This is a genomic window from Micromonospora sp. CPCC 206061, assembly GCF_036906915.1.
Lineage (GTDB): Bacteria > Actinomycetota > Actinomycetes > Mycobacteriales > Micromonosporaceae > Phytohabitans.
Window position 1 is genome coordinate 114,439 of sequence record NZ_JBAKHX010000008.1, and the last position, 42,853, is coordinate 157,291.

Annotated in this window: 43 protein-coding genes, 2 tRNA genes, 1 other RNA gene and 1 pseudogene (1 of these 47 cut by a window edge); 29 read left to right on the forward strand and 18 right to left on the reverse strand. The window is 69.4% G+C overall.

Annotated elements, in window-relative coordinates; all coding sequences use genetic code 11:
• Both V6V89_RS09380 and V6V89_RS09385 read right to left on the reverse strand, forming a co-directional pair.
• On the reverse strand, window positions 1–486 hold the 5' end (the start) of the coding sequence (locus V6V89_RS09380; protein WP_334618607.1) for a hypothetical protein. The gene continues 1,152 nt to the left of window position 1, outside the view; only the first 486 of its 1,638 coding nucleotides appear in the window; its start codon is at window positions 484–486; the stop codon falls past the left edge of the window.
• Window positions 487–541: 55 nt separating this feature from the next.
• Complete coding sequence (locus V6V89_RS09385) at window positions 542–1,069, reverse strand: hypothetical protein (RefSeq protein ID WP_334618608.1); 528 nt, start codon at window positions 1,067–1,069, stop codon at window positions 542–544.
• A 58-nt stretch (window positions 1,070–1,127) separates the two neighbouring features.
• Between V6V89_RS09385 and V6V89_RS09390 the strand changes: the two genes are divergently transcribed.
• The 5 genes from V6V89_RS09390 to V6V89_RS09410 all read left to right on the forward strand — a co-directional run bounded on the left by V6V89_RS09390 (window position 1,128) and on the right by V6V89_RS09410 (window position 6,994).
• A complete protein-coding gene (locus V6V89_RS09390) occupies window positions 1,128–2,762 on the forward strand; it encodes an SLC13 family permease (RefSeq protein WP_334618609.1) in 1,635 nt (544 codons plus the stop codon).
• Between the two features lie 164 nt (window positions 2,763–2,926).
• Entirely contained in the window at window positions 2,927–4,264 is a 1,338-nt protein-coding gene (locus V6V89_RS09395) for an ABC transporter substrate-binding protein (protein WP_334618610.1), read from the forward strand.
• Window positions 4,264–5,115: a carbohydrate ABC transporter permease gene (locus tag V6V89_RS09400; protein ID WP_334618611.1), complete on the forward strand. Its 852-nt coding sequence runs from the start codon at window positions 4,264–4,266 to the stop codon at window positions 5,113–5,115. Before V6V89_RS09395 ends, V6V89_RS09400 begins: the two co-directional genes overlap by 1 nt.
• Entirely contained in the window at window positions 5,112–5,912 is an 801-nt protein-coding gene (locus tag V6V89_RS09405; RefSeq protein ID WP_334618612.1) for a carbohydrate ABC transporter permease, read from the forward strand. Before V6V89_RS09400 ends, V6V89_RS09405 begins: the two co-directional genes overlap by 4 nt.
• Window positions 5,909–6,994 (forward strand): ABC transporter ATP-binding protein, encoded by a 1,086-nt coding sequence (locus V6V89_RS09410; RefSeq protein WP_334618613.1) that lies wholly within the window; start codon window positions 5,909–5,911, stop codon window positions 6,992–6,994. The genes V6V89_RS09405 and V6V89_RS09410 overlap by 4 nt, the downstream gene beginning before the upstream one ends.
• Here the strand turns inward: V6V89_RS09410 and V6V89_RS09415 are convergent.
• The 5 genes from V6V89_RS09415 to V6V89_RS09435 are packed head-to-tail and all read right to left on the reverse strand — an operon-like array spanning window position 6,977 to window position 10,849.
• Window positions 6,977–7,264, reverse strand: coding sequence for a hypothetical protein (locus tag V6V89_RS09415; RefSeq protein WP_334618614.1), 288 nt, complete (start codon window positions 7,262–7,264; stop codon window positions 6,977–6,979). The two genes, V6V89_RS09410 and V6V89_RS09415, sit on opposite strands and share 18 nt — an antisense overlap.
• On the reverse strand, window positions 7,237–7,455 hold the full coding sequence (locus V6V89_RS09420) for a hypothetical protein (RefSeq protein ID WP_334618615.1): 219 nt from the start codon (window positions 7,453–7,455) through the stop codon (window positions 7,237–7,239). Before V6V89_RS09420 ends, V6V89_RS09415 begins: the two co-directional genes overlap by 28 nt.
• Window positions 7,455–8,021 carry a hypothetical protein gene (locus tag V6V89_RS09425; protein ID WP_334618616.1) on the reverse strand — a complete coding sequence of 189 codons (567 nt, stop codon included), beginning with the start codon at window positions 8,019–8,021 and terminating at the stop codon, window positions 7,455–7,457. Before V6V89_RS09425 ends, V6V89_RS09420 begins: the two co-directional genes overlap by 1 nt.
• A complete protein-coding gene (locus V6V89_RS09430; RefSeq protein WP_334618617.1) occupies window positions 8,021–8,731 on the reverse strand; it encodes a hypothetical protein in 711 nt (236 codons plus the stop codon). The genes V6V89_RS09425 and V6V89_RS09430 overlap by 1 nt, the downstream gene beginning before the upstream one ends.
• A gap of 21 nt (window positions 8,732–8,752) precedes the next feature.
• A complete protein-coding gene (locus V6V89_RS09435) occupies window positions 8,753–10,849 on the reverse strand; it encodes a choice-of-anchor D domain-containing protein (protein WP_334618618.1) in 2,097 nt (698 codons plus the stop codon).
• Window positions 10,850–11,049: 200 nt separating this feature from the next.
• Between V6V89_RS09435 and V6V89_RS09440 the strand changes: the two genes are divergently transcribed.
• From V6V89_RS09440 to V6V89_RS09455, 4 genes are all read left to right on the forward strand, one after another.
• On the forward strand, window positions 11,050–11,664 hold the full coding sequence (locus V6V89_RS09440) for a DedA family protein (RefSeq protein WP_334618619.1): 615 nt from the start codon (window positions 11,050–11,052) through the stop codon (window positions 11,662–11,664).
• Between the two features lie 78 nt (window positions 11,665–11,742).
• A complete protein-coding gene (gene lon / locus V6V89_RS09445) occupies window positions 11,743–14,058 on the forward strand; it encodes an endopeptidase La (protein ID WP_334618620.1) in 2,316 nt (771 codons plus the stop codon).
• 308 nt (window positions 14,059–14,366) lie between these two features.
• A complete protein-coding gene (locus tag V6V89_RS09450) occupies window positions 14,367–14,966 on the forward strand; it encodes a DUF6230 family protein (RefSeq protein WP_334618621.1) in 600 nt (199 codons plus the stop codon).
• A 13-nt stretch (window positions 14,967–14,979) separates the two neighbouring features.
• Entirely contained in the window at window positions 14,980–16,368 is a 1,389-nt protein-coding gene (locus tag V6V89_RS09455) for a DUF6114 domain-containing protein (protein ID WP_334618622.1), read from the forward strand.
• A gap of 88 nt (window positions 16,369–16,456) precedes the next feature.
• Here the strand turns inward: V6V89_RS09455 and V6V89_RS09460 are convergent, their stop codons facing one another.
• Window positions 16,457–18,127 carry a DUF885 domain-containing protein gene (locus V6V89_RS09460; protein ID WP_334618623.1) on the reverse strand — a complete coding sequence of 557 codons (1,671 nt, stop codon included), beginning with the start codon at window positions 18,125–18,127 and terminating at the stop codon, window positions 16,457–16,459.
• A gap of 108 nt (window positions 18,128–18,235) precedes the next feature.
• Here V6V89_RS09460 and V6V89_RS09465 point away from each other — a divergent pair, with 108 nt between their 5' ends.
• A complete protein-coding gene (locus tag V6V89_RS09465; RefSeq protein ID WP_334618624.1) occupies window positions 18,236–19,204 on the forward strand; it encodes a DMT family transporter in 969 nt (322 codons plus the stop codon).
• Here the strand turns inward: V6V89_RS09465 and V6V89_RS09470 are convergent.
• Both V6V89_RS09470 and V6V89_RS09475 read right to left on the reverse strand, forming a co-directional pair.
• On the reverse strand, window positions 19,152–20,228 hold the full coding sequence (locus tag V6V89_RS09470; protein WP_334618625.1) for a PHP domain-containing protein: 1,077 nt from the start codon (window positions 20,226–20,228) through the stop codon (window positions 19,152–19,154). The genes V6V89_RS09465 and V6V89_RS09470 overlap by 53 nt on opposite strands.
• A 10-nt stretch (window positions 20,229–20,238) precedes the next feature.
• Window positions 20,239–21,219 carry a prephenate dehydrogenase gene (locus V6V89_RS09475; RefSeq protein ID WP_334618626.1) on the reverse strand — a complete coding sequence of 327 codons (981 nt, stop codon included), beginning with the start codon at window positions 21,217–21,219 and terminating at the stop codon, window positions 20,239–20,241.
• A gap of 145 nt (window positions 21,220–21,364) precedes the next feature.
• Here V6V89_RS09475 and V6V89_RS09480 point away from each other — a divergent pair, with 145 nt between their 5' ends.
• Window positions 21,365–22,417, forward strand: coding sequence for a hypothetical protein (locus V6V89_RS09480; RefSeq protein ID WP_334618627.1), 1,053 nt, complete (start codon window positions 21,365–21,367; stop codon window positions 22,415–22,417).
• A gap of 4 nt (window positions 22,418–22,421) precedes the next feature.
• On the opposite strand, the gene V6V89_RS09485 is transcribed toward V6V89_RS09480, so the two are convergent.
• Window positions 22,422–23,153 carry a M23 family metallopeptidase gene (locus V6V89_RS09485; RefSeq protein WP_334618628.1) on the reverse strand — a complete coding sequence of 244 codons (732 nt, stop codon included), beginning with the start codon at window positions 23,151–23,153 and terminating at the stop codon, window positions 22,422–22,424.
• Window positions 23,154–23,213: 60 nt separating this feature from the next.
• Between V6V89_RS09485 and V6V89_RS09490 the strand changes: the two genes are divergently transcribed.
• The 4 genes from V6V89_RS09490 (at window position 23,214) to V6V89_RS09505 (ending at window position 25,134) form a co-directional block, all read left to right on the forward strand.
• Entirely contained in the window at window positions 23,214–23,576 is a 363-nt protein-coding gene (locus V6V89_RS09490; protein WP_334618629.1) for a hypothetical protein, read from the forward strand.
• A gap of 90 nt (window positions 23,577–23,666) precedes the next feature.
• Complete coding sequence (locus V6V89_RS09495; RefSeq protein ID WP_334618630.1) at window positions 23,667–23,834, forward strand: hypothetical protein; 168 nt, start codon at window positions 23,667–23,669, stop codon at window positions 23,832–23,834.
• An 86-nt stretch (window positions 23,835–23,920) separates the two neighbouring features.
• Window positions 23,921–24,445 (forward strand): tRNA adenosine deaminase-associated protein, encoded by a 525-nt coding sequence (locus V6V89_RS09500; protein ID WP_334618631.1) that lies wholly within the window; start codon window positions 23,921–23,923, stop codon window positions 24,443–24,445.
• A gap of 266 nt (window positions 24,446–24,711) precedes the next feature.
• Entirely contained in the window at window positions 24,712–25,134 is a 423-nt protein-coding gene (locus V6V89_RS09505) for a nucleoside deaminase (protein WP_334618658.1), read from the forward strand.
• Here V6V89_RS09505 and V6V89_RS09510 read toward each other — a convergent pair.
• From V6V89_RS09510 to V6V89_RS09525, 4 genes are read right to left on the reverse strand one after another with little or no spacing between them, the layout of a single operon-like run.
• Window positions 25,131–25,565: an acyl-CoA thioesterase gene (locus V6V89_RS09510; protein WP_334618632.1), complete on the reverse strand. Its 435-nt coding sequence runs from the start codon at window positions 25,563–25,565 to the stop codon at window positions 25,131–25,133. The two genes, V6V89_RS09505 and V6V89_RS09510, sit on opposite strands and share 4 nt — an antisense overlap.
• Entirely contained in the window at window positions 25,562–26,200 is a 639-nt protein-coding gene (locus V6V89_RS09515) for a TetR/AcrR family transcriptional regulator (protein WP_334618633.1), read from the reverse strand. The genes V6V89_RS09510 and V6V89_RS09515 overlap by 4 nt, the downstream gene beginning before the upstream one ends.
• 40 nt (window positions 26,201–26,240) lie before the next feature.
• The gene (locus V6V89_RS09520; RefSeq protein ID WP_334618634.1) at window positions 26,241–27,404 is read right to left on the reverse strand and encodes a sensor histidine kinase; all 1,164 of its coding nucleotides are present in this window, start codon (window positions 27,402–27,404) and stop codon (window positions 26,241–26,243) included.
• Window positions 27,401–28,057 carry a response regulator transcription factor gene (locus V6V89_RS09525; RefSeq protein WP_334618635.1) on the reverse strand — a complete coding sequence of 219 codons (657 nt, stop codon included), beginning with the start codon at window positions 28,055–28,057 and terminating at the stop codon, window positions 27,401–27,403. The genes V6V89_RS09520 and V6V89_RS09525 overlap by 4 nt, the downstream gene beginning before the upstream one ends.
• Before the next feature lie 116 nt (window positions 28,058–28,173).
• On the opposite strand from V6V89_RS09525, the gene V6V89_RS09530 reads away from it, so the two are divergent.
• Genes V6V89_RS09530 through V6V89_RS09545 form a run of 4 tightly spaced genes read left to right on the forward strand, consistent with a single transcriptional unit; the run spans window position 28,174 to window position 31,668 of the window.
• Window positions 28,174–28,710: a hypothetical protein gene (locus tag V6V89_RS09530; RefSeq protein WP_334618636.1), complete on the forward strand. Its 537-nt coding sequence runs from the start codon at window positions 28,174–28,176 to the stop codon at window positions 28,708–28,710.
• Window positions 28,707–29,801, forward strand: coding sequence for a peptidoglycan-binding domain-containing protein (locus V6V89_RS09535; RefSeq protein ID WP_334618637.1), 1,095 nt, complete (start codon window positions 28,707–28,709; stop codon window positions 29,799–29,801). The genes V6V89_RS09530 and V6V89_RS09535 overlap by 4 nt, the downstream gene beginning before the upstream one ends.
• Complete coding sequence (locus V6V89_RS09540; protein WP_442935106.1) at window positions 29,798–30,460, forward strand: ABC transporter ATP-binding protein; 663 nt, start codon at window positions 29,798–29,800, stop codon at window positions 30,458–30,460. Before V6V89_RS09535 ends, V6V89_RS09540 begins: the two co-directional genes overlap by 4 nt.
• Complete coding sequence (locus V6V89_RS09545; RefSeq protein WP_334618638.1) at window positions 30,457–31,668, forward strand: ABC transporter permease; 1,212 nt, start codon at window positions 30,457–30,459, stop codon at window positions 31,666–31,668. Before V6V89_RS09540 ends, V6V89_RS09545 begins: the two co-directional genes overlap by 4 nt.
• Before the next feature lie 229 nt (window positions 31,669–31,897).
• On the opposite strand, the gene deoD is transcribed toward V6V89_RS09545, so the two are convergent.
• Window positions 31,898–32,605: a purine-nucleoside phosphorylase gene (gene deoD / locus V6V89_RS09550; RefSeq protein WP_334618639.1), complete on the reverse strand. Its 708-nt coding sequence runs from the start codon at window positions 32,603–32,605 to the stop codon at window positions 31,898–31,900.
• Between the two features lie 67 nt (window positions 32,606–32,672).
• Here deoD and V6V89_RS09555 point away from each other — a divergent pair.
• Window positions 32,673–32,759 (forward strand) — tRNA-Ser (locus V6V89_RS09555).
• A gap of 138 nt (window positions 32,760–32,897) precedes the next feature.
• Here V6V89_RS09555 and V6V89_RS09560 read toward each other — a convergent pair.
• Window positions 32,898–32,982 (reverse strand) — tRNA-Ser (locus tag V6V89_RS09560).
• A gap of 61 nt (window positions 32,983–33,043) precedes the next feature.
• Between V6V89_RS09560 and ffs the strand changes: the two genes are divergently transcribed.
• The 9 genes from ffs (at window position 33,044) to V6V89_RS09605 (ending at window position 42,365) form a co-directional block, all read left to right on the forward strand.
• Window positions 33,044–33,138: signal recognition particle sRNA small type (ffs, locus tag V6V89_RS09565), an RNA gene on the forward strand.
• A gap of 69 nt (window positions 33,139–33,207) precedes the next feature.
• Window positions 33,208–35,298, forward strand: a complete 2,091-nt coding sequence (locus V6V89_RS09570) for a DNA polymerase III subunit gamma and tau (RefSeq protein ID WP_334618640.1) — start codon at window positions 33,208–33,210, stop codon at window positions 35,296–35,298.
• Between the two features lie 76 nt (window positions 35,299–35,374).
• Entirely contained in the window at window positions 35,375–35,707 is a 333-nt protein-coding gene (locus V6V89_RS09575) for a YbaB/EbfC family nucleoid-associated protein (protein ID WP_334618641.1), read from the forward strand.
• Window positions 35,708–35,717: 10 nt separating this feature from the next.
• Complete coding sequence (gene recR, locus V6V89_RS09580; protein WP_334618643.1) at window positions 35,718–36,311, forward strand: recombination mediator RecR; 594 nt, start codon at window positions 35,718–35,720, stop codon at window positions 36,309–36,311.
• A 239-nt stretch (window positions 36,312–36,550) separates the two neighbouring features.
• Window positions 36,551–38,215 (forward strand): ABC transporter substrate-binding protein, encoded by a 1,665-nt coding sequence (locus V6V89_RS09585; protein WP_334618644.1) that lies wholly within the window; start codon window positions 36,551–36,553, stop codon window positions 38,213–38,215.
• Window positions 38,216–38,302: 87 nt separating this feature from the next.
• Window positions 38,303–39,307 carry an ABC transporter permease gene (locus tag V6V89_RS09590; RefSeq protein ID WP_334618645.1) on the forward strand — a complete coding sequence of 335 codons (1,005 nt, stop codon included), beginning with the start codon at window positions 38,303–38,305 and terminating at the stop codon, window positions 39,305–39,307.
• Window positions 39,304–40,275 carry an ABC transporter permease gene (locus V6V89_RS09595; protein ID WP_334618646.1) on the forward strand — a complete coding sequence of 324 codons (972 nt, stop codon included), beginning with the start codon at window positions 39,304–39,306 and terminating at the stop codon, window positions 40,273–40,275. Before V6V89_RS09590 ends, V6V89_RS09595 begins: the two co-directional genes overlap by 4 nt.
• A 3-nt stretch (window positions 40,276–40,278) precedes the next feature.
• Window positions 40,279–41,262, forward strand: a complete 984-nt coding sequence (locus V6V89_RS09600; RefSeq protein WP_334618647.1) for an ABC transporter ATP-binding protein — start codon at window positions 40,279–40,281, stop codon at window positions 41,260–41,262.
• Window positions 41,259–42,365 carry an ABC transporter ATP-binding protein gene (locus tag V6V89_RS09605; protein WP_334618648.1) on the forward strand — a complete coding sequence of 369 codons (1,107 nt, stop codon included), beginning with the start codon at window positions 41,259–41,261 and terminating at the stop codon, window positions 42,363–42,365. Before V6V89_RS09600 ends, V6V89_RS09605 begins: the two co-directional genes overlap by 4 nt.
• Before the next feature lie 9 nt (window positions 42,366–42,374).
• On the opposite strand, the pseudogene V6V89_RS09610 reads toward V6V89_RS09605, so the two are convergent.
• Window positions 42,375–42,686, reverse strand: a pseudogene (locus V6V89_RS09610) (hypothetical protein); the annotation flags it as partial.
• Window positions 42,687–42,853 lie beyond the last annotated feature (167 nt).

Consider the following 42,853-nt stretch of genomic DNA (forward strand, 5'->3'; position numbering starts at 1 on the left):
CTGGCTGATGTCGAGGCCGCTCGCGCCGCCGTAGAAGATCCACACCGCGCCGCCGAAGGCCCGGTCAGCGCCGGCGGGCGCGAACTCACCCGGATTCCCGACGGCCAGGTCGCCGTACCCGTCGCCGTTGAAGTCTCCCGAGGTCATCGCGTCGCCGAAGTTGGGCCGTGTCGGCGAGAAGATCGGCGACTCGATGCGGTCGCGTTGCGGCAGGCCGGAGTACGTGACGATCACACCGTATCCGGTGTCGATGAAGCCGCCGACGACGATCTCGTCCTTGCCGTCGCGGTCGAAGTCCATGGACGACGTGGTGGCGGCGGCCGCGAGCTTCGGTGCTGTCTGGCCAGCGGCGCTGGCGCGCTCCACGGTGAGCCGGGCACCGTCGCGCGTCACCGTGGTGTGGTGCGGCTTGGGCGCCGCCGCCGCACTCGCCGGCAGGCTTGCCACCGCTACGACCCCAGCCAAGACGGCATAACAGACCCGCATGATCGTCCTCCCCCGTGAATCCGCGCGCACATCCTGTCACGCTGGGACGGGCCAGCTATATAGGGCGCCGGCGTTGGGTGAGCCAGTGCGCCTGGGCGACCGCGCCGCCGACGGCGAGGCTTGCGCGTGCCGCGGCGTAGAAGCGGTCACGGCCCTCGTCGGTATCGCGTACCGCCGCCTCGCGGTCGAAGCGATCATCCGTGCGTCCGCGCGCCGCCGCGACGAGTTGATACGCCGCCTCGCGCCAGTTTCGGCCGGCGTCGACCGTGGCGGCGTCGCCGAGCAGGAGCACTCCTTCCCATGCCTTGGAGCACTCGTTGTCGGCCTCGTCCAGCACATGCAGGTCGGCCTCCCGCTCGGCCGTCTCGGTCGGCGATGACCGGGTGAGGCGCATCGCCACCAGGTGCATCTCCTTGACGGCTCGCGCGAACGTGGCGTACGCGTCGACGCGCCGCTCGTCCCAGCGCACCGCCTGTGCCCGTGTCCACTTCGCACGATCGCTGACGGAGGTGGCGAGGATCGTGCCCAGCGTGCCGATGGCCACGCCGATCAGGGTGGGCAACTGGTCCAGGAAGGCGTTCACCGCAGCAGTCTGCCAAACACGGCTTGTGTGTTCTACATCACAACATCATCATGGACCTATGGGCGATATCGATGCTGATGCACGCAGTGCGGCGCCCGCTCCTCGGGAGGCGCACGTCGACGTGGACAAGGCGCTGCTTGGTGGCGCCACCTACCGGGGCCTTGCGGAACAGCGGCTTTCCGAAGGCGAGGAGCGATTCGAGAAGCGACGGCGGACGATCGGGCTGTTTCTGGCTCCCGCACTGGCGGTGATCTTCCTGGCCCTGCCGCTGGACCTGCCGGCCAAGCAGCACACCCTCGCCGGCATCCTGATCGGCGTCATCGTGCTGTGGATCACGGAGGCGGTGCCGATTCCGGTCGGTGGGCTGCTCGGGGTCGGCGCGATCGTGCTGATGGGTGTGGCGAGCGCCGCCGACACGCTCGGTCCGTTCGGTTCGTCCACTGTGTTCACCTTCATCGGAGCGTTCATCCTGGCCCAGGCCATGCTCAAGCACGGCCTGGCGCAACGGTTCGCGTTTCGCATCCTGTCGCTGCCGGGCGTCGGCTCGACGGTCAGCCGGGTAGTGATCGCGTTCGGATTCATCACGTGTGTGCTGTCCGCGTTCGTCTCGAACACCGCCACGGTCGCGATGCTGCTGCCGACGGCGCTCGGCATCCTCGCGGTCATCGCGAAGCTCATCCAGGCGCGCGGCAACACCGGGCCGGGCTGGGATCCCACGCGCCTGCGGGTCGGGTTCGCGCTCATGCTGATGCTCGCGTACGGCGCCAGCGTCGGCGGACTCCTGACGCCAGTCGGCACACCGCCGAACCTCATCGGTAGGGGCCTGATCGAAGAGGCGACCGGCGTGCGCATCTCGTTCGCGCAGTGGGTGATGGCCGCCGTGCCGATCTGCGCGCTGATGTTCCTCGCGCTCGCCACGATCCTGTTGCTGCTCAACAAGCCGGAGATCCAGCGCATCGAAGGCGTGTCCGAGTACGTCGCCCGGGAGCGGGCGCGTCTTGGCCCGCTGTCGCGGGCCGAGAAGAACACGTTGATCGCCTTCGGCATCACCGTGGCGCTATGGATCTTCCCGGGCATCGTCGCTCTCGTCGCCGGCACCGAGTCCACTGTGTACGAAAACGTGAGCGGCCGCCTCAACGAGGGCATCGTGGCGGTGGTGGGCGCCTCGCTGCTGTTCATCCTGCCGACGAACTGGGAACGGCGCGAGGGCACCCTCAACTGGAGCGACGCCGCCCGGATCGACTGGGGCACGATCCTGCTCTTCGGCACCGGCATCATCTTCGGGTCGCTGCTGGACGACACGGGTCTCGCCAAGACCATCGGCACCGCGAGTTCGGACTGGCTGGGGCTGACCAGTTCAGTGGCCATCACGGCGTTCGCGGTGGTACTGGCCATCATCATCTCGGAAACCACCAGCAATACCGCATCGGCGGCGGTCGTCGTGCCGATCATCATCCCGATCGCCGTGGCGGCCAACGTCGACCCGCTCGTGCCGGCGCTGTCGGCGACGTTCGCGGCGTCGTTCGGCTTCATGCTGCCCGTCTCCACGCCACAGAACGCGGTGGTCTACGGATCGGGCGTCGTGCCCATCACGCGGATGATCCGGTCCGGGATCTCGTTCGACATCATCGGTGCCCTGCTCATCTTCATCGCGCTGCCGCTGATGGTCTCGCTCGTGGGTATCGGCGGATGACCGCCGTTGAGCAGAGCCTGCGCCACCCGACGACCCGCACGCGTGACCTTGGCGGTACCGCCACGACAGCCGAGGTTGCCCGAGCGTTGAGCGGAAGAGACTGAAATCACATAGATTCATTCGCAAGTACCGGCACGCTCAGCATCCGATCCCGGGGAGTGACGATGACGAAGCGAAACGCAGGACCGAGGCTCAGCCGCCGCACGCTGCTCGGTCTGGGCGTCGGAGTGGCGGCCGCACCGGCGCTCTCCGCCTGTGGCGGCGTATCGACCAGCGGCGCAGACGGCGGCAGCGGCACGGTCAACTTCATGTCGACGCAGTTCACTCCGGTCGAGGAGCGGCAGCGGTTCGAAAAGATCCTGGCCGACAAGGTGACGGCCGCGAAGGTGGCATACAACCCGGTGGAGCCGAGCATCTTCTCCTCCACGATCCAATCGCAGGTCGACGCCAAGAAGGTGCAGGTCAGCATCGCCGGCGGCCTGCACGGTGACCTCGCGCCGCACGGCAGCCGGCTGACCGACCTCGACGACCTGATCGGTTCGCTCGGCGACCGCGGGTTCGCGTCCGACCTCACCGAGCTGGCGAAGCTGGGCGGGAGCACCACCAAGTACATCCCGTGGATGCAGGCCACCTATGTGGTCGCAGTGAACAAGAAGGCGTTGCAGTGGCTGCCGAGCGGCGCCGACGTGCAGAAGCTGACGTACGAGGCGTTCCTGTCCTGGATGGCCGCCGGACGGCGGGGCAACGGCAACAAGCCGATCTTCGGGTTCCCGGCCGGGCCGAAGGGTCTCTACCACCGCTTCTTCCAGGGGTTCCTGCTGCCGAGCTTCACCGGCGGCCAGATCACCACGTTCCGCGGCGCGGACGCGGTCACCGGCTGGCAGTACATGAAGGAGCTGTGGGCGCAGGCGGCGCCGGCGTCCACCAACTACGACAACATGCAGGAGCCGCTTCAGCGCGGTGAGGTGCTGGTCGCGTGGGACCACGTCGCGCGCCTGGTCGACGCTCCGGGTGACAAGCCCGACGACTGGGTGATGGTGCCGGCGCCGTCCGGGCCGAAGGGGCTCGGATACATGCTCGTGGTCGCCGGCCTCGGCATCCCGCAGGGCGCACCCGAGGCCGACAAGGCCAAGGAGGTCATCAAGTCGCTCACCGGCGCGGACGTGCAGGCCGAGGTGCTGAAGCAGAACGCGTTCTTCCCGGTGACGAGCGCTGACCTGCCGTCCGATCTGCCGCCCACCATCGGGTTGGAGGCGACGGCGGTACGCGGGCAGCAGGGCGCCCAGAACGCGATCGCCTCGCTGCCGCCCGTTGGTCTCGGCGCCAAGGAGGGTGAGGTCACGCAGATCTTCAAGAACTGCTTCAAGGAGATCTGCCTCGACGGCAAGCCGATCCAACAGGTGCTCGACCGGCAGGCGAGGCAGCTCAACACGATCCTCGACGAGCTGAAGGTGGCGTGCTGGCGGCCGGACCCGACCGGTACCCCTTGCCGGGTGGCCTGATGGCCCGGACAGGCCGGTGGACGCCGTCCGCCGCGGTCCTGCTGATCGTGCCGTCGCTGGTGTTCATGACGGCGCTGTTCATGTGGCCGCTGGTGGTCGGCATCGGGCAGGCGCTGGTCGGCCCGGACGGGCCGACGACGGCGTACGTGCGCCGGATGCTCGACGACCCGTACTTCTGGACCGCCGCCCGCAACACAATGCTGCTCATCGTGGTGCTGATCCCGCTGCAGTTCGCGTTCGCCATCGCGATGGCGCTGCTGCTGCGGGAACGGCCCCGCTTCTCCGGGTTCCACTTCTACATCTGGGTGATCCCGCTGGCGATCAGCGATCTCGCCGCCGGGCTGGTCTGGCTGTCGGTCTTCACCGACCGTGGATACCTCAACTCGGTGCTCGACCTGATCGGCGTCGACGGGTACGCGTGGCTGTCGTACCAGAACCCCGTCACGATGTTCATCGCGGTCGTGCTCGCCGAGCTGTGGCGGGCCACCTCGCTGGTCTTCGTGATCGTGGTCGCCGGCATGCAGGGCATCCCGAAGGACTACGACGAGGCGGCCGAGGTGTTCGGCGCGACCTATTGGCAGCGGGTGCGGCACGTGATCCTGCCGCAGCTGCGGCCCAGCCTCCAGGTGGCGCTGATCCTGCGTACGATCCTGGCGCTGGAGACGTTCGCGGTCGCGCAGGCACTGACCGGTCGCAACCTGCCGCTACTCGTCGGCGAGACCTACCAGTGGTACTCGGTGCAGCTCAACCCGAACGTCTCCGCCGCCATCGCGCTGGTCATCCTCGCGGTGTCGATGCTGGCGGCGGCCGGGTACCTGCGGCTGATGCGCGATCAGACGGAGACGCGATGAGCCGCCGGGCCTGGGTGCAGGCCGCCTGCGTGGCTATCACCCTCTTCATGGGCGTGCCGCTGTATCTCATCGCGCTGGCGGCGCTGTCGAGCCGCGAGTCGCTGAACCAGTTTCCGCTGCCGCTGCTGCCCACCGACCCGTCGGTCGAGACGCTGTCGACGTTCCTGGATACCACCGGCATCGTGCCCGGCTTCGTCAACTCGCTCACCGTGGGCATCGGCACCGTCCTGCTGTCGCTGCTGATCGGGGTGCCGGGCGGGTACGCGGTGGCCCGGTACGCGTTTCGCGGGCGCGGCCCGTACCAGATGTTCCTGCTGCTGACCCGGGCGTTGCCGATCGTGGTGCTGTCGGTGCCGCTCGCCCGGATCTTCCTGAACGCGGGCCTCTACGACACCACGTACGCGGTGACCCTGCTGCACACCGCGCTGGCCCTGCCGACCACCGTGCTGATCACCGCCGCGATCTTCGTTGGGGTGTCACGCGAGCAGGAGGAGGCGGCGATGGTGTTCGGCGCGTCGCCACTGAAGGCGTTTCTGCGTGTGGTGGTGCCGCAGGCCCTGCCGGGCATCGCTGCGGCGGCGATGTTCACGTTCGTGCTGTCGTGGAACGAGGTGCTCGGTGCCACGATCCTCACGCTCAACCAGCGCACACTGCCCGCGCAGGTGCTCACCACGCTGTCCGACTCGCCGCTGGCGTACCGGTTCGCGGGCGGCTTCGCGCTGGTGCTGCCCGCCGTGGTCTTCATCGCGATCATGCGACGGTATCTGCTCAACATGTGGGGGACGACGTTGAGATGAGCGACATCGTGGTGCGCAACCTTGTCAAGGCGTACACCCCTGGCGGCCCTCGGGCGACCGATGACGTGTCGCTGGAGGTGGCCGACGGCGAGTTCCTGGTACTGGTCGGTCCGAGCGGCTGCGGAAAGACCACGCTGCTGCGCATGGTGGCCGGGCTGGAGCGGCCCGACAGCGGCACGGTCAGCATCGGCGGCCGCGACGTCACGCGCCTGCCTGCCCGCGAGCGTGGCCTGTCGATGGTGTTCCAGTCGTACGCGATCTTCCCGCACATGAAGGTGCGCCAAAACATCGGCTTCGGCCTCGCGATGCGCAAGGTGCCCGGTGGCGAGATCGACCGCCGCGTACGCCGCGCGGCAGAGCTGCTGCACCTTGAGGACTACCTCGACCGGTACCCGGCGCAGTTGTCCGGGGGGCAGCGGCAGCGGGTCGCGGTGGCCCGCGCGATCGTGGTCGACGCCGGCGTGCTGCTGATGGACGAGCCGCTGTCCAATCTGGACGCCCTACTGCGACTGGAGTTCCGGGCCGAGCTGAAGAAGATCGTCCGGCAGATCGGCACCACGACGCTGTACGTGACGCACGACCAAGCTGAGGCAATGTCGCTCGGCGACCGGGTCGCGGTGATGCGCGGAGGCCGGATCGTGCAACTCGGTGCGCCACTCGACGTGTACGACCGGCCGAGCGAGCGGTTCGTGGGCGGGTTCCTCGGCGCGCCACCGATGAACTTCTTCCCCGCCACCGTCGAGCGCAACGGCGGCGGGCCGGTATTGGCGCTCGGTGACCAGCACCTGGCCGCACCCTCCACACTGGATGGATGGGTGGGGCGGCCGGTGCTGGTCGGCGTGCGAGCGGAGAACATCCAGGTCGCCACCGAGGCGGCGCCTGGCTGGGTCACCGCCACGGTGGAGGTGGTCGAGCCCACCGGCGCGGCGGTGCTGCTGACCGTGCGGCTCGGCGAGCACCAGATCAAGGTGCAGACCGCGCCGGGTTTCCGGGTCGCGCCCGACGACACTGTCTGGCTGCGCAGCACCCCGGAGGCGCTGCGCCTCTACGACCCGGAAACCTCACTAGCCCTGCACATTTGAGGCTATCCGGGGTGCGGGCCGGTTCACCGCGAGCTTCGGTGGCTCTGCAGGCTCGGCAACGCCCCACGGGATATCGAACGTGCCAGCTACGTCGACAAGGATGTGGGTCGTACCCATGTTGTTGTAGACGTTGAAGGCGTCGCCCGGGTCGATGCCTGTGATCGTGGCGTTTGGCACCGTCTGGCCCGCGCTCGGGTTGAGGTTGCTGACCGCCGGACGAGAAATACCGGCCGGCCAGAGCGTCACATAGGTGCTGGCCGTCGGCGCCACGGCGGTCGCGTGAGGGCGAGCGCGGCGGTGTCGGGTCGGATCACAGTGGTCGGCAGGGTGACGGTGGAGGTGACTTGCGCACCGAGAGCGCCCGGGAGGCCGAGCCCGATGCGCGAGTCCGTGATGCGGGTCGGCTTGAGCGGCTTGAAGACCAGACCGCGATCGACCGCTGTGGACACGAAGAAACCCATTACATCCACAAGAACGTGATGTTCGAGTCGCTGGGAACCGCGCCGATGCCGTCGCGGCGTGTGTCGACGAGGCGTTCAGGCGTGGTGCGGACCAGCTCGTTACCGGGGCCCACGATGGACAGGACTGAGTTGTCACCGGCGTAGTAGCCCACCAGGTCGGCGATCACGTGCACCGAGCCACTGTGGTTGTAGAAGGTCACCACGCCGTCGGCGCTAATTGGCACCGTGACAAGATTCGCGCCGGTCCAGCCTTTGGCGTAGTTGAGACTTGACGCGGTGGGCCGCTGCCCACCGGCTGGGTAGACCGTCAGGTAACTGTCGTTTGTAGCACCGGTCACGGTCACATTCAGTACCACCGCGGCGACTCCTTCGCGCAGCAGCGCGTCGGGCCCGGCCAGCCGAAGCGAAACGGTTCCTTGCCGCCCGAGAACTCCCTTGCGGACGCCCCTACCCTCGCGCGTGTCCATCACCCGGAGAGGGCCAAACCGGTAGTACGTGCCAGCGGCACCGACGAAGCCGTCGACGGCGAGTCGAGTCGTGGGACCGCCGCCGTCACTGGTCGGCATCAGAAGGTATGCGCTTTCTGGGTTTTCATGGTGGGGTTCGTTTGAACCGTGACCGAGCACGCCTGGCCTGGGCTGAGCGTCTTGCCCACACACCGGTCGTCGACCACCGCGTGCTGGTTCGCGGATGTGCCGAGAAGCCGTGCCTGCGCGAACGTCACCGGCTCCGAGCCGGTCGCTGTCACGGTGACCGACTTCTGAGCACCGTCGGGGCCAATCTCCACGGCGCCGAAGTCAAGGAGCGTGGTGTTCACCGCTGCGGCGGCGTACCCGACGCTGGAGTTGTAGCGCAGCCCTCCGGTGTTCGGTGCCAGGGCGTTGCCGCAGGTGAGACCGTACGAGGCGGCGAAGGATGTGACAGCGCCGGTGGCGGAGTCGCGGACGAGATCCTTGATGACCACCCAGCCGGGAGTTGGGCTGCAACCACGTTTGCTGCTGGCGACGTAGAGCCCCGCGCGGTTGGCGTCGGCTTGCCACGCCGTTTCGTAGCGGCTGCCGATGGAGAACTCGGTGCCGGTTGGGGGCGTGACACGCGCGAGCCACTTGACATCCGCCGCCGAGCCTTGGATGGACACGCCATCGAGGTAGTTCGAGACCGTCATCGTGGCCGGGTCCAGCATGAAGCTGCCGGAGTCCAGTACCGACGAGTTCGGAGCGCCGTTCATGGTGAACGCGGTGCTGCAAAGAGCGGGGACGGCGTGGCGACGTGTCACCACGCCGTCCCCGCCGTTGAACTAGGGCCCCGACCGTCGAGAGACGGTAGTGGTTCCGAGAGTCGGCGCCTGCGTCCCGGGCCGGAGTCCAGCGCCGATCGCCGTACCCGAGCCCCACGGCAGGTCGTACGTGCCGGCGACGTCGACCAGGATATGCGTCGAGCCCATGTTGTTGTAGACGTGGAACGCGTCCTCCGGGCCGATGCCGGTGATAACGGCGTTCGGTACGATCTGACCCTTTGACGGGTTGAGGCTGCTGACGCCGGGGCGACCGATGCCGGAGACGCCAGCCGGCCAGACCGTCACGTAGGTGTTGGCCGTCGGGGAGACCGCCGTGACGTTGAGCGACAGCCCGAGAGTGTCAGGCCCGGCGATCGTGCTTGGCGTGGTGACCGTGGCCGTCACGCCGGCACCGACAGCGCCGGGGAGGCCCTGAGCGATCCGCGAGTCGGCGATGCGGGTCGGCTTGATCGGCTTGAACCGCAGGCCGCTGACGTCGCTGCGCGTCTCGAAGAACCCGACGATGTCGACCACGATGTGCGTGCCGGCGTTGGAGCCGTTGTAGACCCCGTACATCGGCATGCCGTAGCACCAGCTCTCGTAGCACGTCTGCACCGGCACGATGGCCATGTTGGGGACGGTCGTGCCGGGCGAGAAGTTGAGCGTCGAGGTGTTCGGTGGGTCGCCCGCGCCGTTCCAGGCCGACAGATACCCATGCCCGCCGGGGCTGACCGCGGTGATGTTGACCGCGAACGCCTGGATGAACGAGTTCCATTCGCCGTAGTCGACAGCCTGCCGGATCCAGTAGCCGCCGGGCAGCTTGCCGTCCCCGTCGGTGCGGGTGTCCATGAGGCGGCTGGGCACGGTGCGGATGAGCTCGTTGCCGGTGCCAAGGCTCGACATCACGGAGCTTGAACCGGCGTAGAAGCCCACCACATCGGCGATCACGTGGGTCGAACCGCTGTGGTTGTAGAAGTCCACCTTGCCGCCCGCGCCGACCGGTACGGTCACCGAGTTGGCGCCCGTCCAGCCCTTGGGGTAGTTCAAGTTCGAGGCGGTGGGGCGGGACTGGCCGGTGGGGTAGGCGGTGAGATAGCTGGCCCACGTCGGTGACGTCACGGTCACGTTCAGCACGACCGCGGAGACGCCGGTGGACGGCACGCCGCCGCGCCCGGTGACCTGAAGGGAAACTGTGCTCTGCTTGCCGAGCACGCCTTTGCGGACACCGGTGCCGTTGCGGGTGTCCATGAGACGGGCCGGCGTGCGCGGGTAGTAGGTGCCCACCGCCCCGATGAACCCCTCGACGTGCAGGCTGATCGTGGGCCCGGCACCGTCACCGGTCGGCAGCAACACGGACGCGGTCCGCGAGCCGGTCTGGCGGGGCGTCGTCTTGACCGTCACCGAGCAGGTCTGGCCAGGGTTAAGCGTCTTACCGGCGCAGCCGTCGGTCACCACGGCGAAGTCGCGCGGGTGGGCGCCGATGAGCTGCGCCTGATCGAACGTGGTCGAATCGCTGCCGCCCGCCGTCACCGTGACGGTCTTCTGTGGACCGTCCGGGGTGAGCTCCGAGTAGCCGTAGCTGAGGCTGTCGGGGTTGAGGGTGACACCGCTGTACCCGAGGGTCGAGTTGTACCGGATCTCGCCGGTGTTCGCAGCGAGGGCGGTGTCACACCGGAGGCCGTACGAGGCGGCGAACGACGTGACCGCGTTCGTGTCCGTATCGCGGACCAGTTCCTTGATGGTGATCCAGCCATCGGCCGTGCCGCAGCCACGGCCTTCTCCGCCGAGGTTCAGGCCAGCGTGGCTCCCGTCGGCTGGCCACGATGCGTCGTAGCGCGTGCCGACCGCGAACTGCGCGCCGGTAGGCGGAATGATGGACATTCCCCAACTGTTGCCCGAGGCCGAGGCGCTGAGGCGCATCCCGCCCTCGGTGTACGACTGGAGTGCGATGGTCGAGTTGGTGGCGTCGAAGACCCGGCTGCCGCCAGGAAGTACGTACGAGTTAGGTGCGCCGTTGACGGTGAAGGCCGTGTACGGCGCGGCGGCTTGCGCCGCTGTAGGGATGAGGACCGCTGCCGCGGTCGCGATGCCAGTGACGGCACCGGCAAACAAACGCAAGGTAAACCCCCGAAGTGAACGAAGGCGCGCGAATCTACTGTGGACCACGCGCGCAAGTCGCCTCACGCTAGTCGATGCGGGGCGTCCGCGCTGACCCAATAAAGGGTCTACCCCGAGATCGCGTCAGGGTTGGATCTAGGGTCAGGTTCGGGGCTTCGGCCCTGATGTCCAAAGCGGCCCGCGCCCATAGCGTCATGGACATGACGGAATTGCTGGGGTGGATCGGGGATCTCCCGACGGGAGTCGTGATGGTGGCGCTGAGCGCGATCATGCTGCTCGACGCGATCCCGCTGGTGGGTGTCCTGGTGCCGGGCGACGTCATGGTGCTGGCTGCGGTCGGCGCACGGGGGCCGATGAGCGGCGGTGGGGTGCTCTTCGGGGTGGTGGCCGGCTGCCTGGCCGGCTGGTCGCTGACCTTCATGGCCGGCCGCCACCTGGGGGACCGCATTCGGCGGGGGCGGCTGGGCCGGTGGATCGGTGAGGCCCGCTGGGTCGCGGCCGAGCGGGCGCTGCGGCAGAACGGCTCCGGCATCGTGATCGCCGCTCCGTTCCTTCCGGTGCTGAACGCGCTGATGCCGCTCGCCGCGGGCGGGCTCCGGATGCCGTACCGCCGGTTCATCCTCTCGGCGGCGCTGGGCGCGGCGATGTGGGCCGGGCTGTACGTGGCGCTCGGCCTGATCGGGCAGGCGGTCGGCGGGCTCTTCGCCAACGACCTCGTGACGATGGCCGCCACGATCACGATCGGTCTGAGCATCGGCTGGGTGGTGCTGCTCAGCACGAGGCGCCGGTTCGCCCCCGCTTCGGCCGCCGCGTGACGGCAGTCACAAGAAGGAACATAACGCACCGTTCGTAACTTGAGCCGAACAAGCTCAACTACGAATCGGGGTTACGCAATGACGACTCTCCCGGTCCTGCCGTTGACCGACGCGGTCCTGCTGCCCGGCATGGTCATCCCGGTCACCCTGGATCAGACGACGCAGGCGGCCATCGACGCCGCCCGTACCTCAAGCGAGAAAAAGCTCCTCGCGGTGCCGCGCCTGGATGGCGAGTACGGCTCCGTGGGCACCATAGCCACGATCGAGAAGGTGGGCCGGCTGCCCACCGGCGAGCCAGCCGCGGTGATCCGAGGCATCGCACGCGCCCGCATCGGCTCCGGCGTGCCGGGGCCCGGCGCGGCGCTCTGGGTCGAGGCGGCTGAGCTCACCGAGCCGCCTGTCACAGGAAAGACGCGCGAGCTGGCCCGCGAGTACAAGACCCTGGTGACGTCGCTGCTCCAGCGCCGCGGCGCCTGGCAGGTCATCGACGCCGTCGAGCGGATGACCGACCCCGCCGAGCTGGCGGACTCCGCTGGGTACGCGCCGTGGCTCTCCGACCAGCAGAAGGTCGAGCTGCTCACCGCGCCGGACGTGACCGCCAGGCTGGAACTGCTGGTCGGCTGGGCGCGCGAGCACGTGGCCGAGCAGGAGGTCGCCGAGAAGATCAACGACGACGTCCGCGAGGGCCTCGAGAAGTCGCAGCGGGAGTTCCTGCTCCGGCAGCAGCTCGCGGCGATCCGCAAGGAGCTCGGCGAGGACGAGCCGGAGGGCTCCGCCGACTACCGGACCCGGGTCGAGGCCGCCGACCTGCCCGAGAAGGTGCGCGAGGCGGCACTGCGCGAGGTCGACAAGCTCGAACGGGCCAGCGACGCGTCGCCCGAGGTTGGCTGGATCCGGACGTGGCTCGACACGGTGCTCGACATGCCGTGGAGCACCCGTACCGAAGACAACACCGACCTGGTTGAAGCGCGGACGGTGCTCGACGCCGACCACGCCGGCCTGGAGGACGTGAAGGACCGCATCCTGGAGTACCTCGCGGTGCGCAACCGGCGAGCCTCGCGCGGCCTGCACGTGGTCGGCGGGCGCGGCTCCGGCGCCGTGCTGGCCCTCGCCGGCCCGCCCGGGGTCGGCAAGACCAGCCTCGGCGAGTCGGTCGCCCGCGCGCTCGGGCGAAAGTTCGTCCGGGTGTCGCTCGGCGGCATCCGCGACGAGGCGGAGATCCGCGGCCACCGGCGCACGTACGTCGGCGCGCTGCCCGGTCGCATCGTGCGGGCCCTGCGCGAGGCCGGCTCGATGAACCCGGTCGTGCTGCTCGACGAGGTCGACAAGCTGTCGGTGGGCTTCGCGGGTGATCCGGCCGCGGCGCTGCTGGAGGTGCTCGACCCGGCGCAGAACCACACGTTCCGCGACCACTACCTCGAGGTCGACCTGGACCTCTCGGACGTGCTCTTCCTCGCCACCGCGAACGTGGTGGACACCATCCCCGGCCCGCTGCTCGACCGGATGGAACTGGTGACCCTGGACGGGTACACCGAGGAGGAGAAGGTGGCCATCGCGCGTGACCACCTGCTGCCCAGGCAGATCGAGCGCGCCGGCCTGACGGCAGACGAGGTCGGCGTCGACGACGACGCCCTGCGGGCGATCGCCGCCGAGCACACCCGGGAGGCGGGGGTGCGCCAGCTCGAACGCGCGCTAGCTCGCGTACTGCGGAAGGTCGCGGTCCGTCTCGCGTCCGGTGGCGATCCGGTACGCGTCGACGCGGGCAACCTCAGCACGTACCTGGGCCGGCCGCGCTTCACGCCCGAGTCGGCGGAGCGCACCGGGGTGCCGGGCGTGGCGACCGGCCTGGCCGTCACCGGCGCCGGCGGTGAGGTGCTCTTCATCGAGGCGACCGCGATGGAGGGTGAGCCCGGCCTGGTGCTGACCGGCCAGCTCGGCGACGTGATGAAGGAGTCGGCGCAGATCGCGCTGTCCTACCTTCGCTCGCACGGCGCGGAGCTGGGCATCGATGTGGGCGCGCTGGCGAAGCGGCGGATTCACGTGCACTTCCCCGCCGGGGCGGTGCCGAAGGACGGGCCCAGCGCCGGCATCACGACGGTAACCGCGCTGGCGTCGCTGATCTCCGGGCGCCCGGTGCGCCCCGAGATCGGCATGACGGGTGAGGTCACGCTTGCCGGCCGGGTACTGCCAATCGGCGGCGTGAAGCAGAAGTTGCTCGCCGCGCACCGCGCCGGTCTGACCGAGGTGATCATCCCGGCCCGCAACGAGCCGGACCTCGACGACCTGCCGGAGAGCGTGCGGAGCGCACTCACGATCCATGTGGTCGGCGACGTGGCCGACGTACTGGAGCTGGCGCTGCGCCCCGCGGGTGCACTGCTGGCGGCGGCCGCCTAAGAGGCAGCGGCCGGATCGAGGGCGGAGGCGCTTGCCTCCGCCCTCGATCGCGTGAACGGCTCCGTTACGCAATCGTGACGTAGCCGTTCATCACTACCCAGCGTGCGACACGCAGAGGTCTTTGGGGTGATTTGCCGGAAAGTCGATTCCGCGCACCGCATGGTCACGCAGTCCGCGCGCGACTTTTCGGTTACCAGCTAGTAGCAAGGGTCTTGTGACACGCGTCGCTACGGGGCAACATCAGCCCCACCGCTTGCTACCGCCTGGTAATACAGTGCGGCCCCCCAGAATCTCGTAAGGAGAACCTCGTGAAGGATCCGCAGGGCGGTCTGGTGCAGGGACGCGTCAGATGGCGGAGATTCGCCGCGCTGCTGCTTCCGTCGACCGCGCTCGCCGGTGCCATCGTCTTCGGTATGGCCAACGGCGCCATCGCCGCCTCCTTCGCCGTCTCCGGCCAGACCTTCAAGGTCTCGGCCTCCAAGCTCGACGGCACGGGCTTCGCCCAGTACGGCGGCATGGTCACCGAAAAGGCGACCGGCGAGCAGCACCCTGTGGCGGTGTCGGCAGTCGCGAGCGCCAAACTGTACGACCTGTGCCAGTCGGTGAAGGTGCCGAACATGCCGGTCGTACTCACGATCAACGCCGGTGGTGGCGGCAACCCGGCGACCGCGAGCGACCTCCTGCTCGACGTGACCGAACTGGAGGGCGACGCCACGTTCACCAACATCCAGATCGGCCGGGACGCCTCGGACCTCGGTGGCCAGGTCGGCGCCTTCGGGCAGCGGGCCGACCGGGTCGTGATCGAGGATCTCCGTCAGGTCGCGTGGTCGACCACGGCCGGCACCTTCACCCTCAACGGGCTGAAGCTCAAGGTCAACGTGGGTGCCGACGCCAAGGAATGTTTCTGATCTGGAGGAGTTGGTGACCGCGACACCCGCGACACCACAGCACGCGAGCGCAGGCGGGTTCGTCCGCTTCTGGCGGTCGTTCACCCGGTGGCGGCGGTCGAGGCCGTTCTGGGGTGGCCTGTTCACGCTGCTCGCCGGCTTGGAGATCTTCGGCACGACGCAGATGAGCCTGGGCGGCCTCACCTTCCAGATGGGGCCCACCGGGTTCCTGTCCTGGCTGATCCCCACGATCCTGGCTCTGTGTGGCCTGCTGATGTGGTTCACCCCGCAGCAGCGGATGTTCTACTCGGTCGTGGGCGCGATGACCGCGGTGTTCTCGCTGGTCGCCGTCAACCTCGGCGGGTTCCTGATCGGGCTGCTGCTCGGCATGATCGGCACCGCGCTCGGTTTCGCTTGGACGCCGGTCACGCGGGCGACCCCATCGCCGGAGCCCACTGAAGAGCCGCCGGCACCTGAGCACACCTCGGTCGACAATCTGCTCGACGGCTCGCCGGACGCCGAGACCACCGGCGAGCTGCCGCCGCAGCGGCGGAGCCCGCACCTGTTCGTGATCGCGCTACTGCTGCTGCTCAGCCTCGGCGCGGCCGGAGTGGTCATCGGGCATGGCGCCACCGCCGCCCAGGCGGCACCGTGCCCGCCCGCCGCGTCCACGCCGACGAAGCCCAAGCCAACCCCGTCCGGCGGCGCCACGGCGACCCCCGCGCCGACGCCGACGCCGTCCCCGAGCGAGTCATCCGAAGACGGCGGCAACATCGTCACGGACATCCTGGATGGGATCGGCGACCTCTTCGGCATCGGCGACAGCAAGGCCGAGCCGACTCCTTCGGCGTCGGCATCCCCCTCCGCCTCGGCCTCCGCCCCTGCGTCACCCACCAAGCCGGCGCCTTCGTGTACCCCGAAGCCTGGCGACTCCAACGGCGGAAAGGACCCGGCGAAGGACGACCCGCGACTCAAGCCGCTCGCTGCGCCCGGCGACATCCCCGACATCAACGAGACACCGTCCCGCATGACCGGCACCAAGCTGACCATGTGGAACCTCAAGTTCGAGGGCGTGACCAACCTGCCCACCGCCGACGGCGGCACGCAGAAGGTGCTCCAATTCTCGATGACGAAGTCGACCACCGACGACTTCGAGCTGGTGCCCACGATCCTCAGTGGTGGCCGCACGATGTCGCTGAAGAGCAGCGCGCTGACCGTCGAGGGCAACGTCCGGTTCTTCACCCCGCGCTTCGAGGGCAACCTGCTCGGCGTGCTGCCGCAGGTGTACACGCCCGAGTCGCTTCCGCCCCTACCCGAGGAGCTGGAGCTGCCGATCCCGGTGTTCTACACGAAGATCAACGTGCAACTGACCTATGTGGACTGCGACAAGCTCGAGGCCCCGGATCTGCTGAACACCCTGTAAACGGAGTCGCCATACTGGGCCCCGTTCCCACGGGCGAACGGGCCGGTGCTGCTTCCCCCGTGCGGCGCCGGCCCGTTCGTCATTTCCGTCAGATGCGGGCCATCGCCGCCTTGAACGGGTCGAGGCCGAGCGAGCCCAGGTTCAGGGCGTCGCGGTGGAAGTCCTTGAGGCTGAACGCGGCGCCCTTACGCGCCTTGGCATCCTCACGGGCCTGCAGCCAGATCCGCTCACCGACCTTGTACGCGGGCGCCTGCCCCGGCCAGCCGAGATAGCGGTTGAGCTCGAAGCGCAGGTTTTCGTCCGGCACTCGGCAGTGGGCGCGCATGAACTCCCAGCCCAGCTCGGGCGTCCACCGCTCGCCGGGATGAAAGCCGAACGGGTTGTCGCGCGGGATCGGAAGCTCCAGGTGCATGCCGATGTCGACGATCACCCGGGCGGCCCGGAACGCCTGCCCGTCGAGCATGCCGAGCTTGTCGCCCGCGTCTTCCAGGTAGCCCAGGTCGTCCATGAGGCGCTCGGCGTACAAGGCCCAGCCCTCGCCGTGCCCGGAGCTCCAGCTCAGCAGCCGCTGCCAGCGGTTCAGCAGCTCGGCACGCACCAGGGTCTGCGCGATCTGAAGGTGGTGACCGGGCACGCCCTCGTGGTACACGGTCGTGACCTCGCGCCAGGTGGAGAACTCGTTGATGCCCTCGGGCACCGCCCACCACATCCGCCCGGGACGGGTGAAGTCTTCGCTCGGGCCGGTGTAGTAGATGCCACCGTCGCTCGTGGGCGCGAGGCAGCACTCGATGCGGCGTACCTGCTCGGGGATGTCGAAGTGGGTGCCGGCCAGCTCGGCGACCGCCTTGTCGGCGAGCGCCTGCATCCAGTCCCGGAACGCTTCCTTGCCCTGGATGTTGCGGGCCGGGTCGGCGTCGAGCGCGGCGACCGCCTGGTCGACGGTGGCGCCGGGCCCGGCGATGCGGGCGGCCACCGTGCGCATGTCGGCTTCCAGCCGGGCCAGCTCTTCGAAGCCCCACGCGTACGTCTCGTCCAGGTCGATGGTGGCACCCAGGAAGTAGCGGGAGGCCAGCTGGTACCGCTCGCGGCCGGCGGCCTGCTTCGCGCGGCCCCGCGGTGCCAGCTCGTCGCGCAGGAACTGGGCGAACTGCGCCGTCGCGGCGGTCGCGGCCGCGGCGCCGCGCCGAAGGTCGGCGGTCAGCGCCTCGCCGGCCTTCAACTTGTCGACCAGGCCGTGGAAGAAGTTGTCGCGCTCCGGGTCGGTCCACACGTCGCACTGCTTGGCGACCTCGAGCATCTGCGCGCGGGGGCTCACGTGATCCTCGTCGGCGGCGGCACGCAGCGTCTGCTTGTACTGCTCCACAGCGCCGGCGAATTTCGCGAGCCGGGCGGCGATGTTGGCGATCGCCTCCTCGCCCTGAGTCGGCATGAGGTCGAAGATCTGCCGCAGCCCGTGTACCGCGCTGCTGATCACGCTGATCTCGCTGGCCGTCTCACCGGCCTCGTACCGCGCGAGCTGGAGCTTCAGCCGCTCCTCCATCGCCTCTTTGGCGACCCGTTCAGGCTCGTCGTCGGGTGCGGTCGCGGCGAGGTTGGCAAGCGTGCGCCGGGTCAGGTCGGCGAAGGCGGCGAAGCCCTCCGGCGAAAGGTCGTCTAGTTGGTCGTCGAAGCCGGCGATCCCGGCATACGTGGCGCCGGTCGGGTTGAGCGGCGCCCACTCGTCGACGTAGCGGTCCGCCAGGTCAGTGATTCGTCCCACCATGCGACCTTACGTGAAAACGTGCGGCCAGCCGCTGAACCGTTACCGGCAAGCCCAAGGTCCGAAAGTCGCGAGACGATGTCGTATCCATGAGGCAGAGTGTCAGCAGTGAACAGCGCCATCACTCCTGACAAGCCAGACCTGCGTGGCTTCCTGCCCGGATTTCTGGCCCTGGCCGTGATCTGGGGAGCCAGTTTCCTCTTCATCAAGGTCGGCGTCCGCGAGCTGCACCCGCTCTACCTGACGCTCTTCCGCGTCGGCGCGGGCGCGCTCACGCTGCTGGTGGTGCTGGCAGTCGGCCGGCAGCGGCTGCCCCGCGACCCGCGGCTCTGGGGACATCTCACGGTGGTCGCCGCGATCGGTGTGGCGCTGCCGTTCACCCTGTTCGGCTTCGGCGAGGAGCGTGTCTCGTCGGTGCTCGCCGGCATCTGGAACGCCACCACGCCGCTGGTCGCGCTGCCCATGGCGGTGCTGGTGTTTCGCACCGAGCGGATGAACACGCGGCGCGCGGTCGGCATCGGCCTCGGCTTTGTGGGCGTGCTGACAGTGCTCGGCGTCTGGCAGGGCGTCGGCGGTGCCCAGCTGACCGGCCAGCTCATGTGCTTCGGCGCCGCGGCCTGTTACGGGCTCGCGATTCCGTACCAGAAGAAGTTCGTCGCCGGACACGCCGCGTCGGGGCTCTCGCTGTCGGCCGTGCAGCTGCTGATCGCCACCGCACAGTTGGCGATCGTGGCGCCGCTCTTCGCCGGAGCCCCACCCGCACCCACCGGGCTGTCACTGGATGTGATCGCGAGCGTGCTGGCGCTGGGTGCCCTCGGCACGGGCCTTGCGTTCGTCATCAACATGCGCAACATCCGGGTCGTCGGCGCGACCACCGCCTCGACGGTGACCTACCTCATCCCGATCGTCTCCACCGTCGTCGGCGTCGTCGCGCTCGGCGAGGGCGTCACCTGGTACCAGCCGGTCGGGGCGCTCATCGTGCTGCTTGGAGTGGCGGTGTCGCAGGGGCTGCTGGGCGGTCGGGTCAGGCGTGACCCTGAGCCCATTCCACAACCCGTTCAGCAGGCCAGCTATTGATCACTCGATCGGCCGGCACCCCGCACAGGGCGGCCCGCTCACAGCCGAAGCGCTGCCAGTCGAGCTGACCCGGCGCGTGGGCGTCGGTGTTGATCGCGAAGCGACAGCCCGCTTCCATGGCCCGCCGGAGCAGCCGTTTCGGCGGGTCCTGCCGCTCCGGCCGAGAGTTGATCTCGACAGCCGTGTCGTGTTCGGCGCACGCCGCGAAGACCGCGTCGGCGTCGAAGTCGCTGGGCGGCCGGGTCTTGCCGCCGCGCCGGTGCGCCCGGTCGCCCGGCCCGGTCACGCCCGCTGGCCTGTTTGCCACCATGCGCCCGGTGCAGTGACCCAGGATGTCGACGTGCGGGTTGGCGATAGCGGTGAGCATCCGCTTCGTCATCCGGGCACTGTCGTCGCGCAGCCCGCTGTGCACCGAGGCGACCACCACGTCGAGCCGGGCGAGTAGCTCCTCTTCCTGGTCGAGCGTGCCGTCGGCGAGGATGTCGACCTCGATGCCGGTCAGGATGCGAAAGCCCTCCGGCAGCGCGTCGTTGACCGCTGCCACGTAGTCGAGCTGCTTGCGCAGGCGGTCGGCGGTCAAGCCGCGTGCGACCGTCAGCCGGGGGGAGTGGTCGGTCAGCACCACGTACTCGTGGCCCAGCTCGACCGCCGCGAGCGCCATCTCCTCGATCGGGGAGCCGCCATCTGACCAGTCCGAGTGCGTGTGGCAGTCGCCGCGCAGGGCCGTGCGCAGCGCGGTCGCCGCCTCGTCCAGGTCGACGCCCTCGGTGGCCAGCAGCCGCCGCAGGTATACCGGCTCCTCGCCGGCCAGCGACTCGGTCACGCAGCGGGCGGTGACGTCGCCCACGCCGTTGAGGTCGGTGAGCGTGCCGGCCGCCGCTCGGCTGGCGACCTCGGTGGTGGGCAGGGCGGCGAGCGCCTTGGCCGCCGACCGGAACGCCCGCACCCGGTAGCTCGCCTCATTGGCCCGCTCCAGCAGGAACGCGATCCGCTTCAGATCGGCAATCGGATCCCGTGCGCTCATGTGTCCCACATTAGGAGTTGGGTCTGACGGCCGTGACCGTGCGGCGGTCCTCCGCCACCGCCGTTATCCAGCCGCCGGCTCTGCCGAGGCGCAGGAGAGCGTCGGAGCGGGCCGGGAGGTCCAAAGGCTTGCCCGGTTGCGGCGGCCAGGCGGCACGCGCGGCCGCTCCCGGCGCCAGCCAGCGGGTCAGCGACGAGATCGGGTCGCGCTCGTCGAGCGCGGCGCGGGCACCCGCGAGGACGTCGAGCACCGCGTCGAGCGCCGGGGCCACGGCTGCGGCGTTGCCGCCGCACATCGCGGCCACCAGCTCGGGCCGGCTGGCCGCCACCCGGGTGCCGTCGCGGAAAGATCCGGCTCCCAGCGTGCCCGCGAGCGGGTCGGTCGCCGCGGTCGCCGCCAGCGCCGAGGCCAGCAGATGGGGTACATGGCTGACCGCCGCCACGGCCCGGTCGTGCTCGGCGGCGGTGGCCGGGACCACGCGGGCGCCGAGCCCGGTGAAGAGGGCGGCCAGATGCAGCCAGTCGGGCAGCGAGGTCTCCTTCGGCTCCAGGCAGAGCACCCACGCGCAGCCGGTGAACAGCTCGGCTTCGGCAGCCGCGAAGCCGGACTTTTCACGGCCGGCCATCGGGTGCCCGCCGACGAACCCGGCCAGCCGCGGTAGCCGCCGCTTGACGAGCTCGCGGACCGGTTCTTTGACGGAGGTGACATCGGTGACCAGGCCGCGGTATCCGGTGCCGCCCAGCTCGATCAGAACGCCCTCGACCGCCGGCAGCGGCACCGCGATCACGACCAGCTCGGCCTTGGCGACCGCGTCTCGCACGGTGGGCACGACCTGCCAGCGGGCGCGCGCCGGCGCCTTTGCCGCGGCGGTACGCGCGGTCGCGCGGGTGGCCGGGTCGGCGTCGTACCCGAGCACGGCGTGCCCGGCCGCGGCGAGTGCGCGCAGCACAGAGCCGCCGATGAGTCCCAGCCCGAGAACCGCGATGTCCACGGGGGTGACTCTCGCACATAGCGCTCCCGCATTGTTACCCGTGCGCTAGCGTAATTTCGTGGCTATCCGGAATGGATTATTCGCATTGCTAACAATCAGTGCGCTTAGTGCTAGTTTGGTCATCGCCGGACCGGCATCGGCGGCCGTGTCCGCCGCCCCGAATCCCGCACCCACCTTCAACGGCACCGTCTACGCGGTCGCGTACGCGGGCGAGACGGCCTACGTCGGCGGCGACTTCACGATCGCCACCGTCAACGGCCGCTCGTACACCCGCAACCGCCTGGCCGCCTTCGACGTGCGCACCGGGGCGCTGCGCGGCTGGGCACCCAGCGCCGACGCGCGCGTCCGGGCCATCGCGGTCTCCGGCGGGTCCGTCTACATCGGCGGCGCCTTCGGGTACGTCAGCGGAGCGCGCCGGGACAGCCTGGCGCGGCTCAGCGCCAGCACCGGCGCCGTACACAGTTTCAAGCACAGCCTCTCCGGCCAGCCGTACTCGCTGGCCGTCGCCAACGGTCGCCTCTACGCCGGCGGCAACATCAGCTTGGTCGACGGCCAGCCACGGTCCCGGCTGGCCGCGTTCAGCCTGAGCACCGGGGCGCTCGACGGCACCTGGCGGCCGAGCGTCGACAGCACCGTCGAGGCGGTCGCGGCCACGGCCGACCGGGTCTACGTCGGCGGCAAATTCGGCGCCGTGAACGGGACGAGCCAGGCTCGGCTCGCGGCCGTGCACCCGGCCTCCGGCGAGCTCGACAGCGGCTTCCGGGCCCGCCCCGCCGACATCGCGCACGGGCTCACGGTGAGCGGCGGAGCCGTGTACGCGGCTCACGGCGGCCCGGGTGGGCGGGTCGTCGCGTACGGGCTCGACGGCGCCAGCCGGTGGAACCTCACGATGGACGGCGACCCGCACGCCGTGACGGTGCTCGACGGGATCGTCTACTTCGGTGGCCACTTCGACAACGTGTGCCGGTCGGCGCGGACCGGATACCAGGGGGAGTGCCTGGACGGAAAGACCCGGCGGGTCAAGCTGGGCGCCGCCGACACAAGCAGCGGCACGCTGCTGTCCTGGAGCGCGAACGGCAACGGCGTCGAGGGCGTCTTCACGATGGCGGTGCACACCAGCCTGCGGAAGGTCGCGGCGGGCGGCGCGTTCACCGCCATCAACGGCGCGCAGCGCGAGCGCTTCGTCCAGTTCGGTTAGCGGTTTACGGCGCGCTCGGGCAGCCGTTGGACTTCTGCCACGACTTCACCTTGTCGACCGGCGACTTGTTGCTCTTCTTGCGCCACGCGTCGAGGTACATGGCCGGCCAGACGACGCCCCGGCGGAGCCACCAGTCGCCGGTGCGCTTGCACGGTGGAGAGATGCCGAAGTGCAGGTGGCACACGTTGTTGGCGTTGCCGGTCTTGCCGACCGTGCCGAGCCGCTGGCCGGCCCGGACGCGTACGCCCGCCTCGATGCCGCTCTGCACCACGGTGAGGTGCGAGCCGTAGTACCGCACGCCGTCGTCACCGAGCAGCGACACCGACAGGCCGCCGTTGTTCGGCCCTTGGACGCCGCTCTTGCTGTACTTGTCGACCCGGCTCACCTCGAGCACCTTGCCATCGGTCACGGCGACGACCGGCTCGCCGCAGTCGGCGAAGATGTCGGTCGCCGGGTACGCCGAGTGGGTCGGGTGGTACGCGACGTTGCTGGCCGACACGGGGAAGACGTACTTCCACTTCCCGCTCGTCGTGGAGGTGGACTTGCTCGTCGACGGCTTGGGGCTCGGTGACTTGCTCGCGCTCGGGGTCGGCGAGGGCGTCGGCGCGGCCGTGGTGGGCGCGACCGTCGTGGGCGCCGGCGTGAGGCTGCCGGCGCCTTCCCACTGTGGCGCCGCCTCTTCGGGCGCCTGCTTCGCGCAGCCAGCGACCAGTGCGGCTGACAGCAGAACGATCATCGACGCGTGTACCCGTCCCCGTAACACCCGGCCATCCTGGCAGATAGGTACGCTCCTGTCATGGCCGACCACTACCCGGCACGGCCGCCGGTGCGTACCCCATCGGGGTTGTTTCCGTCGGGACCACCGCGCCCCACCTACCGTGAGCCGCACCGGGTGCGGCCCGCGGGCCTGACCGCCGGCCTGGGCGCGGGGGTCGCCTGGCTGCTCTTCCTGGGTCTTCTCGGCGGTGATCTCCGCGGCTACGTCTCGTGGACGGTCCTCGCCGGCCTGTTCGCGTGGGCGGTCGCGTGGATCTTGACGCGCCTGGGTGACCGGGGCGTGGCGGCTGGCGTGGCGATCGCCACTGGACTGGCCTGGTCGATCGCGGCGGTGGCGGTGGCTGTTCGCTGGGGCATGACCGGCGACTGGCCGCTCTGGTAACCAGCCGTTCCGGTAAACGCTGTGTGGCGGGCGCGTTGCGTCTCGCACCCGGGCTTGACGAAGTCCAGCGTGGTTCGGCACCCTCGCGACATGGTCTGGACAGTGCAGCGGCTCGACCCCGACCGAAGCCGCCGCCGGTTGCAGCTCCTTGCCGAGCTAGCCAGCGCGAAGTCGGTGCGGGACCGCGAGCGCCCACCCCAGCGGCGCGGTGAGCGCCTGCGTGAGCTGATCGCGATGCGCCGGCGCCTGGCCGGCTGACGTGCGCTATCCCTCAGCGGCGTTGCGCGCTCAGTAACCGACATAACCGGCTACCGTCACGCGTATCAGACAACCTTGGGGGGACCGTGTCGTACTTCGCTGCTGCCGTTGTGCGCGGCTCGGACGGCTGGACCGCAGCTGAACTTGATCTTACTGGCGCGGCGGACATCGACGAGGTGGCCGACCAGCTGCGCGACGTCAATCCAGACGCCGACGTGTCGTTGCTCTTCGTCGAGGCCGACGACCTGTACCTGGCGATACTCCGTCTCGACCAGGGCGAGGACCTGCGACTGTTCGGGTCTGACTCGGTCTTCGCGGAGGAGTCCCGGCTCGGCGCGCTGCTTCTCGGCGACATCGAGACGCCCGCGCTGGAGATCGACGAGGTGACCGAGCCGCCGGTGCCCGCCGATGACGACGAAGACGAGCCGCCGGCCAGCGAGCCCGACGTCGAGCCCGTCGGCGACGCGGACCTGCTGAAAGATCTCGGCATCAGCTCGCACCAGCTCCTCGAACTGTGCGCGCACGAGGGCATGATGCCCGCCGACGTGACGGCCGAGGTGTGCCAGGTGCTCGGCTGTGGCGACGAGGTCGAGGAGCTGCGCGAGGCGTGAGCGAGGGAGGTGGCGCGGCGGCGCCTGGACCGAGCGACGCGCCGATGAAGTCGGTGCGCGGCGCGCGGGAAGGCGTCGCCTTCAGCGCCGCCCGACCGAGCGAACCCGGAGGCACAGTGAGCGAGGGAGGTGGCGCGGCGGCGCCTGGACCGAGCGACGCGCCGACGAAGTCGGTGCGCGGCGCGCGGGAAGGCGTCGCCTTCAGCGCCGCCCGACCGAGCGAACCCGGAGGCACAGTGAGCCGCCGCGAGCTGCACGAGCTTTGGATGCGCCGGGCACTCGCCGTCGCAGGCTCGGGAGGCGCCGACGACGTCCCGGTCGGGGCCGTCGTGTACGGGCCGGACGGCACCGAACTCGCCACCGGCCGCAACGAGCGCGAGTTGACCGGCGACCCCACCGCGCACGCCGAGATCCTGGCGCTGCGCCGGGCCGCCGCCGCGCTCGGCGAGTGGCGGCTTGAGGGCTGCACGCTGGTCGTGACCCTGGAACCGTGCACGATGTGCGCCGGCGCGCTCGTGCTGACCAGGGTGTCCACAGTGGTCTTCGGCGCCTGGGAACCCAAGACGGGCGCGGTGGGCTCGCTGTGGGACGTGGTGCGCGACCGCCGTCTCAACCACCGGCCCGAGGTGTACTCGGGCGTGCTCGAAGCCGAGTGTGCGGCGATGATGCGGTCGTTCTTCCGCCTTTAGTGCTTCAGCAGGCTCGTGCCGATCTCGCGGGCGGACTCTGTCCACGCCGTCGGGCGCATGGTCGCCGGATCGAGGCGGACGATCGCGCGGCGCCCCTCGGCGTAGCAGGTCTGCCGGTCGGTGGAGAGAAACCGGAACCCGTACTCCGCGCTGCTCTGCCCCATGTGGTTGAGCCAGAAATGCACCAGCACCTCGCCCGCGCCCCGGATCGGCCGCAGGTACGTGATGCTGAATTCGCGTACCGCGTGGACGAGGTCGGGCGTCGACGGGCCGTTGTGGTCGAAGTAGTGCCCGCGCGCGGTCCAGTACGGGGCTACCGCCCGCTCCAGCAGCACCGCGTATCTGGCGTTGTGCACAAGGCCCATGGCGTCGAGGTCGTCGAAGTACACGGCGATCGGCTCGACGTGGCCATATTCGAGGGCGAGGGTCATTCCTGTGCCTCCGGTAGCAGGGTGGGATCGGTGCAGAGCCCGCGCAGGCGTTCCAGTACGGCGCGGGTGGCGAGGGGACGGACGACTTCGGGGGAGAGCAGGCGGAACTGCATGACAGCGGCGACGCCGGCCGCCTCGATCTCGTACGCCAGCACCGCAACGTCGGTGTCCTCCCGCAGCTCGCCAATCTCGATGGCCTGCCGCGCGAGTAGCTCGATGTACTCCATCCACTCGGCGTGGGTCTGTGCGATGCGGTCGTACACCGGCCCGGAGCGGGCGTTGTATTCGAACTTGGCATTGGCGAAGAAGCAGCCGCCCGGCAGGGTCTTGGCCGAGTAGAAGTCGAGCCGGGCCATGTGTAGCGCCCACAGCCGGCGTACCCCGCGCGGAGCCGTCCGGGCCGGGTCGATGACGTGCTCGGTCCACTGCTCCCGGGCCCGCTCGACGGCGGCGAGCTGGAGATCCTGTTTCGATCGCCAGTGCGCGAAGAGCCCGGACTTGCTCACCCCGAGCGTCTCGGCGAGCTGGCCGAGCGAAAGCCCGTCGAGGCCCACCTGGGTGGCCAGTGCGACCGCCCGGTCGAGCACCGCCGTGCGGGTGCGCTCGCCGCGGGCCACCCGGCCGTCCACTGTCATGCCAGGAGCATACGATAAATAAGACCGACCGGTCGTAAATTTAGTTGGCGGGCAACGTGACCTGTACCACCAGCCCGCCACCCTCCCGCGGCACCGCCTGAGCGTCGCCGCCGTGCGCCCGCGCGACCGCCCGCACGATCGACAGGCCGAGCCCAAAGCCGCGGCCGCCGTCGGTGCGTTCCCGGCCCAGCCGGCGGAACGGCTGGAAGAGCGCCTCGATCTCGTACCCAGGCACCACCGGCCCGGTGTTCGACACGGTGAGCGACGCCTGGCCGTCCGCCACACTCGTGGCGACAGCGAGCCAACCGTCGGGCGCGTTGTGCCGGATGGCGTTCTCCACCAGGTTCTGCGTCAACCGCTCCAACAGGATCGCGTCGCCCGCGGTCGAGGCGGCGCGCAGGTCGCGAACGATCTCCACCGTGCCCGGTGTCGCCTGGTCGAGCACGTGCGCGGCGACCTCGGCCAGGTCGACGGGCGCCCGCTCGGTGATCTCCTGTTCGGCGTCCGCGAGCGTGAGCAGGCCGTCGATCAGCCGCTCGTGCCGCTCGTTGACGGTCAGCAGCGACTCGCCCAGCCGCCGGGTCTCGGCCGTGGCCTCCGGCCGGGTAATCGCCAGCTCCACGAGTGCCCGGTTGAGCGCCAGCGGTGTGCGCAGCTCGTGCGAGGCGTTGGCGACGAAACGGCGCTGGCCGTCGAACGAACGGTCCAGCCGTTCCAGCATCACGTCGAAGGTGTCCGCCAGCTCCTTGACCTCGTCACCCGGGCCGGCCAGGGCTATCCGCTCGTGCAGTCCCCGGCCCGCGCCGTCGGCGCCCGCGATCCGGCGCGCCGTCTCGGTGATCCGTTGCAGCGGCTGCAACGCCCGGCCGGCCACCAGCCAGCCGAACCCACCAGCGGCCAAACCGACCACGAGCAGCGCGACGGCGCCCTGGGTGAGCAGCGAGTCCAGGGTCTCTTCGCGGTACCGCTCCTGCTCGGCCATGATCTCCTGGCGAATCGTCTCCCACGCCTGAGGGTCCTGCGGCAGCGTCTGGAGCTGAGAGCGGAACTCGGCCATGACCTGGTTGTTGCGGTCGAGGCCGACCCGGTCCTCCAGGCGCTGGTTCACCAGGAAGTACGTCACCCCGAGCAGCAGCGCGCCGGCGAGAAAGAACAAACCGCCGAACAGCACGGTCAGGCGCAGGCGGATCGTCCAGCCCTTCATGGCACTCGGTACCCCACTCCTGGCACGGTCTCCACCACCTGCGGATCGCCCAGCTTCCGGCGCAGCTTCATCACCGTCACCCGGACCACGTTCGTGAACGGGTCGATGTTTTCGTCCCACGCCTTCTCCAGCAACTGCTCGGCCGAGACCACCGAACCCCCGGCCCGCAGCAGCTCGGTCAGCACCGCGAACTCCTTGTTGGCCAGCGGAACGTACCGCCCGTCGCGGAAGACCTCGCGCCGGGCGGGATCGAGCCGGATACCGGCCCGTTCGAGGACCGGTGGCGCGGCCGGCCGGGCCCGCCGCACAAGCGCGTGCACCCGCGCCGACAGCTCCGCGAACGCGAACGGCTTCGGCAGGTAGTCGTCGGCGCCGAGACCCAGGCCGGCCACCCGGTCGCGGACGCCCGCGGCGGCGGTGAGCATGAGCACGCGCGCCGGCGAATCCGATTCCACGATCGCCCGGCACACCTCGTCGCCGTGCACCACGGGCAGATCCCGATCGAGCACCACCACGTCGTACTCGTTGACGCCCAGGCGTTCGAGCGCGGCGTCGCCGTCGTAGGCCAGGTCGACGGCGAAGGCCTCGCGCCGCAGCCACTCGGCGACCGCGTCGGCCAGGATCTTCTCGTCTTCGACCACCAGGATCCGCACGCCTCCATGGTTCCCCAGCGACGCATAACGCGGCCGTTAACGCCCGCGGTTACGCCGAGGTTATCGGCCGATCGGTTGACTCCCCGGCGACAGAGTCCAGCGAAGGAGAGCGATCGATGTTCAGAGTGAAGATCGCCACCGCGCTGCTCGCGCTCGCGGTCGCCGGTTGCGGAAGCCCGACCTCCGGCGACGACGAGATCGCCAGCGCGACCGGTAGCAAGGCGAGCCCGACGGCCAGCGCCAGCCCGGGTACCACCGACCCCGACCAGAACCGGAAGTACGCGCAGTGCATGCGCGACAACGGCATACCCGACTTCCCGGACCCGGACGCGAACGGCCAGATTCCGCGTGGCCAGCTCGACCGGGGCAGCATCAACACCGACACCTGGCGGAAGGCGTTCGACGCCTGCCGGTCGCTGGCGCCGAACGGCGGCGAGCGGCCCGAACTCGACGCGGCACAGCAGGAACAGCTCCGGCAGTGGGCGCAGTGCATGCGCGACAACGGGATCGACGTCCCCGATCCGGAGGCCAACGGCGGCGGTTTCATGTTCGGCGGCCAGTCGCAGATCGACCCGGATGACCCGAAGTTCCGGGCGGCGATGGAGGCGTGCCAGGACAAGTTCACGTTCCGTGGCCCCGGAGGCGGCGCATGAGCGATCAGATACTCCCGGAGGCGCCGCGCCGGCCTCGCCGGCGAAGCCGGCAGACGGCCTTCGGATTCGGCGGCGCGGCGCTGGTGGTCGCTGCCGGCGCCGCGGCGGCCGTCGGCGTCGGCGGGGCGGACGCGCAGGAGCCGGTACGCAGCAGCGCGCCGCCCGCCACCGCGACGGTCACCCGGACGACACTCATCCAGACCGAGACCGTGGAGGGGACGCTTGGGTACGGCGACGCGACGACCGTGAAGGCGCGAGGCAGCGGCGGCACGATCACGTGGCTGCCGGCCACCGGGTCGCGGGTCGCGCGTGGCAAGAAACTGTACGAAGTGGACGAAGACCCGGTCGTGCTGTTGTACGGCTCGGCTCCGCTCTACCGCACGCTCTCGCCCGGCGACACCGGCACCGACGTGTCGCTGCTGGAGAAGAACCTATCCGCTCTCGGATACGACGGGTTCACAGTGGACGACGAGTACACGTCCGCGACCGCCGACGCGGTCTCCGAGTGGCAGGAAGACCTCGGCCTACCCGAGACCGGCACGGTGCCGGTCGAACAGGTCGTCGTGGCCGCCGGCGAGGTGCGGGTCGCCGAGCACAAGCTCGCGAGCGGTGACCCGGCCAACGGGCCCGTGCTCACCTACACCGGCACCACCCGGCTCGTTACCGTCGACCTGGAGGTCGACAAGCAGCAACTGGTCAAGAAGGGAGTCGCGGCGACCGTCGAACTGCCCGCCGGCACCAGCGTGGCCGGCACGGTGTCGAGCGTCGGCACCGTCGCCACCACGACAGGCGGCGACAACGACCAGGTCACCACGATCGACGTCACCGTGACCGTGAAGGACCAGAAGGCGCTCGGCACGCTCGACGCGGCCCCGGTCGACGTGATCCTCCAGTCCAACCAGCGCAAGGACGTCCTCGCCGTACCGGTCAGCGCGCTCGTCGCGCTCGCCGAGGGCGGGTACGGCGTGCAGGTCGTCGAGGGCGACACCAGCCGGTACGTGGCGGTGGAGACCGGGATGTTCGCCGGGGGGAAGGTCGAGATCTCCGGTGCCGGCATCGCCGACGGTGCGGTGGTTGGAGTACCGAAATGATCGTCGCCCTTGAGCACGTGTCCAAGGTGTACCCGGGCGGCGTCGCCGCGTTGAGCCGCGTCTCGATGCGGATCGCGCACGGCGAACTGGTCGGCATCGTCGGCCCGTCAGGATCCGGGAAATCCACCATGCTGCACCTGATCGGCACGCTCGACCGGCCATCGTCCGGGTCCGTGCTGATCGACGGGTACGACGTCGCCGAGCTGTCCGACCGGGAGCTGTCCGCTCTGCGGGCCCGCACCATCGGGTTCGTCTTCCAGCAGTTCCACCTGGCTGCTGGCGTATCCGCGCTCGACAACGTGGCCGACGGCCTGCTGTACGCCGGCGTCGCCCTCGCCGAGCGGCGCCGGCGGGCCCTGGCGGCCCTGGAGCGGGTGGGGCTCGGGCACCGGGTCGACCACGAGCCGCACGAGATGTCCGGCGGCGAACGGCAGCGGGTGGCCATCGCGCGGGCGGTCGTCGGCGACCCGCCATTGCTGCTCGCCGACGAGCCGACAGGCAACCTCGACTCGGCCTCCGGCGGTGCCGTGCTTGCACTGCTACGCGAGCTGCACGCCGCCGGTACGACGATCGTGGTCATCACCCACGACCGTGATATCGCCGCGTCGCTGCCCCGGCAGGTCGAGATGCGCGACGGTCAGGTGGTGGTGCGACGGTGATCGACCTTTCCCGTCCGCCGCTCACGCCGGCCCGCCTTACCCCCCGCGACGTGGTGCGGGTCGGCGGGGCGGGACTGCGCAGCCGCCCGCTGCGGGTGTTCCTCTCCGCCCTCGGCATCGCGATCGGCATCGCCGCGATGGTCGCCGTGGTTGGCATCTCCACCTCGTCCCGAGCGGAACTCGACCGCACCCTCGAACGGCTCGGCACCAACCTGCTGACGGTCGGCCCCGGCCAGAGCTTCTTCGGCGAAGACAGCCACCTGCCCACCGAAGCGGTCGGCATGATCGGGCGCATCGGGCCGGTCGAGTCGGTCAGCGCCACCGGAAACGTGGACGCCAAGGTGTACCGCAACGAGCACATCCCGACCAGCCAGTCCGGCGGAATCGGGGTACGCGCCGCGCGCACTGACCTGCCCGCCACCGTCGGCGCCACCATCGCCAGCGGCACCTGGCTCAACGAGGCCACCGCCGAGTATCCAGCCGTGGTCCTCGGCTCGGTGGCCGCCGACCGGCTCGGCGTCAGCCTTGCCGGCCCCGAGGTCCAGGTCTGGCTCGGCGGTCAATGGTTCACCGTCGTCGGCATCCTGCATCCTGTGCCACTGGCCGAAGAGCTCGACACCGCCGCGCTCATCGGCTGGCCCGTCGCCGGGGCGCTGCTGGGCTTCGACGGATACGCCACGACCGTCTACACCCGGGCCGCGGAGACCTCCGTCGAGGCGGTTCAGGCGGTACTGGCCGCCACGGCGAACCCCGAGAGCCCCAACGAAGTCCAGGTGTCCCGCCCCTCGGACGCGCTGGCCGCCAAGCAGGCGACCGACGAAACCCTGGGCGGGCTGCTGCTCGGCCTGGGAGCGGTCGCGCTGCTGGTCGGCGGCGTCGGCGTCGCCAACACCATGGTCATCTCGGTGCTGGAGCGCCGGCCGGAGATCGGTCTGCGGCGCTCGCTCGGGGCGACGCGAGGCCAGATACGCGTGCAGTTCCTGGCCGAGTCACTGTTGCTGTCCGCGCTCGGCGGCCTGGGCGGCGTGTTGCTGGGGATAGGCGTCACGGCTGTATACGCGTCAACCCAGCACTGGCCGACGGTCGTGCCGGTATGGGCCATGGCCGGCGGCGTGGCGGCGACGCTGCTGATCGGCGCTTTGGCCGGTTTGTACCCGGCCCTCCGCGCCGCCCGCCTGTCCCCAACGGAAGCCTTGTCCTCCCCCTAAACCCGCCCTGGCCCGCGCCGCTGGGCCCGCGCCGCTGGGGGCTGGCTTCCGTCGATCAAGGGCAAATGCACGTGGTTGGATCTCTTTTCCACGTGCGTTTGCCCTTGATCGGTGCAGATCTCCTCGATCGATGAGCCGGTCGGCGCCGACCGCGGGCCTGGCCCGGCGGTTGGTTGTGCACACCCCTGTGGATAAGGGTGTACAGGCTGTGGATAACCTGCGCCAGGGGTTAGGCGATCACTGTGTCGAGGGCGATCTCGACCATCTGGCCGAAGGTCTGCTCCCGCTCCTGCGCCGTCGTGTGCTCGCCGGTCTTGATGTGGTCGCTGACCGTCAGAATGGTGAGAGCGCGCGCCTTGAACCGAGCCGCGATCGTGTACAGCGCCGCCGACTCCATCTCCACCGCCAGCACGCCATAGTCGGCCAGAGTGTCGTACAGGTCGGGCCGGTCCGTGTAGAACGCGTCCGCCGCCAGGATCGGGCCGACGTGCATCGGGATGCCCCGCGACTCGGCCACCTCCACCGACTTCCGCAACAGCCCGAAGTCCGCCACCGGCGCGTAGTCGATCAGCCCGTCGAACCGCATCCGGTTCATGTTCGAATCGGTCGAAGACCCGATCGCCGCGATCACGTCTCGCAGCTTGATCGACTCGCTGAGCGCCCCGCACGACCCGACCCGGATCAGCGTCTTCACCCCGTAGTCGTTGATCAGCTCGTGGCTGTAGATCGACGCCGACGGCATGCCCATGCCGGTGCCCTGCACCGAGACCCGCACCCCGTGGTACGTCCCGGTGAAGCCGAACATATTGCGCACCGTCGAGTAGCACTTGGCGTCCTCGAGGTAGGTCTCCGCGATCCACTTCGCCCGAAGGGGGTCACCCGGCAGCAGGACCCTGTCGGCGATCTCGCCCGGCTGGGCGCCGATGTGCGTGCTCATGGGCTCGATCCTGCCAGGCGGCATACCGCCACGACCGCGCCCCCGGCGGTCGGGTACCCTACTCGGCGGTGGTGTGTCCGAGTGGCCTAAGGAGCACGCCTCGAAAGCGTGTGAGGGTGCAAGCCCTCCGCGGGTTCAAATCCCGCCGCCACCGCTCGCTGTGACCAGAAACGCCCGGGGTTCGCCCCGGGCGTTCTTCTGTGTCCACAGGTTGTGGATAGCACATGTGTACGAGAGGATGAGGCGGCGACGGCCCGGCTCCACGGGGGAGCCGGGCCGTCGCCCTGCTGAGCGGAGGATACGAGATTCGAACTCGTGAGGGGTCTCCCCCAACACGCTTTCCAAGCGTGCGCCCTAGGCCTCTAGGCGAATCCTCCGCGGGACACGATACAGGTACGCCCGGCGGGGTATGCGACAGGAGCTACCGGTACAGTAGGTGGCGCCCCTCGTGCGGCGTACACCTCGTGAACCTCCCCAGGGCCGGAAGGCAGCAAGGATAAGCGGGCTCTGACGGGTGCACGGGGGGCCTCTTTGTGTCACACCCCGGTGGCAACGTGCCGAGCAGCCGAGGAGAATGGCGCGGTCGAGAGGAGGCGGCGAGAGTGGCACTGGCGCTCTACCGCAAGTACCGGCCCCGCACGTTTGCCGAGGTCATCGGCCAGGAGCACGTCACTGAGCCGCTGTCGCAGGCGCTGCGCAGCGGCCGGTTGAACCATGCCTACCTCTTCTCGGGCCCGCGTGGCTGCGGCAAGACGAGCAGCGCCCGCATCCTGGCCCGCTCGCTCAACTGTGAGCAGGGGCCGACGCCCGAGCCGTGCGGCAAGTGTGACTCGTGCAAGTCGTTGGCGACCGACGGCGCCGGCTCGATCGACGTCATCGAGATCGACGCGGCCAGCCATGGTGGTGTCGATGATGCCCGTGAGCTGCGGGAGCGGGCGTTCTTCGCGCCAGCCACCAGTCGATACAAAATCTATGTCATCGACGAGGCGCACATGGTCTCGTCGGCGGGCTTCAACGCGCTGCTCAAGCTGGTCGAGGAGCCGCCCGACTACGTCAAGTTCATCTTCGCGACCACCGAGCCGGAGAAGGTGCTCGGCACGATCAAGTCGCGCACGCACCATTACCCCTTCCGGCTGATTCCGCCCGGGGTGCTCCGGCCATACCTGGAGCAGCTCTGTTCGGCCGAGGGGGCCAAGGTTGAGTCGGCGGTGTTCCCGCTGGTGGTGCGTGCCGGTGGGGGCAGTGCGCGAGACTCGCTGTCGGTGCTCGACCAGCTCATCGCGGGTGCTGGCCCGGAGGGAGTCACCTACGCGCGGGCGGTGTCGCTGCTGGGCGTCACGGATGTGGCGCTGATCGACGAGATGTGCGACGCGCTGGCTGCCGGCGACGGCGCGGCGGCGTACGCGACGATCGACCGGGTGGCCGAGGCTGGCCATGATTCGCGGCGGTTCGCGTCGGATCTGCTTGAGCGGCTGCGTGATCTGATCGTCCTGCAGCAGGTGCCTGACGCGGTGTCCAAGGGTCTGATCGACGGGCCGTCCGACCAGGTGGAGCGGATGGTGGGCCAGTCGCAGCGGCTGGGGCAGGCGACCCTCTCGCGTTGCGCCGACATTGTCCACAATGGCCTGGTCGAGATGCGCGGCACGACCGCGCCGCGGCTGCTGCTGGAGCTCATCACCGCCCGCATGTTGCTGCCGGGTGCCGATCCGGGCGGCGGCGCGCTCCTCCAACGGCTGGAGATCATGGAGCGCCGGCTCGCGGCGGGCGGCGAATCACCTGTACCGATGGCGACCCCACCCCCACCGCCTCCACCGTCGCGACCGGCGGTGCCGGAGCCGGAGCCGGCAGCGGAGCTACCGGCCGCCGCCCCCGCCCCGGAAGCGCCGCGCCGCACCCCGCCTCAGGAAGCGGTCATGCCTGACCCGGCCACGCCGGAGCCCGAGCGGCCCGGCAGCAGCCCTCCTGGCCAGCTCGACGCCGCCGCGCTCCGGCGGTCGTGGAGCGACGTGCTCGACATGGTCAACCACCGCAACAAGCGGATCGCGGCCTTGCTCCGCAACGCGACCGTGCGCGACCTCGACGGCGGCGCGGTGGTGCTGACCTTCCAGTACCCGGTGCACGCGCAGATGGTGTCCAAGGAAGCGGCGGTGCTCGCCGACGCGGCGTACGAGGTTTTCGGCGAGCGGTGGGAGTTCCGCTGCGAGGTCTCCGGCGACCAGCGCGCCCCCGCACCGACGTCGGCGCCGCCCGCGAAGCCCCCAGCGCCGCCCGCGAGAAAAGCAGCACCCGCGCCTGCCCAGAAGCCTCAGGCGAGCCCTGCCATGGCAAGGGAAGACGATTGGCCGGAGCCGGCACGCCTTGGCGGGTCAGCGGCGTCCCCGCCGGCCCCGCCGGCCCAGCCCAAGGCACCCATGGCCGCCGCACCGCAGAAGGCGCCGAAGTCGGCCGTCAAGACGGCCGACAGCGACTGGGCGGGCGAGCCGCCCTGGGATCCTGACTACGACGGTCCCGCCGGAAAGCAGCAGGCAACGGCCGCCGCGGCTGCCAACGCCACCGTCTACGAAGGATTCGATCCGGGAGACGAGCCGACCGACGAGGTGGTCGACGAGCGCACCGCTCGCCAGAGCAGCGAGCAGCAGGCGATGCAGCTGCTGCAGCAGACGTTCGGCGCGGAGAAGATCGGCGAGGTCTAGGGCGGCCTGGCCTGAACGGCGGAATCCGCGGCCGAGACTAGGCTGGGCAGCGGTAACGGATACGGAGGAGACGGCGATGCGCCCCGGTGGACAGCCCAACCTGCAACAGCTCATGAAGCAGGCGCAGAAAATGCAGCAGCAGCTCGCCGAGGCACAGGCCGAGCTGGCCGAGGCCGAGGTGACCGGCACGGCCGGGGGTGGCCTGGTCACGGTGACGATCTCCGGCTCCGGTGAGGTCAAGTCCGTGAAGATCGACCCGAAGGCGGTCGACCCGGACGACGTCGAGACCCTCGAAGACCTGGTGCTGGCGGCGGTGCACAACGCGAACGACGGGGTGCGCAAGCTGACCGAGGAGAAGATGGGTCCGGTCACCGGTGGCATGGGCGGCCTCGGCCTGCCTGGTTTCTGAGCGACCCTCGATGTACGAAGGGGCGATCCAGGATCTGATCGACGAGCTGGGTCGGCTGCCGGGCGTGGGCCCGAAGAGCGCTCAGCGGATCGCATTCCACATCCTCTCCGCCGACCCGGCCGACGTGGCCCGGTTGGCCACTGCGCTGCGCAAGGTCAAGGAGCTGGTGCGGTTCTGCGCGATCTGCCACAACGTGGCCGAGTCGGAGCAGTGCCGCATCTGCCGGGACCCGCGCCGCAGCGGCGAGGTGCTGTGCGTGGTCGAGGAGCCCAAGGACGTGGTGGCGATCGAGCGCACCGGCGAGTTCCGGGGGCGCTACCACGTGCTCGGCGGGGCGATCAATCCGTTGGAGGGCGTCGGGCCTGACAACCTGCGCATTCGCGAGCTGATGGTTCGGCTCGGCGAGGGCACGGTGAAGGAGCTGATCCTCGCCACCGACCCCAATACCGAGGGTGAGGCGACGGCGACGTACATCGCGTTGATGGTCAAGCCGATGGGGATCTCGGTGACGCGGTTGGCGAGCGGTCTTCCGGTGGGCGGCGACCTCGAGTACGCCGACGAGATAACGCTCGGCAGGGCCTTCGAAGGGCGGCGGGCGGTCTGACAGACCCGCCGTGAAACGCGCTTTTCATGTAACAACTTGGCATCGACTAAATCTGGACAAACGACCCGTTTGACCTCGTCCGCACGCACGACTGATCGTGGACGGTGGCGACTAGGACACGATCCGGTACCAACCCCTTATCGGCCCGTTTCCGGCCAGTAAGAGGGGCAGATAAGGTCTCGCCACAGGTGACCTCTGTCACCGCGGATGTCCGTACCCACAGGACGAGGTGAAGCACCATGCGTGCATCAAGGCCGAAGGTCGCTATCGCGGCCGTTGCGGTCGCCACACTTGCGGTAGCCGGCTGCGCCGAAAGCGAGCGTGACGGGGGTTCTGGCCAGAGCACCAAGGACACGTTGGTCTTCGGTGTGGCTGGTGACCCCAAGGTGCTCGACCCCAGCCTCGCCAGCGACGGCGAGTCGCTGCGCGTGGCGCGGCAGGTCTTCGAGACCCTGGTGCGCCCCGAGGAGGGCGGCACGAAGGTCTCGCCCGGCCTGGCCGAGAGCTGGACGCCCGACTCCACCGGCACGATCTGGACGTTCAAGCTGCGTTCCGGTGTGAAGTTCCACGACGGCACGGAGTTCAACGCCGAGGCTGTCTGCGTGAACTTCAACCGCTGGTACAACTCCACGGGCCTGATGCAGAGCCCGGACGTCACGGCGTACTGGCAGGACATCATGGGCGGCTTCGCCAAGAACGAAGACGCCGAACTGCCGCCGAGCCTGTTCAAGTCGTGCACGGCGAAGGATGCGACCACCGTCGACTTGGCGTTCACCCGGGTCTCCAGCAAGATCCCGGCCGCTCTGATGCTGCCGTCGTTCTCGATGCACAGCCCGAAGGCCCTGGAGCAGTACCAGGCCAGCAACGTCACGGGCAGCGCCGACGACATCAAGTACCCCACGTACGCGATGGAGCACCCGACGGGTACGGGTCCGTTCAAGTTCAAGTCCTGGAACGTGGCGGACAAGACGCTGACGATCGAGCGTAACGACGACTACTGGGGCGACAAGGCCAAGCTGAAGACGCTCGTCTTCCGCACGATCTCCGACGAGAACGCCCGCAAGCAGGCGCTGCGTTCCGGTGACATCCAGGGGTACGACCTGGTCGGTCCGGCTGACGTCGAGCCGCTCAAGGGCGAGGGCTTCAACGTGCTGACCCGCCCGGCGTTCAACATCCTCTACCTGGCGATCAACCAGAAGGGGAACCCGAAGCTGGCCGACGTCAGGGTCCGGCAGGCGATCGCGTACGCGCTGAACCGCAAGGCTCTCGTCGACTCCAAGCTCCCGCCGGGCGCCGAGGTGGCCACCCAGTTCATGCCATCCACGGTGGAGGGCTGGAACGACTCGGTCACCAAGTACGACTACGACGTCGAGAAGGCCAAGTCGCTGCTGGCCGAGGCGGGCGCGACGAACCTGACCCTGAGGTTCTTCTACCCGACCGAGGTCACCCGGCCGTACATGCCGAGCCCGAAGGACCTCTTCGAGCTGATGGCGGCGGACCTGCAGGCGGTCGGCATCAAGCTGCAGACCCAGGGTCTGAAGTGGAGCCCGGACTACCTGAACGCCGCGACCTCCGGCAGCGCGCACGATCTGCACATGCTCGGCTGGACCGGTGACTACGGCGACGGCTACAACTTCATCGGTACGTTCTTCGACCGGCCCAAGGACGAATGGGGCTTCACCAACCAGGCCCTGTTCGAGAAGTTCAAGAAGGCGGACAGCACGGCCGACCTGGCGGCTCGGACGGCGCTCTACAAGGAGCTCAACGCCGACATCATGAACTTCCTGCCCGGTGTGCCGATCTCGCACTCTCCTCCGGCTCTTGTCCTCGGTAAGGACGTGACCGGCGTGGTGGCCAGCCCGTTGACTGACGAGCGGTACTCCAAGGCCGAGTTCAAGTCCTGAAACATATAGATAGTTAGGAACGCGCGGGCGGGTGTCCACGATCTGGGCACCCGCCCACGCGGCCCTCCAACATCCGCCGAGGCGCCCGTGTTCCGATTCATCGTCCGCCGTCTGTTACAGCTGATTCCCACACTGTTCGGGCTGTCCCTCCTTCTGTTCATCTGGCTACACCGCCTGCCGGGCGGCCCCGAGACAGCCATCCTGGGCGAGCGGGGCACGCCCGAGATGCGCGCCCAGATCCGGCGGAACCTCGGTCTCGACGAGCCGCTGTTGATCCAGTACGGGCGCTTCATGAAGCGTCTTCTCCAGCTCGACCTGGGCACCTCGATCTCCACGAAGCGTGAAGTGACGACCGAGTTCCTGCAGCGCTTCCCAGGCACGGTCGAACTGACCATCACCGCGATGGTGATCGCGATCGGCGTCGGCATCCCGCTCGGCTATCTGGCGGCCCGCCGCAACGGTTCGATGCTCGACCACGCCTCGGTGGGTGGATCGCTGCTCGGCACCTGCATCCCGATCTTCTTCCTGGCGTACGTGCTGAAGGCGATCTTCGCCGAGCGGCTCGGCTGGTTCCCGGCCATCGGGCGGCAGGACTCCGGCATCGGCGCCACCCACGTCACGAACTTCTTCGTGCTCGACGGGCTGATAACCCGGGAGTGGGACGCCGCCGCCGACGCCATCTGGCATCTGATCCTGCCAGGCCTGGCGTTGGCCAGCATCCCGTTCGCGATCATCGTGCGGATCACCCGAGCCAGTGTCCTGGAGGTGCTCGGCGAAGACTTCGTGCGCACCGCCGAAGCGAAAGGCCTGACCGAGCGAGTGGTACGCCGACGGCATGTGCTGCGCAACGCGATGCTGCCGGTCGCCACCTCGATCGGTTTGCTCACCGGGCTGTTGCTGTCCGGCGCGGTGCTCACCGAAACGGTGTTCGGCTTCAGCGGGATCGGCTTGTTCCTCTACGAGGCCATCAGCAACCGGGACTATCCCGTGCTGCAGGGCTTCATCCTGCTCATTGCGGTGATCTTCACGCTCGTGAACCTGGCCGTCGACGTGTCGTACAGCCTGATCGACCCGAGGGTGAGGGTGCGATGACGCTGGCACCAGGACAGAAGAAGGACAAGCTGGACCGGCTGGCCGAGCTGGCCGCCGTCCGCGACGACGAGCAGGGCGTCAGCCTGTGGCGCGACGCGTTCCGCCGCCTGCGGCGCAACCCCGCCGCCATCGTGGGCGCGGTGATCCTGGCCCTGTTCGTCCTCGTCGCCATCGTCGGGCCGTTCCTCGTTCCGTACGACCCGGCCGCACCCATCGGCGTTCAGGACGGCGTCGTCAGGTCCGGTTCCGGGATCATCCCCGGGCCGTCGAGTGACCACTGGCTCGGGTACGACCACCAGGGGCGTGACGAGTTCAGTCGGCTGATCGCGGGTTCGCGGCAGACGCTCATCGTCGGCGTCGTCTCCACCGTCATCGGGTTGACGGTCGGCGTGCTGCTGGGCGGGATCTCCGGCGCGGCCGCCGGACTAGGCGGCCGGCGGGGGCGCTGGGTCGACAACGTGCTGATGCGGTTCGTCGACATGCTCCTGTCGGTGCCCAGCCTGCTGCTCGCGGTGAGCATCGCGGCGATCCTCGGCCCGAGCCCGATCACCGTCATGATCGCCGTCGGCGCGGTGTCGGTGCCGATCTTCGCGCGACTGCTGCGCGGCTCGATGATCGCGCAGTCCAACCGCGACTACGTACTCGCGGCGACCTCGCTCGGGGTACGCCGCGGCAAGATAGCGATCAGTCACGTCATCCCGAACTCGCTTGCGCCGGTGATCGTCCAGGCCACCCTGACGCTGGCGACCGCGATCATCGAGGTCGCGGCGCTCTCCTTCCTGGGGCTTGGCACCCAGGTGCTCGGGCAGCCGGAGTGGGGCCTCATGCTGGCCGAGGCGCAGCGCTATCTCGGCGTCCGCCCAGCGCTCGCGATCTATCCGGCGGTGGCCATCATCATCACCGCGTTCGGCTTCACGTTGCTCGGCGAGGCGATGCGCGAGGCCCTCGATCCCAAGTTGAGGAAGTAAGCGATGCCGCTTCTTGATGTCGAGGACCTAAGTGTCACGTTCTCGAGGCGTGGCCAGCGCACCGTGCGTGCGGTTGACGGCGTGTCGTTCGCCGTGGACGCCGGCGAGGTTGTCGCCCTGGTCGGAGAGTCCGGCTGTGGCAAGAGCGTCACGTCGCTTGCCCTGATGGGACTGCTGCCCCGGCGCGGCGCGCACGTCGGCGGCTCTGCGGACTTCGACGGCACCGACCTGCTCGCCCTGGATCAGCGATCCATGCGCGACATCCGCGGCAAGGACGTCGCGATGATCTTCCAGGACCCGCTCTCCTCGCTGAACCCGGTGATCCCGGTCGGCATACAGGTGACCGAGGTACTGGTGCGGCACCGGGGGATGAGCGGCGACGCGGCCAGGAAGGAAGCGGCGCAGCTGCTCGATCGGGTCGGCATCCCGGACCCGCGGCGCCGGCTGAAGGAGTACCCCCATCAGCTTTCCGGTGGCATGCGGCAGCGCGTGCTGATCGCGATCGCCGTGGCCTGCCAGCCACGGCTGTTGATCGCGGACGAGCCCACGACGGCGCTCGACGTGACCATCCAGGCTCAGATCCTCGAGCTGCTCAAGGACTTGGTACGGGACTCCGGCACCGCCCTCATCATGATCACTCACGATCTCGGTGTGGTGGCAGGCATGTGCGACACGATCAACGTGCTCTACGCCGGAAAGGTCGTCGAGTCGGCTCGCCGCAAGGAACTCTTCGCGGCACCGCGCCACCCGTACACGGTGGGTTTGCTCCGCTCGATCCCGCGCCTCGACGTGGGGCGCGGCGAAAAGCTGACGCCGATCCCCGGCTCGGTCCGCGACGTGCTGCCGTGGTCGGAAGGCTGCGCCTTCGCACCCCGGTGCGATCGCCAGATCGAAGCCTGCGTTGGGGAACCGCCCGCGATGGTGCCGACCCACACGGGTCACTCGTACCGCTGCGTCAACCCGGTGAGCCCCGAGGAGAAGCCGTGACTGAGCCAACTGGGCCGCTGGTGGAGGTCCACGACCTCAAGGTCCATTTCCCGATCAGCCGGGGCATCATCTTCGACCGGGTGGTCGGGTACGTCAAGGCCGTCGACGGCGTCGACCTCGCCGTGCCGCGTGGTCAGACGTATGGGCTGGTGGGCGAGTCCGGGTGCGGCAAGTCGACGCTTGGCCGAGCGATTCTGCAGCTCGCGCCCCCGACGTCGGGCGAGGTGCGCTTCGACGGCGTCGAGCTGACAAAGCTGCCGCCGAACAGGATGCGCGAGATGCGCCGCAGGATGCAGATGATCTTTCAGGATCCGATGTCCAGCCTGGACCCGCGGCAGAACGTCGAGTCGATCCTCACGGAGGGCCTGCAGGCGCACGGCATCGGCGCCAACCGCACCGAGCGGCGAAAGATCATCAACAAGACGCTGGACGCGGTGGGGCTGCCGCGGTGGGCGCTGTCCCGGTACCCGCATGAGTTCTCCGGTGGGCAGCGGCAGCGCATCGGCATCGCGCGGGCACTGGTGCTGGGGCCCGAGCTGATCGTGGCCGACGAGCCCGTCTCCGCGCTCGACGTGTCGATCCAGGCGCAGGTCATCAACCTGCTCGACGAGCTTCAAGAAGAGCTGGGCCTGACCTACCTGGTGATCGCGCACGACCTCGCAGTGGTGCGGCACATCTCCGACACCGTCGGCGTCATGTATCTCGGTGCGCTCGTCGAGGAGGCGCCCAGCGACCGGCTGTACCGGGAGCCGCTGCACCCGTACACGCGGGCGTTGATGTCGGCGGTGCCGGTGCCCGACCCGGAGGTGGAAGACCACCGCGAACGCATCCTGCTGGCCGGCGACCTGCCCTCACCGGCGAACCCGCCGCCGGGGTGCCGCTTTCACACCCGGTGCCCGTGGGCGCAGCCGACCCGCTGTGCCGACGAGCGGCCGGTGCTGCGCGACGTCGGCGGCACACGGGTGGCGTGCCACTGGGCCGAGCAGATCCAGTCCGGCGAGCTACGCCCGCACGACGTGCGCGTCGAGCTGGTCCGGCCAGCTGACGAGGGCGAGACGCCCGGCGTGGTGTCGGCGCCGAGCGAGCCCGGATCGTACGTCTAGCGGGGGGCTCTAGCCCTCGGGACGGTTGAGCAGGCCGACCGCGATCGCGTGTACCGCGGCGAGGTCGGCCTCGTCTTTCAACGTCGCACGGCCGCCGGTCACCACGTACCACTCGTCCGCGTCCTTGTACTGGACACGGAGGGTGACCTGCCCCTCGGACAGCTCGGTGCGCAGCGTCAGCTCGCCGGTGACGACCCCGACCTCGTCGGTCATCACACCGCCGGGACCTGCGGTGATGTCGCTGGTCTGTTCGGTCATGCGCCGCCTCCCGCAGCCGCCACCAAGCGCAGGGAGCTGTGAGGGTGCGCCGCCCGCAGCAGCCACAAAGCGGAGGGAGCGCAGCGACCGCAGCGACTGGCGGCTACAGGGCGGATTCCAGCGCCCGAGCCGCCCGCGCGCAGCGCGGGCCAGGATTGCAGCGACCAGAGCGACTGGCGGCTACAGGGAGGCACAAAAGGCGCATGACCCGCGCGAGCGGAGCGAGCGCC

What these genes read in the sequence shown, in the direction of transcription:
- V6V89_RS09470 (WP_334618625.1), bottom strand. Translation starts at nt 20,228, where the DNA reads ATGAGCGCACGGGATCCGATTGCCGATCTGAAGCGGATCGCGTTCCTG.
- V6V89_RS09510 (WP_334618632.1), bottom strand. Translation starts at nt 25,565, where the DNA reads ATGACCCTCGCCCTCGAATATGGCCACGTCGAGCCGATCGCCGTGTAC.
- V6V89_RS09535 (WP_334618637.1), top strand. Translation starts at nt 28,707, where the DNA reads ATGAGCGATCAGATACTCCCGGAGGCGCCGCGCCGGCCTCGCCGGCGA.
- V6V89_RS09505 (WP_334618658.1), top strand. Translation starts at nt 24,712, where the DNA reads ATGCGCCGGGCACTCGCCGTCGCAGGCTCGGGAGGCGCCGACGACGTC.
- V6V89_RS09400 (WP_334618611.1), top strand. Translation starts at nt 4,264, where the DNA reads ATGGCCCGGACAGGCCGGTGGACGCCGTCCGCCGCGGTCCTGCTGATC.
- V6V89_RS09600 (WP_334618647.1), top strand. Translation starts at nt 40,279, where the DNA reads ATGCCGCTTCTTGATGTCGAGGACCTAAGTGTCACGTTCTCGAGGCGT.
- V6V89_RS09490 (WP_334618629.1), top strand. Translation starts at nt 23,214, where the DNA reads ATGGCCGACCACTACCCGGCACGGCCGCCGGTGCGTACCCCATCGGGG.
- V6V89_RS09420 (WP_334618615.1), bottom strand. Translation starts at nt 7,455, where the DNA reads ATGGGTTTCTTCGTGTCCACAGCGGTCGATCGCGGTCTGGTCTTCAAG.
- V6V89_RS09410 (WP_334618613.1), top strand. Translation starts at nt 5,909, where the DNA reads ATGAGCGACATCGTGGTGCGCAACCTTGTCAAGGCGTACACCCCTGGC.
- V6V89_RS09485 (WP_334618628.1), bottom strand. Translation starts at nt 23,153, where the DNA reads ATGATCGTTCTGCTGTCAGCCGCACTGGTCGCTGGCTGCGCGAAGCAG.
- lon (WP_334618620.1), top strand. Translation starts at nt 11,743, where the DNA reads ATGACGACTCTCCCGGTCCTGCCGTTGACCGACGCGGTCCTGCTGCCC.
- V6V89_RS09395 (WP_334618610.1), top strand. Translation starts at nt 2,927, where the DNA reads ATGACGAAGCGAAACGCAGGACCGAGGCTCAGCCGCCGCACGCTGCTC.
- V6V89_RS09585 (WP_334618644.1), top strand. Translation starts at nt 36,551, where the DNA reads ATGCGTGCATCAAGGCCGAAGGTCGCTATCGCGGCCGTTGCGGTCGCC.
- V6V89_RS09495 (WP_334618630.1), top strand. Translation starts at nt 23,667, where the DNA reads ATGGTCTGGACAGTGCAGCGGCTCGACCCCGACCGAAGCCGCCGCCGG.
- V6V89_RS09515 (WP_334618633.1), bottom strand. Translation starts at nt 26,200, where the DNA reads ATGACAGTGGACGGCCGGGTGGCCCGCGGCGAGCGCACCCGCACGGCG.
- V6V89_RS09595 (WP_334618646.1), top strand. Translation starts at nt 39,304, where the DNA reads ATGACGCTGGCACCAGGACAGAAGAAGGACAAGCTGGACCGGCTGGCC.
- V6V89_RS09540 (WP_442935106.1), top strand. Translation starts at nt 29,798, where the DNA reads ATGATCGTCGCCCTTGAGCACGTGTCCAAGGTGTACCCGGGCGGCGTC.
- recR (WP_334618643.1), top strand. Translation starts at nt 35,718, where the DNA reads ATGTACGAAGGGGCGATCCAGGATCTGATCGACGAGCTGGGTCGGCTG.
- V6V89_RS09425 (WP_334618616.1), bottom strand. Translation starts at nt 8,021, where the DNA reads ATGCCGACCAGTGACGGCGGCGGTCCCACGACTCGACTCGCCGTCGAC.
- deoD (WP_334618639.1), bottom strand. Translation starts at nt 32,605, where the DNA reads ATGAGCACGCACATCGGCGCCCAGCCGGGCGAGATCGCCGACAGGGTC.
- V6V89_RS09390 (WP_334618609.1), top strand. Translation starts at nt 1,128, where the DNA reads ATGGGCGATATCGATGCTGATGCACGCAGTGCGGCGCCCGCTCCTCGG.
- V6V89_RS09440 (WP_334618619.1), top strand. Translation starts at nt 11,050, where the DNA reads ATGACGGAATTGCTGGGGTGGATCGGGGATCTCCCGACGGGAGTCGTG.
- V6V89_RS09405 (WP_334618612.1), top strand. Translation starts at nt 5,112, where the DNA reads ATGAGCCGCCGGGCCTGGGTGCAGGCCGCCTGCGTGGCTATCACCCTC.
- V6V89_RS09575 (WP_334618641.1), top strand. Translation starts at nt 35,375, where the DNA reads ATGCGCCCCGGTGGACAGCCCAACCTGCAACAGCTCATGAAGCAGGCG.
- V6V89_RS09520 (WP_334618634.1), bottom strand. Translation starts at nt 27,404, where the DNA reads ATGAAGGGCTGGACGATCCGCCTGCGCCTGACCGTGCTGTTCGGCGGT.
- V6V89_RS09530 (WP_334618636.1), top strand. Translation starts at nt 28,174, where the DNA reads ATGTTCAGAGTGAAGATCGCCACCGCGCTGCTCGCGCTCGCGGTCGCC.